The organism is Hominiventricola aquisgranensis (assembly GCF_040096225.1).
GTDB lineage: Bacteria > Bacillota > Clostridia > Lachnospirales > Lachnospiraceae > Hominiventricola > Hominiventricola aquisgranensis.
In genome coordinates this window covers 1-55,482 of record NZ_JBBMFC010000008.1, presented here as the reverse complement: position 1 = coordinate 55,482, position 55,482 = coordinate 1, and the positions used below count along the sequence as shown (strand labels likewise).

The 55,482-nt window shown below is 46.3% G+C and carries 70 protein-coding genes, 1 tRNA gene and 2 pseudogenes (1 of these 73 only partly in view); 62 read left to right on the top strand and 11 right to left on the bottom strand.

The annotated features are described in order from the left end of the window. From WMO62_RS06020 to WMO62_RS05995, 6 genes are all read left to right on the top strand, one after another. On the top strand, window positions 1–766 hold the 3' portion of the coding sequence (locus WMO62_RS06020) for a LysR family transcriptional regulator (RefSeq protein WP_349144123.1). It extends 140 nt beyond the left edge of the window; only the last 766 of its 906 coding nucleotides appear in the window; its start codon lies beyond the left edge, outside the window; the stop codon is at window positions 764–766. Between the two features lie 134 nt (window positions 767–900). After that, entirely contained in the window at window positions 901–1,023 is a 123-nt protein-coding gene (locus tag WMO62_RS06015; protein ID WP_349144122.1) for a hypothetical protein, read from the top strand. Window positions 1,024–1,107: 84 nt separating this feature from the next. After that, entirely contained in the window at window positions 1,108–2,151 is a 1,044-nt protein-coding gene (locus WMO62_RS06010; protein ID WP_349144121.1) for a methionine ABC transporter ATP-binding protein, read from the top strand. Further along, entirely contained in the window at window positions 2,141–2,800 is a 660-nt protein-coding gene (locus WMO62_RS06005; protein WP_117498334.1) for a methionine ABC transporter permease, read from the top strand. The genes WMO62_RS06010 and WMO62_RS06005 overlap by 11 nt, the downstream gene beginning before the upstream one ends. 95 nt (window positions 2,801–2,895) lie before the next feature. Then, window positions 2,896–3,810: a MetQ/NlpA family ABC transporter substrate-binding protein gene (locus WMO62_RS06000; RefSeq protein ID WP_349144120.1), complete on the top strand. Its 915-nt coding sequence runs from the start codon at window positions 2,896–2,898 to the stop codon at window positions 3,808–3,810. 269 nt (window positions 3,811–4,079) lie between these two features. Beyond that, window positions 4,080–5,804, top strand: a complete 1,725-nt coding sequence (locus WMO62_RS05995; protein ID WP_349144119.1) for an AAA family ATPase — start codon at window positions 4,080–4,082, stop codon at window positions 5,802–5,804. A 131-nt stretch (window positions 5,805–5,935) separates the two neighbouring features. Here WMO62_RS05995 and WMO62_RS05990 read toward each other — a convergent pair whose 3' ends face one another. Then, window positions 5,936–10,186, bottom strand: a complete 4,251-nt coding sequence (locus WMO62_RS05990) for an acyl-CoA dehydratase activase-related protein (RefSeq protein ID WP_349144118.1) — start codon at window positions 10,184–10,186, stop codon at window positions 5,936–5,938. A 186-nt stretch (window positions 10,187–10,372) separates the two neighbouring features. Here WMO62_RS05990 and WMO62_RS05985 point away from each other — a divergent pair, with 186 nt between their 5' ends. The 6 genes and pseudogenes from WMO62_RS05985 (at window position 10,373) to WMO62_RS05960 (ending at window position 14,872) form a co-directional block, all read left to right on the top strand. Beyond that, complete coding sequence (locus WMO62_RS05985) at window positions 10,373–11,239, top strand: rhomboid family intramembrane serine protease (RefSeq protein WP_349144117.1); 867 nt, start codon at window positions 10,373–10,375, stop codon at window positions 11,237–11,239. A 107-nt stretch (window positions 11,240–11,346) separates the two neighbouring features. Beyond that, on the top strand, window positions 11,347–11,538 hold the full coding sequence (locus WMO62_RS05980) for a spore coat associated protein CotJA (RefSeq protein WP_117497798.1): 192 nt from the start codon (window positions 11,347–11,349) through the stop codon (window positions 11,536–11,538). After that, window positions 11,535–11,807: a spore coat protein CotJB gene (locus WMO62_RS05975; protein WP_118439957.1), complete on the top strand. Its 273-nt coding sequence runs from the start codon at window positions 11,535–11,537 to the stop codon at window positions 11,805–11,807. Before WMO62_RS05980 ends, WMO62_RS05975 begins: the two co-directional genes overlap by 4 nt. Beyond that, window positions 11,808–11,909, top strand: a pseudogene (locus WMO62_RS05970) (manganese catalase family protein); the annotation flags it as partial. A 109-nt stretch (window positions 11,910–12,018) separates the two neighbouring features. Further along, window positions 12,019–13,404: a Trk system potassium transporter TrkA gene (trkA, locus tag WMO62_RS05965; RefSeq protein WP_349144116.1), complete on the top strand. Its 1,386-nt coding sequence runs from the start codon at window positions 12,019–12,021 to the stop codon at window positions 13,402–13,404. A 19-nt stretch (window positions 13,405–13,423) separates the two neighbouring features. Then, complete coding sequence (locus tag WMO62_RS05960) at window positions 13,424–14,872, top strand: TrkH family potassium uptake protein (protein WP_349144115.1); 1,449 nt, start codon at window positions 13,424–13,426, stop codon at window positions 14,870–14,872. Between the two features lie 109 nt (window positions 14,873–14,981). On the opposite strand, the gene WMO62_RS05955 is transcribed toward WMO62_RS05960, so the two are convergent. Then, window positions 14,982–15,839, bottom strand: coding sequence for a recombinase family protein (locus WMO62_RS05955; protein ID WP_349144114.1), 858 nt, complete (start codon window positions 15,837–15,839; stop codon window positions 14,982–14,984). A gap of 73 nt (window positions 15,840–15,912) precedes the next feature. Between WMO62_RS05955 and WMO62_RS05950 the strand changes: the two are divergent. After that, window positions 15,913–16,035: pseudogene (locus tag WMO62_RS05950) on the top strand (manganese catalase family protein); the annotation flags it as partial. Between the two features lie 53 nt (window positions 16,036–16,088). Here WMO62_RS05950 and WMO62_RS05945 read toward each other — a convergent pair. The 7 genes from WMO62_RS05945 to WMO62_RS05920 all read right to left on the bottom strand — a co-directional run bounded on the left by WMO62_RS05945 (window position 16,089) and on the right by WMO62_RS05920 (window position 21,671). Further along, window positions 16,089–17,681 carry a recombinase family protein gene (locus tag WMO62_RS05945; RefSeq protein WP_349144113.1) on the bottom strand — a complete coding sequence of 531 codons (1,593 nt, stop codon included), beginning with the start codon at window positions 17,679–17,681 and terminating at the stop codon, window positions 16,089–16,091. 337 nt (window positions 17,682–18,018) lie between these two features. Further along, window positions 18,019–18,102 (bottom strand): putative holin-like toxin, encoded by an 84-nt coding sequence (locus WMO62_RS15855; RefSeq protein WP_353963419.1) that lies wholly within the window; start codon window positions 18,100–18,102, stop codon window positions 18,019–18,021. Between the two features lie 228 nt (window positions 18,103–18,330). After that, window positions 18,331–19,005 carry a type II toxin-antitoxin system PemK/MazF family toxin gene (locus WMO62_RS05940; RefSeq protein WP_349144112.1) on the bottom strand — a complete coding sequence of 225 codons (675 nt, stop codon included), beginning with the start codon at window positions 19,003–19,005 and terminating at the stop codon, window positions 18,331–18,333. Window positions 19,006–19,293: 288 nt separating this feature from the next. After that, window positions 19,294–20,043 carry a DUF4352 domain-containing protein gene (locus WMO62_RS05935; RefSeq protein ID WP_349144111.1) on the bottom strand — a complete coding sequence of 250 codons (750 nt, stop codon included), beginning with the start codon at window positions 20,041–20,043 and terminating at the stop codon, window positions 19,294–19,296. Between the two features lie 48 nt (window positions 20,044–20,091). After that, a complete protein-coding gene (locus tag WMO62_RS05930) occupies window positions 20,092–20,763 on the bottom strand; it encodes a hypothetical protein (protein ID WP_349144110.1) in 672 nt (223 codons plus the stop codon). 106 nt (window positions 20,764–20,869) lie between these two features. Next, complete coding sequence (locus tag WMO62_RS05925; protein ID WP_349144109.1) at window positions 20,870–21,331, bottom strand: ImmA/IrrE family metallo-endopeptidase; 462 nt, start codon at window positions 21,329–21,331, stop codon at window positions 20,870–20,872. 4 nt (window positions 21,332–21,335) lie between these two features. Then, window positions 21,336–21,671 (bottom strand): hypothetical protein, encoded by a 336-nt coding sequence (locus tag WMO62_RS05920; protein WP_349144108.1) that lies wholly within the window; start codon window positions 21,669–21,671, stop codon window positions 21,336–21,338. A gap of 194 nt (window positions 21,672–21,865) precedes the next feature. Between WMO62_RS05920 and WMO62_RS05915 the strand changes: the two genes are divergently transcribed. Next, complete coding sequence (locus tag WMO62_RS05915; RefSeq protein WP_349144106.1) at window positions 21,866–22,051, top strand: hypothetical protein; 186 nt, start codon at window positions 21,866–21,868, stop codon at window positions 22,049–22,051. 201 nt (window positions 22,052–22,252) lie between these two features. Here WMO62_RS05915 and WMO62_RS05910 read toward each other — a convergent pair whose 3' ends face one another. Next, window positions 22,253–22,486 carry a YozE family protein gene (locus tag WMO62_RS05910; protein ID WP_349144105.1) on the bottom strand — a complete coding sequence of 78 codons (234 nt, stop codon included), beginning with the start codon at window positions 22,484–22,486 and terminating at the stop codon, window positions 22,253–22,255. Window positions 22,487–22,589: 103 nt separating this feature from the next. On the opposite strand from WMO62_RS05910, the gene WMO62_RS05905 reads away from it, so the two are divergent. The 44 genes from WMO62_RS05905 to WMO62_RS05690 all read left to right on the top strand — a co-directional run bounded on the left by WMO62_RS05905 (window position 22,590) and on the right by WMO62_RS05690 (window position 53,375). After that, window positions 22,590–22,662, top strand: a tRNA-Lys gene (locus WMO62_RS05905). A gap of 178 nt (window positions 22,663–22,840) precedes the next feature. Beyond that, a complete protein-coding gene (locus WMO62_RS05900) occupies window positions 22,841–23,002 on the top strand; it encodes a hypothetical protein (RefSeq protein WP_178757109.1) in 162 nt (53 codons plus the stop codon). After that, window positions 22,989–23,168 carry a hypothetical protein gene (locus WMO62_RS05895; RefSeq protein WP_349144104.1) on the top strand — a complete coding sequence of 60 codons (180 nt, stop codon included), beginning with the start codon at window positions 22,989–22,991 and terminating at the stop codon, window positions 23,166–23,168. Before WMO62_RS05900 ends, WMO62_RS05895 begins: the two co-directional genes overlap by 14 nt. Then, a complete protein-coding gene (locus WMO62_RS05890; RefSeq protein WP_349144103.1) occupies window positions 23,153–23,641 on the top strand; it encodes a lytic transglycosylase domain-containing protein in 489 nt (162 codons plus the stop codon). The genes WMO62_RS05895 and WMO62_RS05890 overlap by 16 nt, the downstream gene beginning before the upstream one ends. Before the next feature lie 10 nt (window positions 23,642–23,651). Continuing rightward, on the top strand, window positions 23,652–23,852 hold the full coding sequence (locus WMO62_RS05885; protein WP_349144102.1) for a hypothetical protein: 201 nt from the start codon (window positions 23,652–23,654) through the stop codon (window positions 23,850–23,852). A 146-nt stretch (window positions 23,853–23,998) separates the two neighbouring features. Continuing rightward, entirely contained in the window at window positions 23,999–24,157 is a 159-nt protein-coding gene (locus tag WMO62_RS05880) for a DUF6906 family protein (protein ID WP_349144101.1), read from the top strand. Window positions 24,158–24,170: 13 nt separating this feature from the next. Then, complete coding sequence (locus WMO62_RS05875; RefSeq protein WP_349144100.1) at window positions 24,171–24,641, top strand: hypothetical protein; 471 nt, start codon at window positions 24,171–24,173, stop codon at window positions 24,639–24,641. Then, window positions 24,641–25,840 (top strand): DUF2800 domain-containing protein, encoded by a 1,200-nt coding sequence (locus WMO62_RS05870; RefSeq protein WP_349144099.1) that lies wholly within the window; start codon window positions 24,641–24,643, stop codon window positions 25,838–25,840. Before WMO62_RS05875 ends, WMO62_RS05870 begins: the two co-directional genes overlap by 1 nt. Beyond that, the gene (locus tag WMO62_RS05865) at window positions 25,833–26,465 is read left to right on the top strand and encodes a DUF2815 family protein (protein ID WP_349144098.1); all 633 of its coding nucleotides are present in this window, start codon (window positions 25,833–25,835) and stop codon (window positions 26,463–26,465) included. The genes WMO62_RS05870 and WMO62_RS05865 overlap by 8 nt, the downstream gene beginning before the upstream one ends. 57 nt (window positions 26,466–26,522) lie before the next feature. Then, the gene (locus tag WMO62_RS05860) at window positions 26,523–28,493 is read left to right on the top strand and encodes a DNA polymerase (RefSeq protein ID WP_349144097.1); all 1,971 of its coding nucleotides are present in this window, start codon (window positions 26,523–26,525) and stop codon (window positions 28,491–28,493) included. A gap of 12 nt (window positions 28,494–28,505) precedes the next feature. Next, window positions 28,506–30,917: a virulence-associated E family protein gene (locus WMO62_RS05855; protein ID WP_349144096.1), complete on the top strand. Its 2,412-nt coding sequence runs from the start codon at window positions 28,506–28,508 to the stop codon at window positions 30,915–30,917. Between the two features lie 247 nt (window positions 30,918–31,164). Continuing rightward, complete coding sequence (locus WMO62_RS05850; RefSeq protein ID WP_349144095.1) at window positions 31,165–31,506, top strand: PDDEXK family nuclease; 342 nt, start codon at window positions 31,165–31,167, stop codon at window positions 31,504–31,506. After that, window positions 31,496–32,884: a DEAD/DEAH box helicase gene (locus WMO62_RS05845; RefSeq protein WP_349144094.1), complete on the top strand. Its 1,389-nt coding sequence runs from the start codon at window positions 31,496–31,498 to the stop codon at window positions 32,882–32,884. Before WMO62_RS05850 ends, WMO62_RS05845 begins: the two co-directional genes overlap by 11 nt. Beyond that, the gene (locus tag WMO62_RS05840; protein WP_349144093.1) at window positions 32,881–33,279 is read left to right on the top strand and encodes a hypothetical protein; all 399 of its coding nucleotides are present in this window, start codon (window positions 32,881–32,883) and stop codon (window positions 33,277–33,279) included. The genes WMO62_RS05845 and WMO62_RS05840 overlap by 4 nt, the downstream gene beginning before the upstream one ends. Next, window positions 33,266–33,664, top strand: coding sequence for a hypothetical protein (locus WMO62_RS05835; RefSeq protein WP_349144092.1), 399 nt, complete (start codon window positions 33,266–33,268; stop codon window positions 33,662–33,664). Before WMO62_RS05840 ends, WMO62_RS05835 begins: the two co-directional genes overlap by 14 nt. Next, window positions 33,664–34,065, top strand: coding sequence for a DUF551 domain-containing protein (locus WMO62_RS05830; RefSeq protein WP_349144091.1), 402 nt, complete (start codon window positions 33,664–33,666; stop codon window positions 34,063–34,065). The genes WMO62_RS05835 and WMO62_RS05830 overlap by 1 nt, the downstream gene beginning before the upstream one ends. Before the next feature lie 25 nt (window positions 34,066–34,090). Beyond that, window positions 34,091–34,516 carry a sigma-70 family RNA polymerase sigma factor gene (locus WMO62_RS05825; RefSeq protein ID WP_349144090.1) on the top strand — a complete coding sequence of 142 codons (426 nt, stop codon included), beginning with the start codon at window positions 34,091–34,093 and terminating at the stop codon, window positions 34,514–34,516. Between the two features lie 336 nt (window positions 34,517–34,852). Beyond that, on the top strand, window positions 34,853–35,026 hold the full coding sequence (locus tag WMO62_RS05820; RefSeq protein WP_349144089.1) for a type II toxin-antitoxin system HicA family toxin: 174 nt from the start codon (window positions 34,853–34,855) through the stop codon (window positions 35,024–35,026). An 83-nt stretch (window positions 35,027–35,109) separates the two neighbouring features. Next, a complete protein-coding gene (locus tag WMO62_RS05815; protein ID WP_349144088.1) occupies window positions 35,110–35,511 on the top strand; it encodes a type II toxin-antitoxin system HicB family antitoxin in 402 nt (133 codons plus the stop codon). 77 nt (window positions 35,512–35,588) lie between these two features. Further along, the gene (locus WMO62_RS05810; RefSeq protein ID WP_349144087.1) at window positions 35,589–36,047 is read left to right on the top strand and encodes a terminase small subunit; all 459 of its coding nucleotides are present in this window, start codon (window positions 35,589–35,591) and stop codon (window positions 36,045–36,047) included. Then, the gene (locus WMO62_RS05805; protein ID WP_349144086.1) at window positions 36,047–37,411 is read left to right on the top strand and encodes a terminase; all 1,365 of its coding nucleotides are present in this window, start codon (window positions 36,047–36,049) and stop codon (window positions 37,409–37,411) included. The genes WMO62_RS05810 and WMO62_RS05805 overlap by 1 nt, the downstream gene beginning before the upstream one ends. Continuing rightward, window positions 37,408–38,994, top strand: coding sequence for a phage portal protein (locus WMO62_RS05800; protein WP_349144085.1), 1,587 nt, complete (start codon window positions 37,408–37,410; stop codon window positions 38,992–38,994). Before WMO62_RS05805 ends, WMO62_RS05800 begins: the two co-directional genes overlap by 4 nt. Next, complete coding sequence (locus tag WMO62_RS05795) at window positions 38,984–39,139, top strand: hypothetical protein (RefSeq protein ID WP_349144084.1); 156 nt, start codon at window positions 38,984–38,986, stop codon at window positions 39,137–39,139. Before WMO62_RS05800 ends, WMO62_RS05795 begins: the two co-directional genes overlap by 11 nt. Before the next feature lie 194 nt (window positions 39,140–39,333). Next, a complete protein-coding gene (locus WMO62_RS05790) occupies window positions 39,334–41,097 on the top strand; it encodes a phage minor capsid protein (RefSeq protein WP_349144083.1) in 1,764 nt (587 codons plus the stop codon). Beyond that, window positions 41,094–41,351 (top strand): hypothetical protein, encoded by a 258-nt coding sequence (locus tag WMO62_RS05785; protein ID WP_349144082.1) that lies wholly within the window; start codon window positions 41,094–41,096, stop codon window positions 41,349–41,351. Before WMO62_RS05790 ends, WMO62_RS05785 begins: the two co-directional genes overlap by 4 nt. A gap of 12 nt (window positions 41,352–41,363) precedes the next feature. Beyond that, window positions 41,364–41,690, top strand: a complete 327-nt coding sequence (locus tag WMO62_RS05780; protein ID WP_349144081.1) for a YjcQ family protein — start codon at window positions 41,364–41,366, stop codon at window positions 41,688–41,690. A 70-nt stretch (window positions 41,691–41,760) separates the two neighbouring features. After that, a complete protein-coding gene (locus WMO62_RS05775) occupies window positions 41,761–42,081 on the top strand; it encodes a DUF4406 domain-containing protein (RefSeq protein WP_349144080.1) in 321 nt (106 codons plus the stop codon). Beyond that, window positions 42,071–42,286, top strand: coding sequence for a hypothetical protein (locus WMO62_RS05770; protein WP_349144079.1), 216 nt, complete (start codon window positions 42,071–42,073; stop codon window positions 42,284–42,286). The genes WMO62_RS05775 and WMO62_RS05770 overlap by 11 nt, the downstream gene beginning before the upstream one ends. 181 nt (window positions 42,287–42,467) lie before the next feature. Beyond that, on the top strand, window positions 42,468–43,082 hold the full coding sequence (locus WMO62_RS05765) for a hypothetical protein (RefSeq protein ID WP_349144078.1): 615 nt from the start codon (window positions 42,468–42,470) through the stop codon (window positions 43,080–43,082). Between the two features lie 15 nt (window positions 43,083–43,097). Next, window positions 43,098–44,000, top strand: coding sequence for a capsid protein (locus WMO62_RS05760; RefSeq protein ID WP_349144077.1), 903 nt, complete (start codon window positions 43,098–43,100; stop codon window positions 43,998–44,000). A gap of 10 nt (window positions 44,001–44,010) precedes the next feature. After that, entirely contained in the window at window positions 44,011–44,277 is a 267-nt protein-coding gene (locus WMO62_RS05755) for a hypothetical protein (RefSeq protein ID WP_349144076.1), read from the top strand. Beyond that, complete coding sequence (locus WMO62_RS05750) at window positions 44,277–44,663, top strand: head-tail connector protein (protein WP_349144075.1); 387 nt, start codon at window positions 44,277–44,279, stop codon at window positions 44,661–44,663. The genes WMO62_RS05755 and WMO62_RS05750 overlap by 1 nt, the downstream gene beginning before the upstream one ends. Window positions 44,664–44,667: 4 nt before the next feature. After that, window positions 44,668–45,006, top strand: coding sequence for a hypothetical protein (locus WMO62_RS05745; RefSeq protein ID WP_349144074.1), 339 nt, complete (start codon window positions 44,668–44,670; stop codon window positions 45,004–45,006). Continuing rightward, a complete protein-coding gene (locus tag WMO62_RS05740) occupies window positions 45,006–45,386 on the top strand; it encodes a hypothetical protein (protein ID WP_349144073.1) in 381 nt (126 codons plus the stop codon). The genes WMO62_RS05745 and WMO62_RS05740 overlap by 1 nt, the downstream gene beginning before the upstream one ends. Further along, complete coding sequence (locus tag WMO62_RS05735) at window positions 45,386–45,790, top strand: phage tail terminator protein (RefSeq protein ID WP_349144072.1); 405 nt, start codon at window positions 45,386–45,388, stop codon at window positions 45,788–45,790. The genes WMO62_RS05740 and WMO62_RS05735 overlap by 1 nt, the downstream gene beginning before the upstream one ends. A gap of 10 nt (window positions 45,791–45,800) precedes the next feature. Beyond that, window positions 45,801–46,250: a phage tail tube protein gene (locus tag WMO62_RS05730; RefSeq protein WP_118596308.1), complete on the top strand. Its 450-nt coding sequence runs from the start codon at window positions 45,801–45,803 to the stop codon at window positions 46,248–46,250. 12 nt (window positions 46,251–46,262) lie between these two features. Continuing rightward, window positions 46,263–46,559, top strand: a complete 297-nt coding sequence (locus tag WMO62_RS05725) for a hypothetical protein (protein ID WP_118596307.1) — start codon at window positions 46,263–46,265, stop codon at window positions 46,557–46,559. Continuing rightward, entirely contained in the window at window positions 46,522–46,890 is a 369-nt protein-coding gene (locus tag WMO62_RS05720; RefSeq protein ID WP_435390463.1) for a Gp15 family bacteriophage protein, read from the top strand. The genes WMO62_RS05725 and WMO62_RS05720 overlap by 38 nt, the downstream gene beginning before the upstream one ends. Window position 46,891: 1 nt before the next feature. Then, window positions 46,892–47,035 carry a hypothetical protein gene (locus WMO62_RS05715; protein WP_349144071.1) on the top strand — a complete coding sequence of 48 codons (144 nt, stop codon included), beginning with the start codon at window positions 46,892–46,894 and terminating at the stop codon, window positions 47,033–47,035. 47 nt (window positions 47,036–47,082) lie between these two features. Further along, a complete protein-coding gene (locus tag WMO62_RS05710; protein WP_349144070.1) occupies window positions 47,083–49,608 on the top strand; it encodes a phage tail protein in 2,526 nt (841 codons plus the stop codon). 10 nt (window positions 49,609–49,618) lie between these two features. After that, window positions 49,619–49,990 (top strand): hypothetical protein, encoded by a 372-nt coding sequence (locus tag WMO62_RS05705; protein ID WP_349144069.1) that lies wholly within the window; start codon window positions 49,619–49,621, stop codon window positions 49,988–49,990. After that, window positions 49,991–52,216 (top strand): hypothetical protein, encoded by a 2,226-nt coding sequence (locus tag WMO62_RS05700; RefSeq protein WP_349144068.1) that lies wholly within the window; start codon window positions 49,991–49,993, stop codon window positions 52,214–52,216. Further along, window positions 52,216–52,614, top strand: coding sequence for a hypothetical protein (locus WMO62_RS05695; protein WP_349144067.1), 399 nt, complete (start codon window positions 52,216–52,218; stop codon window positions 52,612–52,614). Before WMO62_RS05700 ends, WMO62_RS05695 begins: the two co-directional genes overlap by 1 nt. Next, entirely contained in the window at window positions 52,614–53,375 is a 762-nt protein-coding gene (locus WMO62_RS05690) for a hypothetical protein (protein WP_349144066.1), read from the top strand. The genes WMO62_RS05695 and WMO62_RS05690 overlap by 1 nt, the downstream gene beginning before the upstream one ends. Here WMO62_RS05690 and WMO62_RS05685 read toward each other — a convergent pair. After that, window positions 53,372–53,644: a hypothetical protein gene (locus WMO62_RS05685; protein WP_349144065.1), complete on the bottom strand. Its 273-nt coding sequence runs from the start codon at window positions 53,642–53,644 to the stop codon at window positions 53,372–53,374. The two genes, WMO62_RS05690 and WMO62_RS05685, sit on opposite strands and share 4 nt — an antisense overlap. A 130-nt stretch (window positions 53,645–53,774) precedes the next feature. On the opposite strand from WMO62_RS05685, the gene WMO62_RS05680 reads away from it, so the two are divergent. Genes WMO62_RS05680 through WMO62_RS05665 form a run of 4 tightly spaced genes read left to right on the top strand, consistent with a single transcriptional unit; the run spans window position 53,775 to window position 55,256 of the window. Next, window positions 53,775–54,083: a serine/threonine protein kinase gene (locus WMO62_RS05680; RefSeq protein ID WP_349144064.1), complete on the top strand. Its 309-nt coding sequence runs from the start codon at window positions 53,775–53,777 to the stop codon at window positions 54,081–54,083. A 15-nt stretch (window positions 54,084–54,098) separates the two neighbouring features. Beyond that, on the top strand, window positions 54,099–54,599 hold the full coding sequence (locus WMO62_RS05675) for a DUF2829 domain-containing protein (protein WP_349144063.1): 501 nt from the start codon (window positions 54,099–54,101) through the stop codon (window positions 54,597–54,599). 12 nt (window positions 54,600–54,611) lie between these two features. After that, a complete protein-coding gene (locus WMO62_RS05670) occupies window positions 54,612–54,929 on the top strand; it encodes a hypothetical protein (RefSeq protein ID WP_349144062.1) in 318 nt (105 codons plus the stop codon). Between the two features lie 3 nt (window positions 54,930–54,932). Then, a complete protein-coding gene (locus tag WMO62_RS05665) occupies window positions 54,933–55,256 on the top strand; it encodes a ribonuclease (RefSeq protein WP_349144061.1) in 324 nt (107 codons plus the stop codon). Window positions 55,257–55,482: the final 226 nt, after the last annotated feature.

Sequence of the window (55,482 nt, the reverse complement as noted above, 5' to 3'; positions counted from 1 at the left end):
TTTTCTGCGATCCAACCGTGGAATTGTCATTACACCGGAGGGAGAAGAATTTTTAAGCTATGCCGGTCAGGTGACGGAGCAGTTTGGATTGTTGGAATCCAAATACATTGACAAGAAGACCCGTGAGAAATTCAGTGTTTCCACTCAGCATTATACTTTTGCAGTGAAAGCCTTTGTGGAGACAGTGAAGCAGTTTGGCATGGAGCAGTATGAGTTTGCAGTGCACGAGACAACCACAGCCAGCGTGATCGAGAACGTGAAGGATTTTAAAAGTGAGATCGGTGTGCTTTGTGAAAATGATTTTAATGAGCAGGTTCTGAACAAAATGTTCAAGGAGAATGGTCTTGAATTTGTGGAACTGTTTCAGTGTAATACGTTTGTATATTTGTGGGTAGGGCATCCACTGGCAAAGCAGGACGTGATCTCTATGGAGGAGTTGGATGAGTATCCATGTCTGTCCTTTGATCAGGGAAAGAACAGTTCGCTGTATCTGGCAGAGGAGATGAAAAGTACCTACGAATACCGTCGATTGATCAAGGCGAATGACCGGGCCACTCTGCTGAATCTCATGAGGGGACTCAATGCTTACACGTTGTGCTCAGGTATCATCTGTGAGGACCTTAATGGGGATGAGTATGTGGCAATCCCATTGAAAGAGACAGAGAAGATGAAGATTGGTTATCTGAAGAGGAAGGGTGCAAAGATCAGCCATATTGGGGAAATCTATGTGAAAGAACTGAAGAAATACAAGGAAAAGGCCATGTAAATCCTATAGATTAGTTATAGGTTATACCTATAACGGACTCAAGGTTACGTGTATTAACACTTTTTTTCTGATCTTGTTATAATAGCCATTGTGAACAGGAGAGATCCAAATACAACAGAAAGGAGAACCGGACGATGATGACAACAACATTTTTCATGAATACCTCAGGGATGTGCAGCGGCATGATGAAAGGCATGTGTATGTCTATGGGTATGAGAACAGAGATTATGTGTGATGCGTCAGATGCTTCGGTTTGATTTTTGATAAAAGAAAAATCGACAGGAATCATCTTCGCGATGGTGCCTGTTATTTTTTTGCAATAAAAAGGGAAAGGAAACGTTATGTCTGAAATAGAAGTAAAACACCTGACAAAGACATTCGAGCAAAAAGGACTTCATGTAGAAGCACTGAAGGATATCAACCTTACGATTGAAGCGGGAGATATCTACGGAATCATCGGAATGTCAGGAGCAGGAAAAAGTACACTGGTACGATGTCTGAATTATCTGGAGCGACCAACAGAAGGTCAGGTATTGATTGAAGGAAAAGATCTTGGAAATCTGAGTGAGAAGGAACTGAGAAAGCAGCGCAGTGATATTGCCATGATTTTCCAGCATTTCAATCTGCTGATGCAGAAAAATGTGATCGACAATATCTGTTTCCCACTTCAGATCCAGGGAGTTGGCAAGAAGGAAGCGAAGGAAAAGGCCAGAGAGCTTTTGAAAACAGTAGGTCTTGAGGATAAGGAAAAAGCATATCCGGCACAGCTGTCCGGTGGACAGAAACAGAGGGTTGCCATTGCAAGAGCGTTGGCCTCCAACCCGAAGATCCTGCTCTGTGATGAGGCAACCAGTGCATTGGATCCGCAGACTACTGCATCGATCCTGGAACTTCTGAAGCACATCAATGAAGAATTTGGAATCACCATTGTGATCATTACGCATCAGATGTCAGTGATCCGTGAGATTTGTAACCGTGTGGCGATCATCGAGCGAGGTGCATTGGTAGAAAATGGATTGGTAGAGGATATTTTCAGTCATCCGAAGTCAAGAGCGGCTAGAGAGCTGATACTGAAAGATTCACCGGAGACTGGTATTCGCAGAGAAGGAAGAACAGCGGCTCTGATGGATCGGATCCAGGGAGACCGAAAGTTACGTATTGTATTTTCAGGACAGTCTGCATTTGAACCAGTCATTGCAAACATGATCCTGAAATTTGGAACTCCGGTTAATATCTGGAGAGCAGATACGAAAAATGTTGGCGGAGTGGCGAAAGGCGAGATGATCTTAGGCCTGCCGGATGACAGACATCTGCAGGTAGATATGGAACAGTATCTGACAGAACATGGACTGGCAGTTGAGGAGGTGACTGAAGATGTGGAGTAGTGAAGTAACGAATATGATCATTGCCGGCATCGGAGAGACCCTTTATATGACTTTGGTTTCCACCATTGCCGGATATATTATAGGACTTCCTATGGGAATTGTCCTTACAGTAACAGATAAGGATGGAATCAGACCCAATGCATTGGTATACAAGATCCTGGATGTGATCGTCAATATTGTAAGAAGTATTCCATTTATTATTTTGCTTGTACTGCTGATTCCATTTACCAGATTGTTAGTCGGAAAAAGTTATGGTTCTACTGCAACGATCGTTCCGCTGGTTGTGGCAGCAGCACCTTACATTGCGCGAATGGTTGAGTCTTCCCTGAAGGAAGTGGATGCCGGAGTAATCGAGGCGGCAAGATCTATGGGAGCGTCAGATTTTAGAATTATTACCAAAGTGCTCTTGGTAGAAGCCAGAACATCTCTCCTGGTGGGAGCAACTATTTCTCTGGGAACCATTCTTGGATATTCTGCCATGTCTGGTGCCGTTGGAGGCGGCGGACTGGGAGCTATCGCAATCCGGTATGGATACACCAGATGGCAGACGGATATCATGATCGTCACGGTTGTTTTGCTGGTCGTTCTGTTCCAGATATTCCAGACTATCGGAATGATGCTGGCAAACAAATTTGACCACAGAAAGTAAATATGATATCAGAGGCAAAAGGTATCATAAAACTAATCAAACGTATGTAATTGCATTTTGCAATTCATAATAAAAAGGAAGAGAGGAACCTTATTATGAAAAAAAGAGTATTAGCAAGCATTTTAGCAGGTGTACTGACAGTCGGAGTACTGACTGGCTGCGGAAGCAAGACTGAGGAAGCAGCAGACACAACTGCAACAGAAGAGACCACAGAAGACGCAGCAGAGGATACCGCAGCAGATGCTGAAGAGACCGATGCAGCAGCAACTGAGACCAAAGGAACCATTACTGTAGCAGCTTCTGCAACACCGCACGCAGAGATCCTGGCAGCAGCAAAACCGATCCTGGCTGAGCAGGGATGGGATCTTGAAGTTACCGAGTTCGATGATTATGTACTTCCGAATGAGGTTGTAGAGAGTGGCGAGATGGATGCAAACTACTTCCAGCATGTACCGTATCTTGACAGCTTCAACGAGGAGAAAGGAACTCACCTGGTAGAGGTTGGTAAGATCCACTATGAGCCGTTCGGAATCTATCCGGGAACCAAAGCAAGTCTTGATGAAATTGCTGAAGGAGATACCATTGCAGTACCGAACGACACTACCAACGAGGCACGTGCACTGCTTCTTCTGCAGGATAATGGAATCATCACTCTGAAAGATGGTGCTGGTCTGACTGCAACTGTAAATGATATTGCTGAGAATCCGCACAACGTAAAGATTGAAGAGCTGGCAGCAGAGTCTGTAGCAAGAGTAGCTGATGAAGTTGCTTATGTTGTATTAAATGGTAACTATGCACTGCAGGCAGGTTTCTCTGTATCAAAAGATTCCCTTGCATATGAGAAATCTGATTCTGAAGCAGCTAAAACTTATGTAAATGTAGTTGTTGTAAAAGAAGGAAATGAGGATAACGAAGGTGTGAAAGCACTGGTAGATGTACTCAAATCTGATGAGATCAAGAACTTCATCAACGAGAAATATGATGGAGCAGTTATCCCGTTCGAGGAGTAATCTCTTGTACAACATTATCCACGAGGCATCAGCCCCTTGGATAGAAAGTTCGATTACACAGCCAGCAAGTCTCTGGATATAAGGCTCGTATGAAGTGTATCGGAACATTATAACACAAAGAATCCGGTCAGATCGGACACAAAAAGAAGTGTTCTCCCTGACCGGATTTTTGCGTGAGTTTCTCTGGTAAATGGAACATTGTATTTTGAGAGGGCTTCGGCTATAATGGTAATAAGTATGAAAGCGATTATGGAAAAGGAGCAGATGCAATGAGCGGATCAGTCAAATTACCGGTTGGAATTGAGAATTTTGAAGAGATTCGGACAAATGGTTATTATTATGTCGATAAAACAAATCTGATCGAGCAGTTGTTTGAGAGCCGCGGAAAAGTGAATCTGTTTACCAGACCACGTCGATTTGGCAAGACGCTCAATATGAGTATGCTGAAATACTTCTTTGAAATAGGCGCAGATCCGTCGTTGTTTGACGGGTTAAATATTTCCAGAAATGAGCAGCTTTGTAAGGAACATATGGGAAAATATCCTGTTATTTTTCTTACATTGAAAAATGTGGATGGTCTGGATTTTCAAGAGGCAAAACAGCGATTTGTTGATTTGATTGGAACAGAGGCTGCCCGTTTTCGGTTCCTCTTAGACAGCGACAGACTTACTTTGGATGATAAGGAAAGATATAAGGCACTGATTGCTATCAAGAATGGTGCTTATTTCATGAGCAATCAGGTTTTTACAAGATCGTTGAAGACGTTATCGGAGATTTTGAACAAATATTATGATCAGAAGACTGTGATTCTCATAGATGAGTATGATGTTCCATTGGATAAAGCATTTCAGCAGGGATATTATAGAGAGATGGTGTCGCTGATCCGGGGTATTTTCGGAGATGCATTAAAAACTAATGACAGCCTGAGCTTTGCGGTGCTGACTGGGTGCCTTCGCATTTCCAAAGAAAGTATTTTCACAGGATTAAACAATTTTAAAATATTGTCTATTACAGATGTCAGATTTGATGAACAGTTTGGTTTCACAGATAAAGAAGTGAACGATATTCTTTCGTATTATCACATGGAAGACCGAATAAAAGAAACGAAACAGTGGTATGATGGGTATCATTTTGGAAATGTGGATGTGTATTGTCCATGGGATGTGATCAACCATGTGGACAGAATCAAAGATGATCCAGGTGCCAGACCAGAAACCTACTGGATCAATACCAGTGGAAATGATCTGGTCAGAAGATTTGTTAATAAAGCGAACAAAACAACACGAAATGAAATTGAAAGACTGATTGCAGGCGAAGCAATTGAAAAGCAGATCCGTCTGGATCTTACCTATGATGAAATTGATAACAGCATTGATAATCTCTGGAGTGTATTATTTACCACTGGATATCTGACACAGATTGGACTGACGGAGGAAGGAGCTTATAAACTGGTAATTCCCAATAAAGAAGTCAGAGAAGTATATAAGCTTCAGATACAGGAATGGTTTGAAAAATCACTTTTTTCAAATGTTGATCAGTTACAGTCCTTCTGGAAATCATTTGCGGAAGGCAATACAGAGGAAATTGAAAAATATCTTAATAAAGTATTGAGTAATTCGATCAGTGTCTTTGATACAAAAGGCAGAAATGAAGAAAAAGAAAGTTCGTATCATAACCTGTTAACAGGCATACTGACAGGAAATGCGGATTGGCTGGTAAAGTCCAATGTAGAGGCAGGAGAGGGATTCGCAGATATTATTGTGGAAACCGATGATCCCGATGCAGGCATCATTACAGAACTTAAATATACAAGAGATACGAAAGAGATGGAACAGGCGTGCAAGAAAGCAATCGCACAGATAAAGGACAGAAGATATCAAGAGTATCTGTTGAATGACGAAAGAAGAGATATTCTACTGTATGGAATTGCATTCTGTAAGAAGAGATGCAAAGTAATTGCTGAAAAAATGACGGAAGAATCATTTGTCCAATGAAAACTCCCCACAGGGAGAACACCTGTCAAGGTGTACTATCTGTGGGGAGTTTTTGTTGTCTCTGTTCCGATACACTTCATACGAGCCTTATATGCAGTGGCGTTCATGCCTATAGAAGTTTTCTATGTACCTTACGCTTCCTTCCGACGTTCAAGATTCTTGTATGCCGTGCTCAGCATCAGTTTAATACGGTTCAACTGATTAACCTCACTTGCACCCGGGTCATAATCGATCGCCACGATATTGGAGCTTGGATGACGATGACGAAGCTCCTTGATAACACCTTTGCCTACGATATGGTTTGGCAGGCAGGCAAATGGCTGGGTACATACGATGTTTGGTGTATCATTTTCAATCAGCTCCAGCATCTCAGCAGTCAGGAACCAACCCTCACCGGTCTGATTTCCAAGAGATACGATATCAGAAGCCATGGCTGCCATATGGTCGATATTGGAGGCCGGAGAGAAGTGCGTACTCTTCTCCAGTGCTTTGTTGGCCGGACTGCGGAAGAATTCCAGTGCCTTGATACCCAGGCGGCCCATGCGGGCGGTCATTTTCTTCTTGCCAAGATACTGCGCCTTAAATTCTGTGTTCTTAAAGCAGTACAGCAGGAAATCCATCAGGTCAGGCACAACTGCTTCTGCACCTTCGTGCTCCAACAGGTCTACCAGACCATTGTTGGCAGACGGAGAGAATTTTACAAGGATCTCGCCTACAATACCAACTCTTGGTTTCTTCTCATCAGTTACCAGAATATGGTCAAATTCATCTACGATCTGCTGACAGAGCTTTTTATAGCTGCTCCAGGACGGATGCTTCTGCATGAGAAATGCCTTGCAGCGTCCATTCAGCCGCTCATAAACTTTATTTGCCTCGCCCGGAATCAGTTCATACGGACGGGTGTGATACAGCACCTTCATGAACAGATCTCCGAAGACCAGTGCATACAGTCCCTTGAACAGCATTTCCGGTGTATATTTGAATCCCGGGTTTTTCTCCAGTCCGCTCAAGTTGATGGAGATGACTGGAATATCCGGGTAACCGGCTTTTGCCAGTGCACGGCGGATAAATCCAATATAGTTGGAAGCACGACAGCCGCCGCCGGTCTGAGAGATCAGAATTGCAGTCTTGGTAAGGTCGTATTTTCCGGATAAGACGGCTTCCATAATCTGACCGATGACGATCAGGGATGGATAGCAGGCATCATTATTTACATATTTAAGTCCAAGATCGACTGCATTCCGTCCGGCTCTTGGAAGGACGTCAATGTGATATCCGCAGGAGCGGAAGGCAGCTTCCAGCAGATTAAAGTGGATCGGTGACATATCCGGGCAGAGAATGGTGTAATTCTTTCTCATTTCCTCGGTGAAGATCACACGCTCGTAAGCGGAGGAGACGATCTTTCTCGGCTCCTGTTTTTTCTCGCGGACGCGGATGGCAGCCAGCAGAGAACGAATACGGATACGGGCAGCTCCCAGGTTGCTGATCTCATCAATCTTCAGGCAGGTGTAGATCTTGCCGGAGTTAGTCAGGATCTCATTGACCTGATCGGTGGTAACAGCATCGAGGCCACAGCCGAAGGAGTTGAGTTGGATCAGATCCAGATCGTCTCTGGTCTTTACAAAATCAGCGGCCGCATACAGACGGGAGTGATACATCCACTGGTCCATGACACGAAGCGGACGGTCAGGCTGTGTCAGATGGGAGACACTGTCTTCCGTGAGCACTGCCATGCCATAGCTGTTGATCAGCTCTGGAATACCATGATTGATCTCACTGTCCACGTGATACGGACGGCCAGCAAGGACAATGCCATGAGAATGAGTCTCCTCCATCCATTTCAGAGTTTCCTCACCCTTCTTGCATACGTCAAGACGTGCCTGGCGCAGTTCTTCCCAGGCAGCTTTTGCAGCTTCTGTGATCTCAGCGGCAGTCATACCTTTCTCGCCATTGAATTCTTCAATCAGGCGGTTGGTCATGATCTCCAGACTTTCAAAGCTTAAGAATGGATTGCGGAAATCAAAACGGTCAGATTTCAGCTCTTCCATGTTGTTTTTAATATTCTCCGCATAGGAGGTAACGATCGGGCAGTTGTAATGGTTGTTGGCATCTTTGAACTCCGAACGCTCATAAGGAACGCAGGGGAAGAAGATGAACGGAATGTTGTGGGTCAGCAGCCATTTCACATGTCCATGGGCCAGCTTTGCCGGATAGCACTCGGACTCACTGGGGATGGATTCGATACCCTGCTCATAAAGCTCATGGGTAGAGCTTGGGGAGAGTACCACCCGGTAACCCAGTCTGGTGAAAAATGTGAACCAGAACGGGTAGTTTTCATACATATTGAGGACGCGGGGGATACCCACAAGACCTCTCTTGGCGGCAGCTTCTGCCAGCGGTTCATAGGAGAAGAGGCGTTCATTTTTATAAGCGAACAGGTTCGGAGCCGGATTTTTCTTCTTCTCTTTACCAAGTCCGCGTTCGCAGCGGTTGCCGGAGATGTAGCGGCGTCCGCCGGAAAATTTATTGATGGTCAGACGGCAGTTGTTAGTACAGCCGTGGCATTTAGTCATGGAAGTGGAATATTCCAGTGTCTCCATCTGCTCTTTACTCAGCATGGAAGTCTCCTGGCCTTCATAACGCTCTCTGGCGATCAGTGCAGCACCGAATGCGCCCATGATACCGGCGATATCAGGACGGATCACTTCGCAGTCGGCAATCTTCTCAAGGCTTCGGAGAACAGCATTGTTATAGAAAGTACCGCCCTGTACCACGATGTGTTTTCCAAGGGAAGAAGCATCGGATACTTTGATAACCTTGAACAGCGCATTTTTAATGACAGAGTAAGCAAGTCCGGCAGAGATATCATCCACACCGGCGCCTTCCTTCTGGGCCTGCTTTACACGGGAGTTCATAAATACCGTACAGCGGGTTCCCAGGTCAATGGGATGCTTTGCGAAGAGAGCTGCCTGTGCGAAATCCTGGATCGAAAGGTTCAGAGATTTTGCAAAGGTTTCGATAAAGGAACCACAGCCGGAGGAACATGCCTCGTTGAGCTGTACATTGTCAACTGTATGATTTTTAATACGGATACATTTCATATCCTGACCGCCGATGTCAAGGATACAGTCCACATCCGGGTCGAAGAACTGAGCAGCATAATAGTGGGAGATGGTCTCCACCTCGCCCTCATCCAGCATCAGTGCCGCTTTTACTAAAGCCTCGCCGTAACCGGTGGAGCAGGAGCGGACAATATGTGCTTTGGGCGGAAGCTTGTCAAACAGATCCTTCAATGCTTCCAGTGTAATATGTAAAGTACTTCCGTTGTTATTATGATAGAAGGAATACAGAAGGGAGCCGTCCTCGCCGACCAGTGCGATCTTGGTGGTAGTGGAACCGGCATCGATTCCGAGGAAACAGTTTCCTTCGTAAGTGGCAAGGTCTTTTTTCACAACCTTTGTCTGAGAGTGACGCTCACTGAAGGTGTCAAACTCTGCCTGGTCCTTGAACAGCGGATCCAGTCGCTGGATCTCAAATGCAATCTGGATCTTGTTGTGCAGCCGATCAATCATATCCTGTGCGGATACGGCCTTCTCACGCTTGGAGAGAAGTGCGGAACCGGAAGCTGCGAACAGATGAGAAAATGTCGGAATGATCGTGTGTTCTTCATCAAGGTTCAGAGTACGGATAAAGCACTCCCGAAGCTCGGACAGGAAATGAAGCGGGCCTCCTAAGAATGCCACATGTCCACGAATCGGTTTACCACAGGCAAGACCACTGATGGTCTGGTTGACTACTGCCTGGAAAATAGAAGCAGACAGGTCTTCCTTGGTGGCTCCCTCGTTGATCAGGGGTTGGATATCCGTCTTTGCAAATACACCGCAGCGAGCGGCGATGGAGTACATGGATTTGTAATTTTTTGCATATTCGTTAAGACCGGTTGCATCGGTCTGCAAGAGGGATGCCATCTGGTCAATAAAAGAACCTGTACCTCCGGCACAGATACCATTCATACGTTGCTCTACATTTCCACCTTCAAAATAGATGATCTTGGCGTCTTCGCCGCCCAGCTCGATGGCAACGTCCGTCTGCGGAGCATAGGTCTGCAGGGCTTCTGCCACGGCGACGACCTCCTGTGCGAATGGCACATCCAGATACTGTGCCAGCGTCAGTCCGCCGGAACCGGTGATCACCGGATAAATATCGATGGGACCCAGCTTATCAACGGCTTTGGTCAACAGGTCAGCAAGTGTCTCCTGAATGTTGGCAAAATGCCGTTCATAATCGGAGAATAAAAAGTGATTTTCATCATCAAGCACCGCAATCTTTACGGTGGTGGAACCGATATCGATTCCGAGTCTGTAACATTTGTTCATAGTCATATCTCTCCGGCAGCGAGTAGCTGCCTTTTCCTCACAATTATCTTCAGTCTGAAACATGCTACATTATATGGAAAGAATTTCCGAAAGTCCATAAAGATAGTGTTAAGATATGTTAGTTGACAAACCCATAAGCGGCAGTTAAAATATTTTTTATATGATTCCGGAGACAAAATGGAGGACTGATCTATGAATTGGCTTGATAAGCTGGAGCGTAAATTTGGAAAATATGCAATTCACAATTTGATGTATTATATTATTATACTGTATATTCTGGGACTGGTGATCCAGATGGTAAATCCCTCTCTTTATACACAGTGGCTGGGACTTGATGCTGAGGCGATTTTGCATGGACAGATCTGGAGAATCGTGACCTTTATTATTCAGCCGCCAAATGCCAGTTTTTTGTTTATGGCATTTGCACTGTATTTTTATTATATGGTCGGTCAGGCACTGGAATATATGTGGGGAGCATTCCGATTTAATCTTTATTTCTTTTCAGGAGTGCTGCTGCATGTGATCGCCTGCCTGGTGATTTATTTGATTTTTGGAATTAATTTTTCCATGGGTACGTTTTATCTGAACTTATCTCTGTTTTTTGTGTATGCGTATCTGTTCCCAGATGCAACATTTCTGCTGTTTTTTATTTTTCCGATCAAGGCAAAATGGCTGGGAATCATTGAAGGTATTTTCTATGGACTGACGATCATAGGAGGTTTGTCCGCACTGGTGAATCCATCGCTGATGTTTACCATGCTTGCCATGGGCATTCCGGCAATTCCTGCCAACAGCATTGCAGCGTTGATCTCACTTCTGAACTTTGCAATCTTTGTGATGGGCAGCAAGCGGAATCGATTTTCGCCGAAGGATATTAAACGCAGGAGAACTTATGCGAAAAAAGTGAAAGCGGCATCGCAGAGTACGCATCATCGCTGTGCTATCTGTGGACGGACCGAGAAGGATGGAGAGGATCTGGAGTTCCGTTTTTGTTCGAAATGCAAGGGCAATTATGAATACTGCCAGGAGCATCTGTTTACACATGAACACAGAAAATAGGAAACTTAATAATATATGAAGCGGTAAGGTGATAGATTCCACGTCTATCACCTTTTTTTCGTCTGTTACATAAGATAAATGGAAAACAAATAGAGAGGAATTGCTACATGGAGAATTATCAAAGGTATCAAAATGGATGCAGACCGTTTCTACAGGGTGAAGAGTATCCGGTGGCGATGGCTTATGTGCCTTGGCAGTACTGGAATGCTGTGTATGATCTGGAGAAAGGTCTGGCATATGGAACAATTTTTCCGGAATTAAATAAACCGTTTCTGGGAGTGAGAGGAGGCTTAAGATGATGGCACAGGGAACCCCGTCCAGACAGCAGATGCTTAAATGGGTGGATATGTTGAGCTTTGCGGTGCAGGAAGCCAATCTCTATCTGGATACACATCCGTCAGATCAGGCGGCACTGGCATATTTTCAGGAGTATAATCAGCTCAGATGCCAGGCACTGAATGATTATGCGGCGCTTTATGGACCGCTGACGATAGAGACTGCCAGAGGTGGAAGAGGAAAATGGGAGTGGGTCAATCGGCCATGGCCATGGGAAGGAGAGGATTGTTAAATGTGGAATTATGAAAAGAGATTGCAATATCCGGTAAATATTAAAAATCCCAATCCGAAGATGGCACAGCTGATCATCTCACAGTTCGGTGGTCCCGATGGTTGGACGGGCGTTTGCAACTGGTTAGAAAATGCTATAATCGTTGAAGTTTTATTCAGTCAGTGTTATATTAGAGACATCTGAATAACTTACAGGAGGATAGAGGCTTAAGATGAATATAATTATTGCTGGCTGCGGTAAAGTGGGGCGTGCACTGGCAGAGCAGCTTAGCAGGGAAAAACATGATATTACGGTGATCGATCGGAAGCCGGAAGCTATTCAGCAGATCACAAATATTGCAGATGTGCGTGGAGTTGTGGGGAATGGTGCCAGCTTTGAAATTCAGATGGATGCTGGCATTGATACGGCAGATCTGATGATTGCAGTGACAGATGCGGATGAGGTGAACCTTCTGTGTTGTCTGATTGCAAAAAAAGCAGGAGGATGTCAGACGATTGCCCGTGTGCGCAATCCGGTTTATCATCATGAGATTCATCACATTAAGGATGAGTTAGGACTTTCTATGGTCATCAATCCGGAGTGGGCAGCTGCCATGGAGATGGCGCGTCTTCTTAGATTTCCATCTGCCATTGATATTGATACCTTTGCAAATGGACGGATCGAGTTATTGAGATTCCAGCTGGAAGAGCAGAATCCACTTTGCAACAACAAGATCAAGGATCTTCATATGTTGTCCAGATGTGAAGTGCTGATCTGCATTGTAGAGCGTGGAAATGAGGTCCTGATTCCAAGTGGAGAAGTGGAACTGAAGGCAGGAGACATGATTTCAGTGGTAGCTTCGCCGGTCAATGCCAGCCGGTTCTTTAAGACCATCGGAATTGAGACTAATCAGGTGAAAAATACCATGATCATTGGAGGCGGAAAGATTTCATTCTATCTGGCAAAGCGTCTGCTGGAGATGGGAATTCAGGTTAAGATCATAGAAAAGGACAGAGATGCTTGCGAGCGACTGTGTGAGATACTGCCCAAAGCTATGATCATCAATGGAGATGGAACTGACAGGGAGCTTCTGGCAGAAGAAGGACTTGCAAAAGCAGAAGGATTTGCCGCACTGACCAATATGGATGAGGAAAATGTCATGCTGGCGCTGTATGCCAAGAGTATGAGCAAGGCGAAGAAAATCACGAAAGTCAATCGAAATACGTTTGATACGATCATTGGTTCCTTGAATATTGGAAGTCTGATCTATCCAAAGCACATCACATCAGAAACGATCCTTCAGTATGTACGGGCTATGCAGAACTCTATCGGAAGTAATGTGGAGACACTGTACCGTCTGGTAGATGGAAATGCAGAGGCATTGGAGTTCATGATCAAGGGAAAGAGCGAAGTGACTGATATTCCGTTGCAGGAGCTTCAGCTGAAACCGCATATTCTGGTATGTGCGATCAACCGAAAGGGAAAGATCATTATCCCAAAAGGTCAGGACTGCATTCAGGAAGGAGATTCTGTGGTCATCATTACCAAAGACTGTGGAGCTTATAAGGACATTCGAGATATTATGAAGAAAACATCCGGCCCGGTCGGAACACGTTAGATAAGGTGGTACATGTACAATGAATAAGAAAATGATTCGTTATATTGTGGGTAGTATCATCATGCTGGAAGCGGCACTTTTGCTGCTTCCGATTCTGACAGCGATCGTATATGGAGAGTGGAATACGCTGCGTGTATTTGCAGGATCAGCCTTGTTCTGTATTGTGGCTGGTGCGCTTCTGCGAGGTAAAAAACCTGAAAATACGACCATTTTTTCAGTAGAAGGTTATGTGAGTGTTGCTCTTTGCTGGGTGGCACTTAGTATCTGCGGAGCGATCCCGTTGTGCGTCAGCGGGGTACTGCAGAATCCATTTGATGCATTTTTTGAGATTGTATCTGGATTTACTACCACAGGATCATCTGTAATGCAGAGTGTGGAGGGTGCGCCAAGAGCGATTCTTATGTGGAGAAGCTTTTCTCACTGGGTTGGTGGTATGGGAGTACTAGTATTTATGCTGGCACTTCTTCCTATGGCAGGACCCTCCAGTATGCATCTGATGAAGGCAGAGAGCCCTGGTCCATCTGTAGGAAAACTGGTTCCGAAGGTCAGAAGTACGGCTAAAATACTGTATCAGATTTATTTTGTGCTGACAGTTGCAATGCTTGTGTGCATGATTTTAACTGGCTGTCCGCTGTTTGATTCTATCAACTTAACATTTGCAACAGCAGGAACCGGTGGTTTTGGCGTGCTTGACAGCAGTGCCGCAGAGTATGGCGCGGCAACCCAGTGGGTCATGACCATTTTTATGATTCTGTTTGGCGTAAACTTTAATGTCTATTTCCTGTTTTACGTGAAGCGGTTCAAAGAGGGAATGAAAAGTGAGGAAGCTCGCGCATATCTTGGGATTATTGCGTCTGCAGTCCTGTTGATCTCTGTGAATATCTTTTATATGGTAAGAAATCTGGAGCTGACGGTTCGTCAGGCAGCTTTCCAGGTGGCGTCGATCATCACGACTACGGGATTTTCAAGTGTGGACTTTGACCTGTGGCCGGAATTTTCCAAAGGCATTCTGGTTCTGCTTATGTTTTGCGGAGCCTGCGCAGGAAGTACCGGCGGTGGTATGAAAGTGTCGAGACTCTGTATTATGGCAAAAACAGTTATGAAAGAGTTGGCATTTATCATTCATCCGAGAAATGTCCGCAAGACGCGGTTCGAAGGAAAGACAGTGGAGCATGAGGTGCTTCGCTCCATCAATGTATTTCTGGTGGCTTATCTGGGGATCTTCGTTCTGTCTGTAATGCTGATCTCGCTGGATAACTTTGATTTTGCAACCAATTTTACAGCAGTAGCTGCAACGCTTAACAACATTGGACCTGGACTTGCAAAAGTCGGACCAACACAGAATTTTGGTATCTATTCCAATTTTTCAAAGCTGGTTCTGGCCTTTGATATGCTGGCAGGGCGTCTGGAAATCTTCCCGATGCTTGTTCCTGTGATATATTTGTTAAGAAAAAAACAACTAAGCTGAAAATAATTAAAGAAAAAGTCTTCATGCAAACACTGGAGATAACAAGAATCTGCGAAGACCGGACTATTAAAAAGGTCCGGTCTTGTCTTGTCTGAACATTATTTGCAAATTATGATTTTTTCTTCGTACGCATCAACAATGTCTGTGTTTGAAGGAACATTTCGCAGGAAATAATAGGTGGGTGTGTGCCAACAACACAGGTCATATGATCAGCAACATGAAATCGGTCAGATGATAAAGAGGAGGAAGCAGTGTGGTGCTCCAGATGACGGCGCATTTGCCCGGTGTAGACAGGGTTGCCGAGAATGTAGCGGACGCCGCGGCCGTCAAAAGGATTTTCACGGATTGTTCGTACACCGGCTGTCTGTAATTCTTTGGCAATAGAAGGAATGGAAATGCCGTTTAGGTAGGAATCAAAGATCCGGCGAACCCAACATGCCTGTTCCGGCACGATTATGAATTGTCCATCTCTGGCAGTGTAGCCGAAAGGCGGGATGGAGACAATACCTCCCCGGCGGAATTTTTCATTCATGCCACGGCGGACTTCCTGAGCCAGATTGACGGAATAGTATTCATCCATAGCTTCCAGCAGTGCTTCAATCAGAATTGAAGTAGGATCAGGAGAGAGCGGTTCTGTGATGGAGATCACATCAATACCACATTCCCGCCGAAGCATGGATTTATAGAAGATGCTGTCCTGCCGATTTCTTGCAAATCTGGAAAATTTCCACAGGAGAATCAGGTCAAAAGGATGTGGCTTTCTTTTGGCATCAGCGATCATCTGTAAAAAAGCCGGACGTTTGCTTGTATTTCGTCCGCTGATTCCTTCGTCCAGATAGATGTGGGCAGGGAGTAGTTCAATGTGATGATTCAGAGCATATGCCTGAATACTCCGGAGCTGGCTGTCCGGGGAAAATTCCATCTGATCTTCAGTAGAGACGCGGATATAAGCAGCTGCAGTTGGCATAGAGAATCAAACCTCATAATGGTGGGAGTTACAGACATTGTATGAAACACAGGCATGTCATATGATCGTCCTGCCGTTGGGTGGTCCCGATGGCGAATTGAGTGCCAGTATGCGATATCTGTCGCAGAGATATACGATGCCTTATAAAGAGTGTATGGCGACACTTACGGATATCGGAACGGAGGAATGTGCACACAGACGGTAGAGATGATGAAATTCCCTGGAAAATCAATGAATTTTAGAGGTTGGTCACGCAGGGGTGACACGCGGATAGATCTTCAGTGAGAAGTTATCCGGGTGACCCCAGCGGCCGTTCTCAGATTTTGAATATTCAACGTGATCGATGACTTCCTTCAGAAGCCGGTTCTTCAGCTCTGCGCTGGTAAGCTTCGGATAGGTATCGTGGATCGTCTGCAGCGTAGGAAGCAGGTTCTTCACTGCTTCGTTGCGTTCTGTCTCGGTCTGCAGTTCAGTCTGTAGATCCTTCAGTCTGGAAGTCAGATCGGACTTCCTTTTCTTCATAATAGCAGATCTCTCGAAAAAAGTCACCTCATCATAGATCCCTTTTTCCAAAAGATCATATTGTTTCTGGAGCTGCCGGTCTGCCTCTGACAGATCTTCGCTGCAGGAGCTGACTGCCTGACGGAGCAGGTCCAGCCGGTCACTGTTGTCCGGAAGGTGATCAGGATCCGGAAGAGTTCCGGAGACCAGCCATTGATCCAGTGCATCCAGGAGCCGTTGCTCAACCATGGACAGGTCAGATGCCACGGTACTGCAGCCTTTGGTCGGACAGATCAGGGTGGCTGTCCTGCCAGACTGATAAGGACGGCGCTGCATGATCCTGCCGCATTGGGAGCAGCAGACAAGACCAGCCAGTGGATTCTGCTGTGGTTTCACGCGGCTGCTGGAGGATGGAAGCACACGCTTTAACATCCGGTTGTGGACCGCATCCCAGGTCTCCTGGGAGATGATCGATTCATGGCGGCCGGGATACAGTGTGTAGTCGTTATTCAACGGACGGCTGCGGGTGAGCTTTCCGTCTACGATCTTCTTGACTTCTTTCCGATATCCTGATTTTATGTATCCGGCATAGACCGGATTCCGAAGGATCCCCTGGATCCCATTGGGTGTCCAGCGTGTACCGGAAGGGGAGGAGATGGAGAGGCGGTTCAGCTCATCAGAGATGGCTGTGTAGCCAACCGGGATGCCCTGCATGCCATTCCGATACCAGTCAAAGATCATGCGGACAACCTGTGCCTGATCAGGAATGATCTCCAAGGTCCAGCCTTTTTCCTTCTTCAGCTTCTTCCGGGCATATCCGTAGGGTGGGACATTGCCGGTGTACTTCCCTTCCCGGCGGGAGGCATCGGATCCGGCAACCAGACGGCGGCGGATGGTCTTATATTCCCGGCGGGACATGAATAAACCAAACTCAAAGTATTCCTCATCAAATTCGTTATTCGGGTCGTAGGTCTTGGAAGGAGTGATGATCAACGTGTTGGAAAACTTGAAGGTCTTGGCCACACGTCCCTGATCAGAAGTATCACCTCTGGCCAGACGCTCTACTTCAACGACCAGGACACCATCATAGATACCGGTCTCCACATCACGGAGCAGCTCCTGCATCTGAGGCCGGGCGTCAATGGATTCTCCGGAGACCACTTCTGCATAGACCTTGACCACATTCAGCTCCATGCGCTTTGCCAGGGCTTTCAGGATGTCCAGATGGCGGGAGAGGGTCTCGCCTTCGCCCATGGCTTCCGCATCCAGATCCTTCCGGGACTTCCGCAAGTAGATAGCATAAGTGCCGGATCCGTAAGTATAAGATAGATCTTCGTACATAATATCATCCTCCAGTACAGTGTATGATTTGCGACGTCGCAAATCGCAAAAAGGGTATAAAAATAACAGCCAGCGGGGAACAGGAGTTCCGCTTGCGATAGCTGTCCGAGGATGATACAATATTTTTTGTGATTGTCGAGGTCACAAGTGTATATCCTCGGATATGCGGCCGGTCCGGTGTTGGCGCATCGGGCCGGTTTTATGTTTGACATTTTTAAAGTATTTGCTATAATATACTTAACAGGACAGCCGGAAGGTAGGTGCAGGCTACCCGTCCCGGCGAAACAATTTTACAAGTTATAAAAAATAGTCGTCTGTCTCGCCAAAGTCAGGACGGCTATTTTTTATGGATATAAGTCAGTATCGCAACAATTAACATCGCAATGGATACGATGAGTTGTAATTCCTCATATGTACTCATATGGCACCACCTCCGACAGGCTCGGAACGGGGTGCAGCACGTCCTCCGGCTGCCCGGTTAAGCATATTATATTGTCATAAAACAAAATAGACTTCGTATTTCTACGAAGCCTATAATGGTTTGTGCCCGCAAGGGGCTTTGTCTTAATTTTGTGCTCGCAAGGAGCTTTGTTCATTCACCATTATATGAGAGTGTAACAAAAATGTCAACACAATACGTATAAATACTTTAATTTCCAAGATATAAATTTTTTATTCTATTATCTATTATATCAAGTGTTTGAGAACTTACACAGATGTCGCTCAATGCATCCACTGTCCGCTTCGGCTTGATAATTCGTATCTTACTGATGGTAGTTATTTGGGAAATCAACGCAATGCTTCCTTCTTTCATAGAGTCGATTTCTTCTTGAACCTTGTCCGCTTCAGATGAATCTATTCTTACCGAAAGTTTTATTGTTTCCTGATCATCAGAAAGTTCAGCTGACACTTCTTTTATGCATTCACTAAATTTTTGAAGATATTTTTGGTGTAGCTTTTCGTAAATTTCGTTTCCTAAATCAAGAGTATATCGGTTAAACTTTGTAGTTTCTTTTTTTGATGAAAGAGGGAGAATCAACAACGTATCAGAATAAACACTGTTCTGTTTATCAAGAACAATTGCGTAATGTGGTCCGCCTTCTTCACATCCTATTTTATAACCTAAATTGACTTTTACGATTTCTCCTCGCTTATAACGTTTCAAAAATTGTGGTTTGAAGGTTTCTTCCTGCTTTATAAAACGTGTGTATTCGGAAAGCCAGGAAGAAAGTAGATAGCCACGTTTGGTGTCAGAATATTTTTCCAACATTTCTGAAATGTCTTCAATGGCACGTTCTTTAGTACCTAAAAAGTGTTTTTGCAAGATATCCTCCTTTATCTGCAAGTAACTTACATTGTATTAACATTAGTTTGTAAAATTTTCTTGCATTTCAGCAATTCTTCCGAGTATCCAGTCATCCTTGCCAGTTGCCCGATCGTCAGATCCGGATTCTCAACAATCTCCGTATCTGGTACCAGAAGCTCTATGGCAAAGGTATTGGCTTCGATTTCAAGAGGATGATACAATATTTTCTGTGATTGTCGAGGTCACAAGTGTATATCCTCGGATATGCAGCCGGTCCGGTGTTGGTAGCACTGGACCGGTTTTTATTTACTTAACTACGAAATATATTTTATCTTCTGTCCAGAAATTTGTTTCATATTCCAATTCAATGGATGAAGCATCTTTCGGGATTTCAAAATATACAGATCCTTTAGCTTTCTTTCCTGGAGCAACAGAACCGTCTAAACCATTTTCATCACCGATCCATGTCTGATCAACTTTATAATCGTCAGCATAACAGTTCCATCCAAGTATAGAAGATAAAGGCAGGTCTGAATTTCCGGTGTTCTCAAATTCAAATTCCATCTGATAGTATACATATCCATCTTTAGGCTGTAAGAACTCGTTTCCGGTATCATATTCCTGTGCGGATAAGAAAGTGATTCTACAGTCTTCAGCATCTACAATATCGCCAACAGTAAAGACATTATCCGGTTCTTCAGCACTTGGTTCTTCTACCGTAGTTTCATCAGTTGAAGTATTTTCATCTGGAGCTTCAGCGGACTCTTCTGTGGTTACTTCACCAGACTTTGTTGCGGTTTTATTTGAGTTTCCTCCAAATGCGATATTGAGGATAATAATAACAACAATGAGGATACCAATGACTTTCAGCATAGTCATTAGACAGCCACCTTTTTTCTTCTCTGATTTAGAAATTTTTGGTGTATCATAAATTTGAGAAGAAACAGTTGGTTCATTGCTGTCAACTTCAGTAACGATTGGTGCTCCGCAATGGGGGCAAGATGTTGCTTTGTCAGAAATTTCCTTTCCACATTCTGTACACTTAATCAATGCCATAACATAATCCTCCTTGGTTTTCAAGAATTATAAGAAACAAGTTCGTAGTTAATTACTTCCCATATCAGCCGAATCAGCAGAAGAAATTACTTCTCCAGAATCAGCGTTTACATAGTCTACATGAATATTATCTACGGTTGTTCCATCGAAAATGTGGTATAAGCCACCAAACATATAAAAGCTCATAACTGCAAATGACTCTGACATATCAGGTTCAGTATTTTTGGTAGTAACAGTGAATTCGGTGAAATCTGAATTGGCTGTCACAGACGTGATATTGGGATAATCTCCTGATCCTACCATTTCATTAAGAGAGTCATTAATGCTTGTAGCAATATCATCCATCAATTTTCTATGCTGCTTTTTGGTCATAACATATGTTGCGCTACCATCATCATTCAGAGTAGCTTTACAGCCAATTTCAGCTACTTCTGCATCTAATTCTTCCTGCGTTGTAGAAGATACATAATCAGCGGGAATGGTTATGGTTACATCAAATAAGTTGTCATCAACTTCGATATCTCCAAGTGAATCTAATTCTGAAGATGCTTCATTTTCTTCAGAACTGTCTTCATTGAAAGTCTCTTCGGATTCAGCAGTATCCTCGGTGACATCTTCCTGTTCTTTAGTCTGATTGGACGTGGTCTGTGCTTCAGATGAACCGCATCCGGAAAGAACGAGAGCGGTTGCCATAAATATGGCGAGAGCTTTCTTTTTCATAACACGTTTCCTCCTTAGTATTCAGTTTTCAGCATTTACAGGCAAATATATTTATAATAACCCTTGCGGGATATTACCATTTTTATCCACAATACGTGGATTCATATTACACAAATTTCTCCAGCACTGCCAGTGATGGTTCAAATACGATCAGATATCCGTCCAGCTCCACGGATGTTCCGTATTTGTTGCGGTAGCAGGCGAGTGCTTCATCCAGGAATTCCTCTGTGACGTCCAGATATTTCGCCAGATCGTACCGGTTCCGGCAGAGTGCCTTATATCCCTGGATGATACCGGAGAGCCCGATCAGCTTGTTGTAAGCCCACAGCCTGGCTTTCCTTTCCTGCTTCATGGCACCAGGATCGGACTGATCAAGGATGTTGCCGGCAGTCGTGTAATGGTGGCCCAGCTCTTCCGCCAGTACACAGGTCTTCTGGGTCTGTGTCAGTTTCTTTTCAATGGCAATATTGCCGTTATAGTACAGTCCCTTCAATCCGGAGACTTCTGAAAGATCCATTTCCTTCATATTCAGATCAGCATTCTGAATTTGTAATTCTTCGTAGTTCACAGAATCAATCCTTTGGTCTGGCTGCCAGCAGCAGCTTTTTGTATTCTTCAATTTTGGCCAGTTCGTCTGTTGTGAAGTTTTCTCCATCCTTATGAGCTGCGATAGTAGTGGCCTGATTTTTATATGAGGAATCAACGATCTTCCCCAGAGCGAGGCTTTCTGTGTCTATTCCAAGCTCTTTGGTTATTTTCATAACATTAGTAATATTTGAATTTGCAAAGCCTCGTTTCAAAATACTGTCGAGCGTAGTCCAGGGCATTTGTATTGTTTCACAGAATTTCTTTAAACTTCCATATCGTTCTATTATCATTTCTCGAATTTTCATTTCAGTTATTTCCATTGTAGTACCTCCTTGAGGAAAGAATACAATAAAAATATCGAAAAATCAAGATGTATTTGATGAAAAGAAAATAATAATCACGAAAAATCAATATTTAGTATTGACAACCTCGAAAATTCGAGTAAAATAAAACCATAAATCACGAAAATTCAAGAAAGGAAGTGAAAATAATGTACCACAATTTGGATGCAGAAATGGCGAGACGAAAAATTACAAGAGCCATGCTTGCAGAGAAAATTGGAAAAACAGCGACGACGTTGTCATTAAAGTTGAATGGAAAAGCCCCCTTAACATTATCGGAGTGTATAGAAATTAAAAATGCAGTAAATCCGGAATGTACGGTGGATTATCTTTTCGCTACAGAGGAGCAGAAGGAGTAGGAGGAGAGAGAAAAATGGAAGCATTTCAGAATTTGAAGATCATGCCTGATGGAAGGATTCTTTTGGATAACCGGGAGATCCGGAACGTGAAGGGATTTGAGTTAAAAAGCTCTGCAGAAGGTCCCGCAGAGCTCACTATAAAACTGGATGTTGAGGTTCGCTCAGTTGGTGCTGAGCCTGAGTATGTACGGTTGCCATATACTAGACGATATGCGCGCCGTCAGCAGCTTCATACAGATCCACGGCAGCCGAAAGTGTCCGGACAGCACACGGATCAGCATGACGGCGGTGAAGATAGCTTACAAGAGTGTCCTTGTCCGATGAATTCGGAAAATTCGGATCTTTGAGTATATCTTTTGCAAGGTCACCAAGATTCGTGTCTGTTTCAACAAATGCACGGATCCATTCCTTGAAGGTTGGGTCAACAACTGACATGATTGAGCTCCTTTCTTTTGTACTCGGCTCTGGCGGGAGCCTGTAAGGAGAGGATAGCACAACTAAATAACAGAAGCAAATGGCATCTACCAAGGTGCCGCAAGGATCTGTAGTTCAGTAGGTAGAGCACCTGACTCTTAATCAGGGTGTCCCGGGTTCGAATCCCGGCAGGTCCACTAGGGTATAGCTGCAGATGCCCGTATAAGAGAAATCATCATTCGAATATTTAGCTGCAGCAGTCGCGGGATTGGTTTCATAGGGGTATGGAGCGTCCAATCCCGCCACTAAGAAAGATGTACAACCGGTTTTACATATGATGTAACAAGTCAACAGGTCACATGAAAGGAGAGGCTTATGCAGAAAGAATTTATGATCGGCCACACCCACATTATCATGGATGATTCGTGCTGTGTTCCGCCGGAAGAGCGGGCGAAGATCATGCAGCGTGTGTCCAACACCCTGTATCAGGGCTTGCTTCTGGAGGAAGAAAAGAGAAAAAAGGATGAAAGTGCTTAAGAGATTAACAGAATTTATCACATTTATAGCATCGCTGTGCTACCTGTCCGGGATTGATGCGCAGCTGTGGCAGGCGGTACCCGGACTGCTTCTGCTTATCCTCTTTGTAGTGGAACTGGCAACTTTAGAGGATGATGAACAGGAGGACGAATGCGAAGAGTGGTAGGAACTATTGTTTTAATTTTACTGATGTGGTGCTTCGGTCTGGCGTTGATCGTACAGGCCGAGCACAGCCGGCAGGATGACTGGACAGAATATATTGAACTGATCTGCCTGGATTCCAAGATCTGCCCGGAGCTGGTGGAGGCTGTAATTGAGCGGGAATCTGGATGGGATCCGACTGCAGTCAATGGTGACTGTGTAGGTCTCATGCAGGTGGATCAGATCATCCACTGGCGGAGAGCCCAGGAGCTTAACTGTCTGGATCTGATGGATCCATACGACAATATCAGGGTCGGGGTCAGTATCTTGGAAGATCTGGCAGAACGATACGAGGATCCGGCAGCAGCACTTATGTTTTATAACGCCGGGTACTCAGACAAGCTCGGGATCCGGGCATATGAAAATGGTGTGATCAGCAGCTATGCCAACGAGATTCTGGAGCGGGCTGCTGAGCTGGAAAGATTACATGGGAAGTGAGGTATGGGAAATGAACTTGAAGATGATCAACAGAGAGGCAGCGCTGGATGCCATCGAGGATGGTAAAGATGTCTATATTATCCGTCCGGTATCGCTGGACAGTGCAGTGCTGCTGCGGGATCTGCTAAAGCTTGAGCTTGCAATCGAGGAGCCAGAGATCTGCAGGGGCACCGATGCTCCGGAACCGCCGAAAGAGGCGGGGGGGGGGTAAAACCTCTGCCAGGAAGAAACTGGACTGGGGAAAGATAGCAGCCCTGGACAAGGCTGGCTGGAGTGCCGAGCAGATCGCAGATGAGATGGGCGCGACAGTTGGAACGATTTATGTGGGTCTGTCAAAGAGGCGGAAAGGAGCGGAGAATGGGAAAACTGAGACCGGAAAGACCGACACTGGCACAGAAGAAGGCAATCAGTAGAGCTGGGCTATTACCAGATAACTGGATGGTCCTGGATGACGGATCGGTATCGATGGTGATCCTGAGCCGGAAGTCCGGCCAGAGAAGAGTGATTTCAAAATAAGGAGGAAAAATAAATGATTCATGTAGATTTCAAAGATTTTCAGGACATGCTGTCCTTTGCAAGACAGCTTTTAGGACAGGTGGAAGGTGAGAAGGCAATGCAGCCTCAGAGACAGCCAGCTATGCAGCAGGCCCCGGTGGTGCCGACACAGCCTGCAGCACCAGTGGCACCGACCCAGCCAACTACGCCTATGACGTCCGTTCAACCTACGGATCCAGTCATTCCGACACAGCCTGCAGTGCCAACTGCACCTGCTCAGTCTATAACACCGGTTGCTCCGACACAGGCTACAGTACCGACCACATCCGTTACATACACGCCGGATGATCTGGCAAGAGCCGCATTTGCCCTTATGGATTCTGGCAGACAGCAGGAGCTGATCGGACTGCTGCAGCAGTTTGGCGTCAACGCAATCCCGGAATTGAAGCCGGAGCAGTTCGGGGCATTTGCGACTGCCTTAAGAGGAATGGGGGCTCAGATCTGATGGGACATGCCGAGAGAAAGCATTCGATCTTAAGTCCGTCCGGAGCACATCGGTGGCTTTACTGCACGCCGAGTGCCCTGCTTGAGCAGCAGTTCCCAGATACAGGATCGGAAGCGGCAATGGAAGGGACTCTGGCCCATGAGTTAGCAGAGATGAAGCTTAGAAACTATGTCAATACTGTAGACTTTGGAAAGACCAAGTTCACCAGGGCTGTGAACAAGCTGAAGAAAGATCCGTTGTGGAAGGATGAGATGCTGGGGCATACAGAGGACTATCTGGACTATGTGAAGAATCTGGCGTTGAGCGCCCCGTCTCTTCCAACAGTAATCATCGAAAAGAGGGTGGATTTAAGTGCCTGGATACCGAGTCTTCCGGATACAGATCCGGCAAGTGGAACCGCAGACTGCATCCTGATCGGAAACGGACAACTTCATGTCATTGACTTCAAGTATGGCAAAGGTGTTGAGGTTTCCGCAGAAGGAAACCCACAGTTGTCGCTGTATGCGTTAGGGGCATATGAAACCTATAAGTTTTTGTATCGGATTGAGAGAATCCATCTTCATATTGTCCAGCCGAGGATAAATAACTTCTCAAGCTGGGACTGCAGTCTGGAAGAACTTCTGGAGTTTGGCAAGTATGTCCAGAAGAAAGCAGAGTTGGCAATCAAGGGAGAAGGGGATTTCCGGCCGGGAGAGAACACCTGCAGATTCTGCAGGGCAAAGGGACGCTGCAGGGCACGTGCCGACAGGAACGTGGAGCTGGCATTTGCAGTCGGGAAGAAGCCACCTCTGATCACGAATGCCGAGATGGGTGAGTACCTGGAAAAAGGAGCCGATGTAGAGAAGTGGCTCAGTGATCTGAAAGAACTCGCTCTGAAGGAGTGTCTGGCTGGGAAGGATGTCCCAGGTTGGAAAGCTGTGGAAGGCAGGGGCACACGCTCCTGGACGGATCAGGACAAGGCATTCGAGGTGGTCAAAGATGCAGGTATCGATGAGACCATGCTGTATGTGAAGAGCCCGCTCAGCCTGGCAAAGGTTGAGGAACTGATGGGCAAGAAAGCATTTGCAGCAAGTGTAGGTGATTATGTGATCAAGAGTCCCGGAAAGCCCACTCTTGTAAAGACATCCGATAAGCGGGAAGCCATTACCAATAAAGTAACAGCAAAAGAAGTATTCAAGGAGGAAACGAATAATGAATGAAGTAACAAGCGTAACGACTGGGGAAGTGAGAATGAGCTATGTGCATCTGTTTAAGCCGTATGCGTACCAGGCGGGACAGGAAGAAAAGTATCAGGTGACGATCTTGGTTCCGAAGACTGACACTGACACCATGGGACGGATCAATGCTGCGATCGAGGCCGCCAAGCAGAAAGGCATTTCCGGAAAGTGGAACGGTGTGTGTCCGCCGATCGTGCCGACGCCGGTGTATGACGGGGACGGAGTCAGACCTTCCGATGGAATGGCATACGGTCCGGAGTGTAAAGGACACTGGGTGCTTACAGCCAGTACTAAGCAGGATTATCCCCCCGAAGTAGTAGATAAAGCAGGTAATCCAATTATTAACCAGTCAGAAGTATACAGCGGCATGTATGGTCGTGTAAATATGACCTTCTTCCCATATACGTTCGGTGGAAAGAAAGGTGTTGGTTGTGGACTCGGTCCGGTGCAGAAGCTCAGAGACGGGGAAGCACTTGGCGGAAGCATGCCGACTGCGGCTCAGGTCTTCGGAGCACCGCAGCCGGTACAGAGTCAGATGGCGGGATATGGTCAGCAGCCAACGTACAGTCAGCCGCAGATCAATCCGATCACGGGAATACCGTATTAGGAAGAAGAGACGGGAGGAGCCTTCGGGCTCCTTTAACCGCAGAGAGGGGAAAGAACGATGAAGCACATCAGCATTGATATTGAGACTAAGAGCAGTATCGATATTGGGAAGGCAGGGCTGTACAAATATGCACAGTCTGGGGATTTTGAAGTCCTTCTGTTTGCCTATAGTGCGGACGGCGCACCAGTACAGATCGTGGATCTGGCCTGTGGGGAACAGATCCCGGATGCGATCATAACTGCCTTAAATGATAAAGTTGTGGTCAAGCATGCTTACAATGCTGCATTCGAGTGGTACTGCCTGAACCAGGCAGGATATACGACAGGGCTGGATCAGTGGAGATGTACCATGGCGCATGGGCTGTACTGTGGGTATCCTGCAGGACTGGATGCTGTCGGCAAGGCGATCGGGCTTCCGCAGGATAAGCAGAAGATGGCAGTCGGCAAAGCCCTGATCAGATACTTCTGTGTGCCGTGTAAGCCGACCAGGACTAATGGCGGACGGACATGGAACCTTCCGAAGCATGATGAGGACAAGTGGGATCTGTTCAAGGAATACTGCAAGCAGGATGTGGTGACAGAGCAGGAGATCCTGCGGCGTCTGGATCAGTTCCCGATGCCGGAAGCAGAGGAGTATCAGTGGCGGCTCTGTGTTCAGATGAATGCTTATGGTGTGAAGGTGGATTCCGCTTTGATCGATGGCGCTTTGTATATCGATCAGATCAGTACCGGGCGTCTGACGGAAGAAGCCATCGCTTTGACTGGCCTTGAAAACCCCAATAGTGCAGCACAGCTTTTGACGTGGCTCCAGGACAATGGGACATCTGCAGATAATCTGCAGAAAGCCACTGTATCAGATCTGCTGGCAGGGGAGCTGCCAGAGACAGTACGGAGGGTCCTGGAGATACGTCAGCAGCTGGGAAAGACATCGATCAAGAAGTATGTGGCAATGGACACGGCAAAATGCTCGGATGAGCGTGTCAGAGGGCTTACCCAGTATTATGGGGCTAACCGGACCGGCAGATGGGCGGGACGCATGGTGCAGATGCAGAACCTTCTACGTAATTATCTGAAGACCCTGGACAATGCCAGGGAGGTCGTAAAAAAGAAAAACTATGAAGGGCTGAGGCTGCTGTATGGCAATGTACCGGACACCTTGTCGCAGCTCATACGTACTGCGTTCATCCCATCAGAAGGACACAAGTTTGTGGTAGCGGATTTCTCTGCCATCGAGGCGCGTGTGATCGCCTGGCTGGCGGGTGAGCAGTGGGTGAATGAAGTATTTGCCACGCACGGGAAGATCTACGAGGCAACAGCCTCCCAGATGTTCGGAGTACCGGTTGAGAAGATCAAAAAAGGGAATCCGGAGTATGCACTCCGGCAGAAAGGCAAGGTCGCGACCCTTGCCCTTGGATATCAGGGTGGCACTTCCGCTCTGATCGCCATGGGAGCACTAAACATGGGACTGACAGAGGAAGAGCTCCCGGACATCGTGCAGAGATGGCGCAGTGCCAATCCACGGATCAGGGATCTTTGGTACTCCGTGGAGAATGCAGCGGTGACTGCCATGCAGACGGCGCAACCACAGGGCATCCGCGGGCTGATATTCAGTGTTGAAGGAGATCTGCTTTACGGACAGGTGTTCCTGACGGTGACACTGCCGAGTGGTCGGAAGCTTTACTATCCGAAGCCATTTCTGAACGAGAACCAGTTTGGAAAGATGGCGCTGCATTACTATGCAGTCGGCCAGCAGACGAAGAAGTGGGGCGTGGAGTCCACATACGGTGGAAAGATGACGGAGAATATCGTCCAGGCAATCGCCAGAGACTGCCTGGCTGTTACATTATCAAGGATCGACCACAAGGGGCTGCAGGTAGTGTTCCATGTGCATGATGAGGTGATCATCGATGCCCCGATAGAGACGACCGTGGATGAGATCTGTGACCTGATGGCGGAACCGATCTCTTGGGCACCAGGGCTGATCCTGAAAGGTGCAGGATTTGAAGGCAGCTATTATATGAAGGACTAGGAGGAAGGCAGTATGCAGAACAATAGAGAGATCCGTATCAGTACGGGAGGAAGCCGGAAAGCTATGAGTTGGCCGGTGTGTGTGCTGATGTGGTCTGAATTTGTGGAGAAGCTTAAGACCCCGCAGAGGGGTAGCGAGACCCTGGAGCAGTATCTTGCACTTCCGAAGTCACAGCAGGATGAGCTGAAGGATGTCGGCGGATTTGTCGGAGGAACCCTTGCAGGGAACAGGAGAAAGGCAGCTAACGTGGAAGGGCGTGACCTGGTCACGCTGGACCTTGATAATATCCCTGCGGGAAAGACGGATGAGATCCTGAAGCGTGTGGGCGGTCTTGGCTGTGCTTCTGCCGTGTACAGCACCAGGAAGCATGCGGACTACGCACCCAGGCTCCGTGTGATCATACCCCTGGACCGGACGGTAATTGCAGATGAATATGAACCTGCAGCACGGAAGCTGGCATCCCTGATCGGCATGGAGTATTGTGACCCGACGACCTTTGAAGCATCCCGGATGATGTACTGGGCAAGCTGCTGCAGTGACAGCAGATATGTGTTTGAGGTATTTGATCATCCGTTCTGCAATGCAGATGGACTGCTGGCAATGTACGGAGACTGGCAGGATGTGGCGCAGTGGCCGAGAGTTCCTGTAGAGGATGCCATCGAAAGGCGCCGGGTCGCAAGGCAGGAGGATCCGACGGCTAAGAGGGGTGTGATCGGAGCATTCTGCCGCACGTATTCCATTACCCAGGCAATGGATAAGTTTATCCCAGGCATGTACGAGGAGACATCGATCCCGGGAAGATACACCTATACAGGTGGATCCACGACTGGAGGAGCTGTCGTGTATGATGGAGATCTGTTCCTTTATTCCCACCATGCGACAGATCCGTGCTCCTGCCAGCTTGTGAATGCCTTCGACCTGATCCGGCTGCACTTATATGGAGACCGGGACAACGAAGCCAAGGAAGGAACCCCGGTGAACAAGCTGCCGTCCTTTGTGGCCATGAGCCATCTGGCTATGGATGATAAGGCGGTATCGGACCTGGTAGCAAAAGAACGGTTCGAGAAAGCGAAGGATGCGTTCAGGGATCCTGTGCAACAGCCAACAGGAGATAGCACAGAGTATGACCTGTCCTGGCTCAGTCAGCTTACCAAGGACGGGAATGGACGCTTTGAGAAGACCATCAACAATGTGGTGCTGATCCTGGAGAACGACCCGATTCTGAAGGGCAAGATCGCCACGGATGAGTTCTCCAATGCGGGTATGGTCCTTGGACATCTGCCATGGGACAAGCGGGAGGAAAAGCGCCGCTGGACGGAAGTAGACGATGCGGGGTTCTATCGGTACATAGAAGCATTCTACGGGATCACGGGACGGGAGAAGCTGGATAATGCACTCCTGCTGGTGAGTGCACAGAATAAGATCAATGATGTGAAGGAATATCTGCAGGGGCTGAAATGGGACGGTGTGAAGCGCGTGGATACGCTTCTGTCCCGGTACCTTGGTGCGGAGGATACAGCCTATACAAGGGCTGTGATGCGGAAATCCCTGTGTGCTGCAGTCGGAAGGGCTGTCATCGGTGCCGTCAAGTATGATTATATGCCGATCTTCACGGGACCGCAGGGAATTGGAAAGAGTACCTTCCTTGCAATAATCGGAAAAGAGTGGTTCTCGGATTCTCTGACAACTTTCGAGGGCAAGGAGGCAGCGGAGCTGATCCAGGGCACATGGATCAATGAGATCGGTGAGCTGTCGGCATTCACGAAGCAGGAAACACAGGTGATCAAGCAGTTCCTCAGCAAGACCAATGATATTTACAGGGCTGCTTATGGCCGTAGGACGGAGAAATACCCTCGTAGGTGTGTGTTCTTCGGTACCAGTAACGACAGCGAGTTCTTGAAGGACGTGACGGGTAACCGCCGGTTCTGGCCGGTGGATGTGGGCGTACATCCGGCGCAGAGATCCGTATGGAGAGATCTTCCTGAAGAGGTGGATCAGATCTGGGCGGAGGCATATGCTTATTGGGCGATGGGAGAGCCACTGTATCTGTCAAAGGACGTAGAAGCCCTGGCCGTGGAGCAGCAGAACGCTCATAGGGAATCCTCCGGAAAAGAGGGATTGATCATCGAATTCCTGGAAAAAAAGATCCCCCAGAATTGGGATCAGTTGTCCCTGCAGGAGCGCAGGATGTTCTGGAACGGGAATCTGAAGTGTGAAGGGGAGCTTGTACAGCGCGAAAAAGTCTGTGCGATGGAGATCTGGACGGAGTGCCTGAATGGGGATACGAAGTATTTCAAGCGATCGGACAGTACGGAGATCAACAACATTTTGACCGGGCTGGGTGGATGGGAGAGGAATAAATCGAAACGACGGTTTGGTCCATATGGCATTCTGGCAGGATTTGAGCGTTGCCAAAAGGTATAGAAAATATCGGCAACAGAAAGGCAACATGGCAAAATGCCCCGTTGCCGGATGTTTCCAGAAAAATGGCATTGGCAACAGGTTTCAGAAACGTGAAAAACATTGAAAAATCAATCTTTTATTATAAATGTTGCCTATGTTGCCATTATTTCTAATAGAGTGAAAAAATAAATAGATTAGGTAATTAGGTGTATTACCTAGCGCACCTAATACAGGGTGTATATACGCGTACGTGAGGAGAGAAACGGCAGTGAGGGAAAAAGATATCGAGAAAATTTTAATGGATGGTGTGAAGGGCACAGGCGGCCGGGCATATAAATGGGTCAGCCCGGGAAACAATGGGGTGCCGGACCGAATCGTGTTTCTACCAGGAGGCAGGATCATTTTTGCAGAGCTGAAGACAGACACGGGAACACTGAGCAGCCTGCAGAGAGTCCAGATCAAAAGACTCAGGGAACTTGGCCAGACGGTGGAAGTCGTGAAAGGAATAAGCGGTGTGATCCAGTTCTTCGAGGACTATGGATATCTGGGTGCGGCATCCCGGATCCGGACGAAATATGAGCCGATGGGAGGCGAACAGGATGATATTTAAGCCACATGCATATCAGCAGCACTGCATCGATCAGATCATCCGGGTGAAGAAGATCGGGCTGTTCCTGGACATGGGTCTTGGAAAGACGATCACGACACTGACGGCCATCAAGGAGCTGAAGTATTACCGCTTCCTTGTCCGGAAGGTCTTGGTGATCGCGCCGAAGAAGGTAGCTGAGGGAACCTGGACGAGAGAAAAGGACAAGTGGGAGCACACAAAGATGCTGCGGGTGTCCCCAGTACTGGGAAGCCAGACGAAAAGGGTCAGGGCACTGAACACTCCGGCGGACATCTACATCATCAACCGGGAGAATGTGGTGTGGCTGGTAGATTATTACAAGAATGACTGGCCGTTCGACATGGTGGTCGTGGATGAGTCCAGTAGTTTTAAGAGCCATAAGGCAAAACGCTTTAAAGCCCTGGCGAGTATGGGGAGTCACATTGACCGGATGGTGGAGCTGACGGGTACACCGTCACCGAACGGACTGGATGACTTATGGGCGCAGATCTTCCTGCTGGATGGCGGCGAGCGTCTGGGAAAGAGATATACCCAGTTCCGGGAGAGATACTTCCAGCCGGACAAGCGCGGAGCTGACGGCATGGTGTACAGCTACGAAGCCAAGCCAGGGACTGATCAGGCGATCCTGAACCGGATATCTGATATCTGCATCAGCATGAAGGCAGAGGATTATCTGCAACTTCCAGACATCACCTATCACGAGGTTCCGGTGGTACTTGACCCGAAAGCCCTGAAAGCATACCAGGAACTGGAGAGGGAAATGGTGCTTCAGATCCCGGAAGACGAGGAAGAGATCAGCGTGACCAGTGCTGCAGCACTCAGCAACAAACTTCTGCAGCTTGCAAATGGGGCACTGTATGACGATGACAGACAGGTACATGAGATCCATAACTGCAAGATCGAGGCATTCCTGGAACTGATCGAATCCCTACAGGGGAAACCGGCACTGGTCTTTTATAACTACAAGCATGACAGGGAACGGATCCTGAAGGCACTGGAAGGGACAAAGCTTCGGATCAGGGAGTTGAAGACCCCACAGGATGAAGATGACTGGAACAACCGTAAGATCGATATTCTTCTGACACATCCGGCCAGCAGTGCTTATGGCCTGAACCTGCAGCAGGGAGGAAACCATGTGATCTGGTTCGGCCTGACCTGGAACTATGAGTTATACACCCAGGCAAACAAGCGTCTCCACCGGCAGGGACAGATGGAAAAGGTGATCATCCACCATCTGGTCTGCAAGGGTACCCGGGATGAGGACGTTATGTATGCTTTGGAGCAGAAGGATGATGTACAGAACTGGGTGATGGAGAGCCTGAAAGCCAGAATCCGGGCGATCAAGGAGGGGAAAGCATGAAAGTAAAGATTAAAACACCAAACGGTTTCATGACCGTGGATCTGGCGGAGTTCCTGCCGGCATCCAAAGCAAAAGTCAGGAAGCTGTTCCGGCTGATGGAACAGGGAATTGATGCAGCAACAAAGAAGAGCGTGAGGGAATACCTCTCCAGACTTAAGAAGACCGATAGGCTGGATCTGATAACGGCGATGGAGAAGGAATGGGAAAAGAGGCTTATGGACATCGATATGGAACTCGAGCGCCTGAATGATGAAAAGATACAGCTGAAGAGAGATCTGGCAAAGGCAAAGAAGCGTATGAGAGCAGAGCAGCTGATCCAGGCCAGTGCAGATGAATGGATCCGGGAGTTCTGTTACTATGCCGGGTATGTGGAGGATACAGATGTCACGGAATAAAGAAGAGCAGGCACGAATGGAGGGCATGGCGCAGGCCCTCCGGATTGCCAAGGCAAAAGGCATCGATGGACTTGAAGCAGATCTGAAGATGCGGAACATCACTGGTCTTCCATGTGCCGTCAGCAGAGCAGCCATGGACGAGTGTATTATGAATATCAAATACAACGTAATCGATACGTTTACAATCCTGGTAGCATATACACTTCATGAAAAATTCGGATTCGGCAAGACCAGGCTGAACCGGTTTATCCATGATTTTAACTTTCAGGCAGAATGCTTGGATGAAGATTACTGCACTTGGGAAGATCAGATCGAGATCCTGAGACAGGAATGTGGGCTTGATCTGAGTATCAGAAAAAATGACAAGGATGTGAGGGTGAGATAATGACAGAAAGAGAGTATGATGCAATCCAATATGACTTGAGCAAATTGTTGAAGAAAGTAAGGCGCGGATATAGTAGAGCCTATGGCAAACGTGAGGAGGCATATGAGGAAGGGGTACTGGCATGTAAGAGCGCTATTTCAAGATATAACCCTAATCCGAAACATAGAGAGGTATGTACGCAGGCGAAACAGTTCTGGATCCCAATTACAGAACGGCTTCCGGAAACGGGTGATTATATTTTGATCTCATTTGACAATTTTTCCCTACCAGATATCGGGAGATATGAAGTTGGTGAGGATGGCGGCGGGGCATTTTATCCGGGTGATGAGGACGTAAGCTATGCATCGGTAGGGGTAGTTGTGAATGCCTGGATGCCTTTGCCGAAACCATACAGACAGTAACAATAATGACAGGGAGGCGGTAGCAATGGACAAGGATATACTCAAACAATACATAGATGCCTGCGAAGCGGTGAAGGAGACAGAGGAGCAGATCCGGCAGCTTCGCAAGAACCGGAAGACGGTGGTGGTCGATGCTGTGAAGGGGTCCATGCGCGACTTCCCTTTTGCCGCGAAGAGCTTTAAGGTTGCGGGCATCGCCCACTCCGTACTGGAGAATCCGGGACAGCTTGACCGGGAGGAGCTGATCCTGGAAGAGCGGAAAGCAGCTGCAGCACAGATCAAGAGCCAGGTGGAAGCCTGGCTTAACACGATTCCGGTGAGGATGCAGCGGATCATCAGATACCGGGACTTTGAGGGGCTGACGTGGCGTCAGGTAGCTATGAAGATGGGACGGAAGGCAACGGAGGAAGGTGTTCGGAAAGAATACCAGAGATTTTTTGATGAAAATTGAAAGTTTGTCCGATTTGTCCGGTTTGTCCGGTTTTCGTATGCTATAGTATAGACTGAAATCACTGCAGATGCGTTGCATGATTTAATCTTTTCCCATATCATCCGCCGCTGAGGTGTCAGAGCTTCGGCGGTGATTTGGCTGAGACAGTACGCCGGCATGTAGATGCGAAGACTGTTACTTACCTACATCACATTTTTTGAAACATCCTGTAGAAATGCAGGATGTTTTGTTATGAAAATACGCATAAAATACGTATAAAGTTATTGACAAATACGCATATTATACGTATAATATAGACGTAACTCGAAGATAATATTTCGAAAATGAGGTATTAGCATGAAAAGACGGGACTTAGTGAAACGTCTTGAGCAGAACGGGTGGTTTTTGAAGAGAAATGGTGCGAGCCATGATCTCTATACGGATGGTTCAAAAGTTGAACCTATTCCAAGACATTCAGAAATCAATGAGCGTCTTGCACAAGACATTATCAAAAGGCTGGGGTTGAAATAAACCCCAGTGCCCTATTCTTTATTTTTATATATCTCATAGATTAGAATATAGATTTGAGCCAAACAAATAAGGAGGAAACTAAAATGAAAGGAGCATACCCAGTCTTTATTTCAAAAACTGAGGATGGGTGGTATTACGTACGAATCCCGGATTTCGATACAGGAACTCAGGGCGAAACTATCGCGGATTCAATGGAAATGGCAAGAGACGCCATAGGTTTAATGGGGATTGATATGCAAGATGATGGAAAGGAGATTCCGAAACCGTATAGTAAAAAAATTGAACCAGAAAAAGATGATATTGTAACATTGGTAGATATTGATTTCTCAGAGTATCGAAAAAAGAATGATAACAAAGCTGTAAAGAAAAATTGTACAATTCCCTATTGGATGAGCGTGGAGGCTGATAAAATAGGTGTTAATTATTCACGGATTTTACAAGATGCTTTAAGTAACTTATTAGGAATGAGAGGCGCAAAGGGATAATTATTTTGTTGTGTTAAGAGAGTCACCCACTCGGGTGGCTCTTTTTCTGTCCTAAAATGAAAGTGAGGTGAGCCTGGATGACTGAAAAACAGAAGATATTTGCGGATGAGTACCTGATCGATCTAAATGCCACCCGGGCTTACCGTGCAGCGTATCCGAACTGCAAGAAGAACAGCTCCGCAGATGCAGCGGCCAGAAAGTTACTCGGAAATACTCGGATTCAGCAGTACATCAACGAACGACTGGAAGAACTGCAGTCAAAGAGGGTTGCTAATGTGCAAGAGGTCATGGAGCATCTGACGGCGGTGTTGAGAGGTGAAATCAGAGAGGAAACAGTGGTTGTTGAAGGAATCGGGGATGGCTGCAGTGAAGCCAGAATCGTCGAGAAACAGGTAGGTGCCAGAGATCGGCTGAAAGCAGCGGAACTGTTAGGAAAAAGATATTCACTGTTTACGGAGAAGGTTGAGGTCTCCGGCCTGGATGATGAGAAGGCTAAGCTGGACGACATCCTGCAGCAGATGCGAGGTGGTGGCTAGTGAGCGCTGAACGTCTGGTACTGTCAGACAAGTACAAAGCCTTTCTTCAATGTGATGCTCCGGCAGAGTTCCTGGAAGGCACGACGGCGGCCGGAAAGACAACAGTAGGGCTGTTCAAGTTTATGCTCAAGGTGGCTGAGAGTCCAAAGAAGCTGCATATTCTGGCAGCAGATGATACTGGAGCAGCGGAGAAGAACATCATCAACAAGGATCTGGGAATCCTGGATGATTTTGGAATCTTAGTGGAATATAAGGGCAACGGATCCGGAGAATACAAGATGCCACATATCCTGTTCCATACATCCGGCGGCGACAAGATCATTTTCGTAGTTGGCTATGGCAATAAGCGGAAATGGAAAGACGCTCTGGGCGGTCAGTATGGATGCCTGTATATTGATGAGATCAACACTGCAGATATTGATTTTGTCCGTGAGGCGTCCATGCGGTGCGATTACCTGATGGCGACTCTGAATCCGGATGATCCAAGCCTGGATGTGTACAAAGAATATATTAACTGCAGCAGACCGCTTCCAGAGTGGGAGTCGGAGACTCCGCAGGAAATTAAAGATGAGTTGAAAGAGGAACCAAAGCCCAGCTGGGTGCATTGGTTCTTTTCTTTTGACGATAATGCCGGCCTTCCGGAAGAAAAGAAGCAGCGGATCATCCAGAACACACCGAAGGGTACAAAAATCTGGAAGGATAAGATCCTGGGGCTGCGGGGTAAGGCAACTGGTCTGGTGTTTCCAAACTTTGACCGGAAGAAGCAGGTAGTGACATCCGCATGGGTGCAGGCAGAAGTGAGAGCTGGTCGAATCCGCTGGAAGAAGTTTACTTGTGGAGTAGATACGGCCTATTCCAGTAAGTCACCAGATACGATCTCAATGCTCTTTCAGGGAATCACAACAGACCGGCGCCTGATCACATTGGCGGAAAAGGTATATAACAATGCAGATCTGGATGTTCCCATCGCCCCAAGTGATACAGCAGTGAAGCTGGTAGCATTTCTGGAGCAGTGCAGAAAGACATGGGGCTTTGCCAAGGATGTCTACGTGGACAATGCGGATCAGGCTACGATCACAGAGCTGAAAAAGTATAAGCGGTTGAAAGGCTGCATGTATAACTTCTGGGATGCTTATAAAAAGCTGGAGATTATCGATCGTATCAAGCTACAGCTTGGCTGGATCCAGCAAGGCTGTTATCTGGTGGTAGACGAGTGTCCAGAGCATCTGGCTGAGCTTGATAAGTATAGCTGGAAAGAGGACAAGGATGAGCCTGAGGATCGGAACGACCATACGATCAATGCGAACCAGTATGGATGGATTCCGTACCGTAACCTGATCGGATTTGAGGAGGAAGAGAAATGAGGTGGTTAGAAAAGATGAATGACAATATACGAAGAGGAGTAAGAAGCTGGCTACAGATTCAGCCGGCAAGTCCGTATAATATACAGATCACTGAAATGATGGACTTTGAGACTCATGCGATCAGAGATCGGATCTGGTACCGTGGAGACAGCAACGAGCTGGAGCAGTTGTACGGAAATCTTCTTGAATATGCGGATAAATACAAATTCTGGGCCAGCAGGTCTACACCGGGAATGGAGATGCGAAAGATTCATACTGGTCTGCCAGGACTGATGGTGCGGACACTGACAGCAATTACTCTGGTCGATATGAATGATTTTGATTTTGATAATGAAAAGCAGGGTCAGATCTGGTCAGAAATCGAAAAGAAAAATAAATTCCGGAAGAAGATAGAAAAGGCGCTGAAGGAAGTGCTGTATATCGGTGATGGTGCTTTTAAAGTGACGATCGATACCGAGGTGAGTGAGTATCCGATCTTGGAATGGTACCCGGGAGAGCGAGTGGAGATCATCCGGCAACATGATCGAGCTCAGAAAGTCATTTTTAAGACACCATATGATATCAGGGGACAGCGGTATGTGCTGAACGAATGCTATGGCTACGGCTATATTACGAATGAACTGTACAGAGGAGAACAGCAGGTAGATCTGAGTAGCTTGGAAGTAACAAAGAATCTGAAGGATTATACATTTGACAAGAATGCGATCCTGGCTGTGCCAATCATGGTGTATGAATCAGCAAAGTATGAGGGACGCGGCGGTTCTATCTTTGACGGAAAACTGGACAGTTTTGATGCGTTTGATGAGGTTTTTTCACAGTGGATGGATGCTCTCCGAGCCGGAAGAGCAAAAACATACATCCCTGAGTGCTTGGTGCCGAAAGATCCGCAGACAGGGCAGATCCTTAAGCCTAACCCATTTGACTGCAGATACTTTGCCGGGGACAATGATATGTCCGAAAAAGCAGAGAATAAAGTCCAGACAGACCAGCCAGATATCCCCCATGAGAGTTATTTGGCATCTTACATTACAGCTTTGGATCTGTGCCTGCAGGGGATCATCAGTCCCAGTACTCTTGGTATCGACACGAAGAAGCTGGACAATGCTGAAGCCCAGAGGGAAAAAGAGAAGACCACACTTTATACCAGAAATGCAATCGTGGAGGCTCTTCAGGAGACACTTCCGGAAGTGGTCAGTGCGGCACTGAATGCTTATAACATCCTGATGAAGAGGCCGGTGGAAGAGGTCAAGGTGGATATCCCGTTTGGAGAATATGCGAACCCATCCTTTGAAAGCCAGGTGGAGACACTGGCAAAGGCACGGCCGGGTGTGGCTCTGATGAGCGTGGAAGCACAGGTGGAAGAGCTGTACGGAGATTCCAGAGATGATGAGTGGAAACAGGAAGAAATAGCTCGCCTGAAAGCGGAGCAGGGGATAGCGAAAGTAGAAGAACCAGGAGTCAATATGGCTGCTGGTATTTTTGGCGTCAATCTGGGAGGTGAAGGAAATGCAGGTGGCAGTGGGCAAAAACGTTTACAGAATGAGCCGACAGGAGTACCAGGGGCTGCTGAAGGTGGCCAGTGAGCAGGTACCGTTCGGAATCTACGCGATTGAGAAGGAGGATTATGCGGAGCTGCGTTGTGATAAATGTGAGAGCATGTCGCAGCTGAAGAAACTGACCAGAGGATTTAAGGCACGGGGATTCAGGGTGTTGGCTAACAGGGGGTGATTGTGTGGAGATTTCCGGTTTTACATTGTTATTACAGGATTTTTGCGAATATTGTCCTGATTTTGTTCCTGAGGTGGAGCAAAACGAGTATTGCCGTATCGGGGAACTCCCAAAGTGCCAGAACATTATACGTTGCGAAAACAGGAAGCGTTGTGCAAGAATTGCGGAGCATATGCAGAAACGAGTGATCACAAATGGCGAGTAACGAATACAATCTTGCCGAAGCCTTCCAGCGTATCGAGAATGAGTTGATGGCATCCATGATCCGGAATATGGATCGGCACAGGGCAGAAGAGACCGAGGAAGGCTACAACTGGTCCATGTGGCAGGCAGAGCAGCTGAAGGCTCTGGAAAAATATAAACGCAATAATCAGAGGAAGTATCGAAAGCAATTTAAGAATATCAACAATCAGATTGAGGAGCTGATCAGACAGGCGAGACAGACTGGAAATATGCAGCAGGAGATCCGGATACTCCAGGCCATAAAGAAGGGCTGGAAAGTTCATGGAAAAAATAAATCTCCTGCACATCAGACTATGATCGCTGAGTTTTTTAAGCTGAACGACCGAAAATTGGAGGTACTGATCAAAGCGACCCGGCAGGACATGGAGAAAGCAGAGACGGCGGTGCTCAGAAAGGCAGAGGATGATTACCGAAAGGCAATTTTCAATGCTCAGGTGTATGCGAACACTGGATCCGGCACTTACGAGAAAGCTGTTGATATGGCTACCAAAGATATGCTGTCCCGTGGTCTGAACTGTGTAGAGTATGCCAATGGAGCAAGACACACCCTGGCTGACTATGCTGATATGGCGATACGAACAGCCAGTAAAAGGGCATACCTGCAGGGAGAGGGCGAGAAACGTCAGGAGTGGGGCGTTACCACAGTCATCATGGCCAAGCGTGGAAATCCCTGCCCGAAGTGTCTGCCATTTGTAGGCAAGGTTCTGATTGATGATGTGTGGAGCGGTGGCAGGAGTGATGGTGTAGATCCGGAGACCGGGAAGCGATATCCTTTGATGAGTTATGCCATCAGCAAGGGTCTGTATCATCCACGGTGCAAGGACAGCCACACTACATATTTTCCGGGCATTTCCACGGCCGATGATACCTGGACGGAAGCAGAACTAAAGAAAGTTGGTCTACAGGCGAAACAGGAAGCCAGACAGCAGTACGCACAGCGTCAGATGGAGAAGTATGATCGTCTGGCCAAGTATTCGCTGGATCCGGAGAATAAGGAAGACTATGACAGAAAAGCTTCTGAGTGGGGAGATGAGGCTGATAGACTAAGACATGTGAAAAAGGTACTGGATAGGTTATCAGATCATGAACCGGTGAGCATTTTTGAGATAAATTCAAAATACAAAGACTCCATTTTAAGCAGTATAGAAAATGCGCCTGATAATATACGTCAATTTATATACGATAATAAGGACGATATAGTTATCATAAATGAATCTGTTTTTACTAAAAACCGCGAAAGTAAAAAAGGAATACGAGCTGATCTAAAAAGTGATTCTGTGGATGAGAGAGGACAATGGACAGGTGTATTTCATGAACTGGGGCATCGAGTTGATAGGTTGTCAGGAAGAATGTCTCAGCGCCCTGAATTCAAAGAGGCACTCGAAGAGGATTTTGAAAATCTTGTAACTGGGTACCAGAAGTTGTATAATTGTAGCCAGAAAGAGGCTTATGCGGATATTGGGAATAAGGTGCGAGCTCCAGAGTTCCATTCAGTATCAGATTTGTTTGGTGCTATGAGTAAAAATCAGTGTGTTGGAAAATATTACCATCAGAATGTTACTTACTGGAATAAGCCTGATCGATTAGGAAAAGAAGCTTTTGCACATTTCTTTGAAGCTGTGTGTAGACAGGATTCCAAGAAAATGGATATCCTTAAAGAGACTTTTCCTAAAGCCTATAAGATGTTCGAGGATATGATGGAGGAACTTGTATGACTTACGTAGTGCCAGAATTTTTCCGGAGGGAAAATATGAAAGAACCTACGGAACAGGAAAAAGAATTGGACAAAAAAATAGATGAAGCAATCCGAAAATATCAGGAACATTTCCCAGAAGATAATGGATTGATGACAGAAGCTTGGTCATTGCCACCTAAAGAATGGCCAGATATCATAGAAAGATGTATTACTGAAAATAAAACGATGTGGGAATTATTTGGTGAAGAATATGACCCGGAGGCAGACTATTAGGGGAGGTGAAAGATGGAAGACTTTAGCATCATTTACAGGATTCTTCGTATCTTACAGAAATCAATGGATTTAGAAGAATTTGATCAAAACAGTATTTCTGCAGAAGCATTAGGGTTATCTGATCCTAAATGGAGCAGGCTTATGGCAATGCTTTTGAAAGAGGGATATATATCTGGCGGTGAAACGTGGAATGCATTGGAATGTGGGTACCCAAGAGTGGCACTTACAAGACCAGAATTAACCTTAAAAGGGTTGGAATATCTGGAAGAAAACAGTCTGATGAGAAAAGCATCAGATCTGGCCAAGGGAATTGTAGACACGGCATCGAACATAATTTAGTATTTTAGTACCATCAGTCAGTAGGCCGGTGGTATTTTTATACACATTTTTAAGAAAGAGAGGAAAACTTATGAAAGCAATGTTATCACAGCCGATGGCTGGAAAAACGGATGAGGAGATCATTCAGACAAGGGAACGGGCAATCAGAATTCTGAAAGAAAAAGGGTATGAGATCGTAAACACTCTTTTTACAGATGAATGGTATAACCAGGAAAATATGAAAAAACGTGGAGTTGTTCAGATTCCCCTATGTTTCCTTGCAAAGTCACTGGAAAATATGAGTCTGTGTCACGCAGCGTATTTTTGTAAAGGCTGGGAGAAAGCCAGAGGCTGCCGGCTGGAGCATGAAACAGCAGTTGCTTATGGCTTAGACATTATTTATGAAGAATGAGTATTACACGGTAACAAAAGATGCGGATATCCTGGCACCATCATGGCTGGCAGAACGCATCGAGAAGGGCATAGCAACAATCCTGTACCGGACTAGAGATGGTCATGCAGAAGTGAAAGGGGTGAGAGTAAAAGGTGACGATGTGGCACAGATCGGTGACACGATCATGTTCAATGGCAGACGGATATCCGTAGAAAGGCGGTGATCCAGCTATCTCGGAGCTGTCCGTGAAACAGCAGCTGACGCACGCAGGCAAGTCCTGGGTGCTGTTTTTATGCCCGAAGGCACAAAACTACGGTGAGACACACTGAATGAACTGTTTGGGAGACACCCATAAAACTGTTATAGAGAGACACTCTTAAAACTGTGGAAGGAGACTAAAAATCATGAAAAATCTGAAAGCAATGAATCTGCAGATGTATGCAGATCCAGCACCTGCACCGACACCAGCACCAAGTCCGGCACCGAATCCTACACCGACACCAGCACCTGTGGAGATTGATTATGACAAATTGGCTCAGTTGATTTCCGGTAAACAGGCAGCTACAGAGGATAGTCTGCTGAAAGGATATTTCAAACAGCAGGGGCTCAGCCAGGAAGAGATGGAGCAGGCAATCGCTGCTTTTAAGCAGCAGAAAGCCGCCAATACTCCGGATGTTGGAGCGTTGCAGACACAGATGACTCAGGCACAGGCTGCTGCTCAGCAGGCTCAGATCCAGGCAGCTGCAACACTGGAGGCCGTAGCACTTGGAATTGATGCAAAGAGCATCCCGTATATCCTGAAACTGGCAGATTTTAGTCAGGCGATAGGGCAGGATGGAAAGATCAACAATGAAACTGTAAACAATGCGCTGAAGAAAGTGCTGGAGGATGTACCGGCTCTGAAACCTCAGACTGCAGGAGGGGCAGGATTTATCCAGGTTGGTAATCCTGGAGGATCATCCAATCCGCAGCCGAGCCAGGAAGATCAGCTGGCATCTATCTTCGGCAACAAAAAATAAAAGGAGAAATAAAAAATGGCAGTATATAGTTATGCAGAAGTATTTGAGAGAGAACTGGCACAGAAATATGCAAGAGAGCTTATTTCCAATGAGCTGACTCTTTCTAACCAGGGCATCAAGTTTTTGAATGCTCAGACAATCAAGATCCCGAAGATCACAGTATCCGGCTACAAGGATCATAGCCGTAGCGGTATGGGATTCAATGCAGGGACCATTACCAACGACTGGGAGCCGAAAAAGCTCGCTCACGATAGAGATATCGAGTTTGCGATTGATCCGATGGATATCGACGAGACCAACCTTGTCCTGGAAGTGGCGAACATCCAGAACACCTTTGAGACAGAGCAGGCGATCCCGGAGAAGGATAGCTACCGTTTTTCCAAGCTGTATGCAGAAGCAAAGACCTATGCATCTGATGGAGCAGTGGTTGATACCACGGCTCTGACTGCTGCAAATATCCTGGAGTGGTTCGACGAACAGATGTCCAAAATGGATGACCTGTCTGTACCGCAGGAAGGACGTATTTTCTACGTGACCTCTGCAATCAACAAGTTATTGAAGAGTGCAGATGGGATTACCAGAACCATGTCTGTCGGAGCAGCTGGTGTGATCGACAGACGTGTGCATGGTCTGGATGATGTGCAGATCAAGACGGTACCGTCTGCCCGTTTTAAGACCAAGTATGATTTTACAAACGGCTGTACTCCGGCCGCTGCTGCAAAACAGGTGAATGCAATGCTGCTTCATCCGTCCTGTGTAATTTCCCGTGATAAATATGCGTATATGAAGCTGTTCACTCCGGGAACGGACTCCAGAACTGCTGATAAGTATGTATATCAGAACCGTTATTACACAGATACGTTCCTGATCCAGAATAAAGCATGTGGCATTGCAATCAATGCAGAAGCGGAAGGGTAGGTGAATGGTCATGACAGCTGAAAAGGATAATAAAGTATATAGCATTGATGAGGGGCAGATGGCGGCTTATCAGATTGCCGGGTATGATATTTACGGTGATGATGGAAATGTGATCGCATATGGTGCCGGAAAGACCGTGGCATATGAAGATTATATGGCACTCAAGAAAGAAAATGAGGAGCTCAGAGCCAAAATTGCTGAATTGAAGACCCAGGAGAAAGAACCTGCAGTAGAACCTGCAGGCAAAGCTGCAACCAGAAAGAAAGCGGTGGAGTGATGGCATACGAACCGTATGTATCACCAGATTATTACCTGACTGTCTATGGAGGATCCACAGTCCCGGAAGAAGAGCTTCAGAAGGCACTGCGTAAAGCATGCAGGCACATTGATTCCCTGACCTACAATCGGATCGTAGGTCGGGGATTTTCCACACTGACCGGGTTCCAGCAGGAACTTATCCAAGAGGTTGTGTGCCAGCAGGTGGATTTCGAGTATGAAAATGCGGATATGATCGACACAGTATTGCAGAATTACAGTATCAACGGTGTGGCAATGCAGTTCGGCGGATCCTGGAATGTGATCGTCGGGAAAGGTGTTGCCATGAAAGCTGATACATATGCCCTGCTGTGTCAGACAGGCTTGTGCTGCCGGTTAGCGAGGTGAGGATATGAGATATCCATGTTTGATTTCAAAGCGGTTTTGCAGAACTCCTGTGCACGTACATCTGGAATCTGAGAAGTTGAATAAACTGGGAGAACCAGAGTACACATTTGATGCAGATTTGATGTGCAACTTCCAGGACAAGACAAAGACGATCCTGACTGCAGAAAAGAAGCTGGTGCAGGTCACCGGCACAGCTATGTTCCCCGGAGACATTGCTCCGGATCTGCCATCCTTGAGTGGAGGCACACTGACCGTATTTGGGCAGGAACGGCGGATCGAGCAGGGCTGTAAAAACCGGAACCCAGATGGATCGGTGAATTACTGCAGTCTAGAGGTGGTCTGATGCAGGTGAAATCAACGGTAAAGCTGAATATGGCGCGGATCAATGAGCTGTCCAAGGCAGCAGTGAGGGCGTTGGAGCAGACGGCGGAGGCACTGCATACGGAAGTTGTGCAGGCGCAGGTAATGCCGTTTGATACTGGCCATCTGGAAGAAGATGCAACCTTTGTGGATGATAGCAATTCGTCCAGTGGGAAGGTGTCTTTGGTTTCTGCCACACCTTATGCCAGACGGCTTTATTATCATCCAGAATATAGATTCCAGAAGGGTGAAAATCCGAACGCAAAAGGAAAATGGCTGGATGATTGGCTGCCGGGTGGAAGTGAAGCAGACTTTGCCCCGAATGCATTTAAGAGATTTTACAAGAAGGAGAGTGGTGTGTGATGCTGAAGACCACAGACATCCGTGAATGGATTGCATCTCTTGGAATTGCCGAGGATGAGCATGTCTATATGGGTAAGTTGGATAATAAACAGCAGAAGTCCATCGGTGTATACAGCCGCAGCTCTTCTGGTCCGCCGAACATTGCACTTGGCGGGTTGGACTATACCAGTTACGATGTGCGTCCGATCTCACTGCTGGTCCACTGGAATCGCAGCAAGCCGGAGAGCGAAGCGGCAGCATATAAGTTATTTGAAACTATCAGAAATGTATCCAGCCTGGACATAGGAGATACCCCTATCAATTACATCCGCCTGATGGTTCCTGAACCGCAGGACGTGGGAACGGATGATAACGGGGTATATGAATATGTGATCTGGCTGGATTTTATTTATCAGAGAAAGTGAGGAATGAAGAATGGCTGAAACAGCAGGAAAAGTGTACCCGGTACATAACAATGTATTTAAGTTTGGTACAAAAGGAATGGACAGCGTAGACGGCGATATGGCGATGCCGAAGGATTTGGAGAATTTTTCTCCGTCTATTGATGGAACAGTAGAAGAATGGTACGCAATGGATGCCGGTGGCTGGGCAAAATCCGCCATGACCGGTAAAAAATTGAGTTTCTCCTTCAAAGGTAAAAGATCTGTCGGAGATGTAGGAAATGATTACATTGCGGGTCTTGCCTGGAAGTTTGGTCAGGATGTTATGACCAAATTTGAGTGGACTATGGTTTCTGGAGCAAAGCTTTCCAGTGATGTTGTGATCAACGTAACAACTCCGGGTGGCGGTGATTCTACCAATGTAGATACTTTGGAGTTTGAGGCAACCGTTTATGGAAAACCGACCTTTACACCGGCAGAATAGGAGAACAGAGATATGGCAAGAAAAGTAGATATTACGGACAAGCTGACCTTTGATGGTAATCCGTTCATTGTGATCAAAGGAAAGGAGCTGGAGGTCAATGCAGACGCTCCGACTGTACTTCGAATCATGAATCTGGCAGCGGATGATCCGGGTCCGAAAGAAGTTGCAGCGATATATAATCTGATCTTTCCAGATAAAGATAGAAAAGAAATCGAGAAGATGAAGTTATGTTTTGATGACCTGGTAACGATAATCAAAGCGGCTATAAGTCTTGTTACTGGTGAGGAAACTGACCAGGGGGAGCAGTGACCCGTACTATGATCTTTTTGAAGACTGGGATTTGATCGTGTCCAGTTTCCTGTCACAGTACGGGTTGAGAATCCGGACAAAAGAATTTGAGACAGTCTCCTGGGATGAATTTAAGGCTTTACTTGCAGGACTTTCTCCGGAGACTGCTCTGGGGCGGATCGTAGCGATCCGGTCAGAAAATGATGAGAACATCCTGAAGCACTTTAGTCCGGAGCAGAAGCGGATCCGCAATGAGTGGAGAGATTCCTCAGCAAAGAAGATTACTGCAGAGAACTTTGCGGAGCAGATGGCTGATCTGGAACGTATGATGGCCGCAATGGCAGGAGGTTGATATGGACACAGAAAAAGAGAAAGTCCGGTGTCCATATTGTGGCCATCCGGTCAATGCAAATAGATCTGCGGATGCAGTCTGTAAAGGTGTATTTTTTAAGTGTAAAAATAAGGAATGTAGAAAAGTATTTGAGTTAAGAATCTAAGACGCTGTGCCGATGTGCCTGTCTTATAAAAAGGGCAGGTGAAGTATATGGCAGCGGAAAGTGTAGGTCAGATTGGCCTTGACCTGGTAATAAATAAAAACGGATTTGATAAGCAGCTGGTTGGAATACAGAGTCTGGCCAAAAAAACAGGAAAAATTCTGGCTGCAGCTTTTACGGTAAAGAAGCTGGCTGATTTCGGCAAAGAGTGCATTGATCTTGGATCAGATCTGGCAGAAGTTCAGAATGTGGTGGATGTAGTATTCCCACATATGAATAAGCAGATTGACGGATTTGCGAAGAATGCTGCAGCACAGTTTGGTCTGTCTGAGACGATGACCAAGAAGTTTACGGGAACGTTTGGCGCTATGTCAAAGGCCTTCGGGTTTGGCGAGAAGCAGGCATATGATATGTCTACGACTCTGACTGGTCTGGCTGGAGACGTGGCATCTTTTTACAACATCAGTCAGGACGAAGCATATACCAAGCTGAAATCGGTGTTTACCGGTGAGACAGAGAGCCTGAAGGACCTCGGAGTGGTCATGACCCAGACAGCTCTGGACAGCTACGCGATGGCCAACGGCTTTGGAAAGACCACAGCAAAGATGTCTGAGATGGAAAAGGTTGCACTCCGGTACCAGTTTGTGCAGGATCAGCTGACATCTGCAGTTGGGGACTTCTCACGGACGTCTGATGGATGGGCGAACCAGGTACGCATCCTGAAGCTACAGTTTGACAGCTTAAAAGCCACGATCGGTCAGGGCTTGATCAATGTGTTGTCGCCGGTGATTAAAGTGATCAACATGATCATTGGTAAGCTGATGACTCTGGCAAATGCATTTAAGTCATTCACGGAGCTATTAAGTGGGAAGAAAGGTTCCAGTGGTGCTGCATCCGGAATGGCTGATGTGGCAGCGGCAGCCGGTAAGGCGGAGAATGCCACCAGTGGTGTCGGAGATGCGGCAAAGAAGACTGCAAAGGAGCTCAAGGGCATTACGACAGGAATCGATGAGCTGAATATCATTGATCAGTCCACAGATTCCTCTTCCGGCTCCGGATCTGGCGGCGGATACAGCTCAGACAGCTTCGACATGGGTTCCCTGGCGGATACCTCCGTGCTGGATGAGACTGACAGTAAGATGCAGGCTCTGATTGATCGAATGAAAGAACTGGCAGCTTTGGCCACTAAGGGCTTCTGGGACGGTTTTGGTGATACCAGTGTATTTCAGTCGATCAAGAGTGAGCTGGGAGGCATCAAGAAAAGCCTGAAGAATATATTCCTGGATCCAGAGGTTCAGACGGCTGCAAACAAATTTGCTGATTCTGTTGCTTATAACCTTGGCAAGACAGCTGGTTCGGCGGCGAGCATTGGCGCCACGATAGCTGACAATGTTCTTGGTGGAATAGAGTTATATCTTCAGCAAAATAGTAATCGTCTTAAACAACATTTGATTTCTATGTTCGACATTCGGGGCGATATGGCTGAGATTTCTGGAAATTATGCTGAAGCAGTGTCAGAAATATTTTCTGTATTTCGTAGTGATTCGGCGAAACAGATTACGGCAGATTTGATTGCAATATTTGTTAATCCAATATTGACGTTGAAGGAACTTCTTGCAAAATTCGGACGGGATATATTAAATCTATTAACACAGCCAATTATTGATAACAAAGATACAATTAAGCAGGTTCTTCAGGAATTACTTGATTTTATCCAGCCATCTATCAGCATAGTCAAAGATTTGATTACTAATTTTGTAGACGCTATAGAAGTCGCTTATGATTCTGTGATTTCTCCGATAATTCACGCTATTACAGAAATTATTTCTGTAGCTGTATTAGTGATCATGAACATGATTTTGTTGTTGCTGGATACGCTGGAGCGATTGAGAGATGGTTGGGCACGACTTGAAGAGGCTACTTCAAAAATATGGAATGCTATTAAAAGTTCTATATTAACTATTATTCGTGCAATTCAGACCGGAATTGATACCGTGATCGGTAAAATCCAGAACAGCTGGAACAATACCTGGACATCCGTGAAAAATACCACGTCGCAGATCTTTAACGATATGTGGGCGGCTATCAAATCGACGATAAACGCGATTCTTTCCGGGGTGGAATCGATGGCGAACGGAGTAGTCCGTGCGATCAACAAGATGGTTGATGCCCTTAATAATCTGCATTTTGACATCCCTGACTGGGCACCTGGTGGACTGGGCGGTAAGTCCTTTGGACTCCATATTCCGCATAGTTCAGAAGTATCTATTCCGCGTCTGGCGCAGGGTGGTTTTGTACGTGCCAATACACCACAGCTGGCCATGATCGGTGATAATCGGCATCAGGGCGAGATCGTGGCACCGGAGGATAAGATGCAGGCTATGGTGGATCGGGCTGTTGCGATGGCATCAAATCAGAATATGACGGACCAGTATTTACTGATGATGATTGATCTGCTGAAACGGATCATTGAGGTGATCCAGGCATTGGATCTGACGGTGAATATCGATATCCGTGATATTAAGAATAAGCTGAAACAGTTGGAAGACCGGAGCGGTTATCCGCTGCGGGGATAGGAGGCAGCATATGATATTTATCAATGGACATCCCTATAAGAACTATGATATCGGTCCCGGTCTTACAGTGGCTACAAATGTGTCTGACGGCAGGAACGCTCTGGGAGAGTTTGTAGGGCAACGAATCGGGCGTGATCAGGATAAGATCGATGGTCTGGTTTGGACCATGCTGGATGCAGCAGAGTGGAATGCGATCATGCAGGAGTTCAACGAATTTGTGGTGGTTGTGAAGTTCCCGGATATGGTAAATGGCGGATGGAAGACGGAACGGATGTATCCGGGAAACCGTACGGCGAATATTGCAGCGGAGGATCCAGTTACGGGTCTTCCGACGGTATACAAAAACTGCAAGGTTAATCTGATAGATTGCGGGGAGCGGTAGATGAAGAGTGCAAGCCAGAAATATAAGAAAGTCAAAGCACAAAAATATATTGATCAGGTAAGTCATATGCGGATCTCCATCGGAGTAGTCAACCAGGAAGCTCAGTCCACGGCTACGGTGACAGGAGATGGATATGAATATTATTCAGAACTTACAAAGCCACTGAACAACTATACTGTTGATCCTTCAGAGTTATATGTAGCTTGTGATCAGAATTATACGAAGGTTGACAGTCAGATGTTTTTTCTGCCGCGGGAGAAGGAGATGGCAGTGCTCAACCAGGGAATAGTTACACATGAGATTCTTGGGACAATCAGGATAGATTTTCCAGTGGCTTATGATCTGAAAGGATTAACTGTTGATTTTGGAGAGATGTATCCGGTTGATTTTGTGGTTGAATCAGATCATCAGGCTATGCATATTACTGGAAATGCAGAGAGCAGATGGACAACAGATGAAGTGTTTGAGGGAGTGACCTATCTGTTGATCAAACCATCCAAGATGTTGCAGGGACAGAATAAGCTCCGGATCCACCAGATCATCATGGGAGCAGGCATTTATTTTTCCAGCCGGGAGATCAAGACAGCAACCAAGAAGGAATATGTGAGTCCCATCAGCGAGGAGCTTCCAACACTGGATTTCACGGCAACGGTGACGAACAAGGATCGGAAGTGGGATATCGAAAATACAGCCAGTGCGGTCAATTATCTGCAGGCTGGACAGGAGATTGAAGCGTTATACGGTCAGGAGTTGAAAGACGGATCCATTGAGTGGCTGCCCGGCATAGCCTTGCAGTTGACAGAGTGGTCCGTGGACGATGAAGAAATGTCATTTTCGGCCACAGATCGTTTTGACAATATGACTGGTACCTATTACAGAGGTATGTATAGGTCGGATGGAATCACATTGTATGACCTGGCGGTTGATGTATTTGCGGATGCAGGCATCGATCTAAGGACATACTGGTTGGATCCGTATCTGAAAAATGTACGAGTCTATAATCCGATGCCAGTGGTAAAACACAAAGAAGCTCTGCAGCTGATTGCCAATGCCGGCCGATGCATTATTACCCAGGGAAGGAATGGAAACATCTACATGAAGTCCAGCTTTGCACCGGATATGACGGTACAGACGGAGGATGCAGCTTATTATTCACAGCCGGAAAAGATTTTGACCAGCGGGGATAAATCGGAGTATGCAATTTCGGCGCCGGAGTATACACGGGTAGACAGCAATATGTTTTTCCTTCCCCGGGAGCAGGATGGAGTGCAATATTTGGAGACTGGATATGTCTCAGCTGCAATCACAGATGCATCCGGAAATTTTGCCGCGAATCCTCAGATAGAAATATCTGCAGAGGCTGCATATAAATGCTTTGGCATGCAGCTGAGCTTCGGCCGGTTGTATCCGGGAAAAGTAAAACTGACCATGTATCTGGTAGATGTATTGCAGGAAGAGCTGGCAGTGGATGCCGAAAGAGTAACGACCATAAGTCGGGAATTTCCAGAATGGGACAGACTGCAGATAGAATTCCAGGGTGGAAAGTCGTATAGTCCTGTGATCCTGGACAATATTACTTTTGGCGATAGTACAGACTATGAGCTGACCTATGCCAATCTGATGAAGACTCCGAAGGGAAAACAGCTGCAGAAGGTCAAAGAACTGCAGATCATGCGGACACTGTACGGAGAGGGACAGGTGGCTGATGTGGAACTGGCCAGAGAGAAGATATCCATTTCTTCGGCGGACAATCAGTACACCTTTTATTTTTCCAATGCATCCTATGGTCTGTCATGCTCCATTGTGGAGCCAGAAGCCGGTCAGAGCATCCGAATCATTGACAGCAGTAATTATTATGCAACAGTGGAGATTACAGGCATTACGGAGCCTGTGGAGCTTGAGGCGGTGGTCATGGGGCGCGAGTATATTTTGTCTTATACAAAAGTCACCAGACAGCTACATACCACAGGTACGCTGGAAACATGGAGCAACCCGCTCGTGTCGGAGCTGATCCACGCGGCGGATCTGGCGGACTGGATCGGTGATTATCTGCAGGCAGACCGGGAATATGAGTTGTCATACCGGGGTGAAGCCAGGATCGATGCAAATGATCTGATTTTTCTGGAGAACAAGTATGTGGAGAATATGCAGGTCAGGATCTCGGAGCACCAGTTGACTTATAACGGAGCTCTGTCTGGAACGATTAAAGCGAGGAGGGTAGAGTGATGTGGCAGACACCAAAAACAACATGGGCACCGGGAGATTATTTTAATGTTGAAGATTACAACCGGATTAAAGGAAATCTTGATGCACTGCATGAGATAGCAATATCCGCATGGCCAGAATTTCTGTTTGCTGAGATGGGAGCAGATAAAACCTATGCGGATATATCTTTTTATGCAGACGAGATAGATCTGTTTGAGGACAACCTGGATGCGATAAATAACGGGACCTGTGGACTTGCTATCGGCGAAAAGAGGATGTATGAAGCCAATAAAGTATTTATTGGATCAGAAGAATTGAATCGGATTGAATCCGCCTGTCTGAAACTGCACGAATACCTGACAGGTACAGCGAATGGACGAAAAACACTGGAATTTACACTGAATGGAGGAGATTTTTGATGGCATTGAAGGAAGATTATAAGGACGCGGTATTTGCTGGTTTGCGGAAATACAAAATGCTTGACAACGGTGATGGAACAGTATCTCCGGTCGATATGACAGAGTACGAAAATGGCGGCGATAAATTCGGGGCGAAAGATGTGAATGCCATAACGAAGACAGTCAATGCCACCGGAAAAATTATAGCTGATGATAACGATGGATTTAAGCCGGATCAGAAATATGTGATCGGAGACATCGTAATCTATGACAATAAAACATGGCGGTTTAAGGTAGATCATGAGCCTGGTGAGTGGGATGAGAGCCAGGTTGAGAGAACCAATATTTTGGGTGAAATAGCGGAGGCTAAAAAACAGTGCAATGAACTAACTGAGAAGATGGAAGATGCAGCTAAAAAGCTAGTTGTATTGTGGACTAATCCAGAATGGAATAGTACTACAAATTTAACACCATTCGTTGCTCAAGAAATTCAGATTGATAACATATCAGATTTCGACATGATAGGAATATGCCATTCGGTTTATAATAACACACATAATTATTTTAATTTCTTTTTGAATATTTTTAATAAAGAAAACAATCTTACTGAGACGTTTTCAGAGGTAAAATCAACCGAATATTATGTTAGATTGTATTACCGAAAATTTATAATCACACAATCTGGAATTAAATTTGATATAGGATACAGCAATTCGCATACTCAAGTAGCTGCAAATAATAGCTATGCAATTCCAGTAAAAATTATTGGAATAAAATTTTAGATTGTTTTATTTTGAATAAACCATAAATAGTAATTTGCTGTAAAATATGCAACTTCCCATGTATCACCAGATGAAACCGGAATCATCAAAGAATTGGCTAATCTGACACTATATGTAATTTTGTTATTTATTTTTACTGATACTTCAGATGAAGCACCTGATTCGTTGATTGCAAGCCAACCATTTTCTGCGATCGTACCACTCCCTTTTTTATTTGTGATCAAAATTTCGGAATTTGAATAATCAGGAAATCCAATTACAGATGTCATCTTCTCAGTTAGTTCACTGGAATGTTTTAAGAAAGGAGGCTATTATGATCAGAGCACCGACCAATTAAATATGATGTTTCTAGGCTCCCAGACTGGGGGCTTTTATTATGCCCGAAAGGAGTTGATAAAGTTGGATACATCTCAGATTTGGACGATCATTCTTGCAGCTGGTATCCCGTCAGCATTGGTAGCATTGATGATCCGCCGCTTTGAAGCCCGTATGGACGCAAAAGAAAAAGCGAGAGAGAAGCAGGAGCTGTTGTTAGTCAAAGGAATCAATGCAAGCATAGCATTGGGAGAAGCCACAGCGGAAGCAGTAGCCAGAATCCCGGATGCACATTGCAACGGGGATATGCATGCAGCTCTTGACTATGCGAAGAAGATCAAACATGAGCAGAAGGACTTCCTGCAGGAGCAGGCAGTTCATGCACTTGTATAGAGGAGGATAAATATCATGAAATTTTCAGAAGCATTCAAAACGATGAAAGAAGGAAGGGGAGTAAAACTCCCGTCATGGGGAGGATATTGGTGCTGGGATGAAGAAAAGAAAACAGTTATGATGCAGTGCCGGAAAAAAGATGCCGACCAGGAAGATCTGCTGGATATCAGAGAAACACAGCGTGTTGAGTACACCCTGATGAATATGCAGTCTGACGAGTGGCAGATTGCAGATGCAGTGAATTGTCCGCTACTTGGAGGAGAAGCGACATTCTCATTTGGAGAAGCAATCAAATACTTAAAGCGTGGAATGAAGGTTGCACGTAAGGGATGGAATGGAAAGGGCATGTATCTGTTTCTGGCAGACGGCGAGGATCTTACAAAGTGTCTCTCAAACAATGGAGAGTTTAAGTGTATTAATTCAATTTGCATGAAGACAGCACAGAACACAATCTGTATTGGATGGTTAGCATCTCAGGCGGACATGCTTGCAGAAGACTGGATTTTTGCAGAATAGGGAGGAAATATCATGAAAAAATTATTTATTAGTCAGCCAATGAAGGACAAAACAGATGAGGAAATTCTGGCAGAGCGTCAGAAAGCAATCGAGAAAGCAGAAAAGCAGCTGAGAGAAAAGGTGGAGCTGGTTGATTCATTCTTCCAGGGAGCACCGGAGGTAAAGACCAAAGGATTGTATTACCTTGGAAAATCACTGGAACTGCTGGCTACAGCAGATGTGGCTTTCTTTTGCAAAGGATGGCCAGAGTACAGGGGCTGTAGAGTGGAACATACATGCGCTATTGAATATGGTGTAGAAACAGTAATTGAAGATTATGAGGAGGACTAGAATATGAACATGGAACTTTTAATGCAGAATGTAACTTATGCACTGATGGCCGTAGGAGTAGCAGCATTCCTGGTGTCCTGTATCACACAGGTGATTAAGGACCTGCCTTGGGTGACAAAGATCCCGACCAGCGTAGTGGCTCTTTGTGTGTCGCTTATCTTGTGCCCAGTGGCGGTGGTGATCGCCTGCCAGTATTATAATATTGTAATTGAGTGGTACTACATTTTTGCGTCATTTATCGCAGCCTTTATTGTGTATTTGGTAGCGACTGGTGGCTGGGAAAGAGTTACGGAGATTTGGCAGAGGTCAAAATATAGCAAACAGTAATTAAATTGTGGGGCGGCATGAGCTGCCCCCTTTTGCGATGTCGCAAGAAAGGAGAACTATATGGCAACAATTATGATTGGATCCGCGCGAATCAATGAGCGCGGAAAGTTATCCGGCGGATCTGTCGGAGATCAGAAGCAGACATCCAGCACCAACGATACAAAGGGCGAGGTAAGCATGCAGCCATTTTATGTACATAGTAAAGGCTGGTACATCCTGCGACCGA

Coding starts and splice junctions, on each gene's coding strand:
- WMO62_RS06015 (WP_349144122.1), top strand. CDS start 901: ATGATGACAACAACATTTTTCATGAATACCTCAGGGATGTGCAGCGGC.
- WMO62_RS06010 (WP_349144121.1), top strand. CDS start 1,108: ATGTCTGAAATAGAAGTAAAACACCTGACAAAGACATTCGAGCAAAAA.
- WMO62_RS06005 (WP_117498334.1), top strand. CDS start 2,141: ATGTGGAGTAGTGAAGTAACGAATATGATCATTGCCGGCATCGGAGAG.
- WMO62_RS06000 (WP_349144120.1), top strand. CDS start 2,896: ATGAAAAAAAGAGTATTAGCAAGCATTTTAGCAGGTGTACTGACAGTC.
- WMO62_RS05995 (WP_349144119.1), top strand. CDS start 4,080: ATGAGCGGATCAGTCAAATTACCGGTTGGAATTGAGAATTTTGAAGAG.
- WMO62_RS05990 (WP_349144118.1), bottom strand. CDS start 10,186: ATGACTATGAACAAATGTTACAGACTCGGAATCGATATCGGTTCCACC.
- WMO62_RS05985 (WP_349144117.1), top strand. CDS start 10,373: ATGAATTGGCTTGATAAGCTGGAGCGTAAATTTGGAAAATATGCAATT.
- WMO62_RS05980 (WP_117497798.1), top strand. CDS start 11,347: ATGGAGAATTATCAAAGGTATCAAAATGGATGCAGACCGTTTCTACAG.
- WMO62_RS05975 (WP_118439957.1), top strand. CDS start 11,535: ATGATGGCACAGGGAACCCCGTCCAGACAGCAGATGCTTAAATGGGTG.
- trkA (WP_349144116.1), top strand. CDS start 12,019: ATGAATATAATTATTGCTGGCTGCGGTAAAGTGGGGCGTGCACTGGCA.
- WMO62_RS05960 (WP_349144115.1), top strand. CDS start 13,424: ATGAATAAGAAAATGATTCGTTATATTGTGGGTAGTATCATCATGCTG.
- WMO62_RS05955 (WP_349144114.1), bottom strand. CDS start 15,839: ATGCCAACTGCAGCTGCTTATATCCGCGTCTCTACTGAAGATCAGATG.
- WMO62_RS05945 (WP_349144113.1), bottom strand. CDS start 17,681: ATGTACGAAGATCTATCTTATACTTACGGATCCGGCACTTATGCTATC.
- WMO62_RS15855 (WP_353963419.1), bottom strand. CDS start 18,102: ATGAGTACATATGAGGAATTACAACTCATCGTATCCATTGCGATGTTA.
- WMO62_RS05935 (WP_349144111.1), bottom strand. CDS start 20,043: ATGGCATTGATTAAGTGTACAGAATGTGGAAAGGAAATTTCTGACAAA.
- WMO62_RS05930 (WP_349144110.1), bottom strand. CDS start 20,763: ATGAAAAAGAAAGCTCTCGCCATATTTATGGCAACCGCTCTCGTTCTT.
- WMO62_RS05920 (WP_349144108.1), bottom strand. CDS start 21,671: ATGGAAATAACTGAAATGAAAATTCGAGAAATGATAATAGAACGATAT.
- WMO62_RS05915 (WP_349144106.1), top strand. CDS start 21,866: ATGGCGAGACGAAAAATTACAAGAGCCATGCTTGCAGAGAAAATTGGA.
- WMO62_RS05910 (WP_349144105.1), bottom strand. CDS start 22,486: ATGTCAGTTGTTGACCCAACCTTCAAGGAATGGATCCGTGCATTTGTT.
- WMO62_RS05900 (WP_178757109.1), top strand. CDS start 22,841: ATGCAGAAAGAATTTATGATCGGCCACACCCACATTATCATGGATGAT.
- WMO62_RS05895 (WP_349144104.1), top strand. CDS start 22,989: ATGAAAGTGCTTAAGAGATTAACAGAATTTATCACATTTATAGCATCG.
- WMO62_RS05890 (WP_349144103.1), top strand. CDS start 23,153: ATGCGAAGAGTGGTAGGAACTATTGTTTTAATTTTACTGATGTGGTGC.
- WMO62_RS05885 (WP_349144102.1), top strand. CDS start 23,652: ATGAACTTGAAGATGATCAACAGAGAGGCAGCGCTGGATGCCATCGAG.
- WMO62_RS05880 (WP_349144101.1), top strand. CDS start 23,999: ATGGGAAAACTGAGACCGGAAAGACCGACACTGGCACAGAAGAAGGCA.
- WMO62_RS05875 (WP_349144100.1), top strand. CDS start 24,171: ATGATTCATGTAGATTTCAAAGATTTTCAGGACATGCTGTCCTTTGCA.
- WMO62_RS05870 (WP_349144099.1), top strand. CDS start 24,641: ATGGGACATGCCGAGAGAAAGCATTCGATCTTAAGTCCGTCCGGAGCA.
- WMO62_RS05865 (WP_349144098.1), top strand. CDS start 25,833: ATGAATGAAGTAACAAGCGTAACGACTGGGGAAGTGAGAATGAGCTAT.
- WMO62_RS05860 (WP_349144097.1), top strand. CDS start 26,523: ATGAAGCACATCAGCATTGATATTGAGACTAAGAGCAGTATCGATATT.
- WMO62_RS05855 (WP_349144096.1), top strand. CDS start 28,506: ATGCAGAACAATAGAGAGATCCGTATCAGTACGGGAGGAAGCCGGAAA.
- WMO62_RS05845 (WP_349144094.1), top strand. CDS start 31,496: ATGATATTTAAGCCACATGCATATCAGCAGCACTGCATCGATCAGATC.
- WMO62_RS05840 (WP_349144093.1), top strand. CDS start 32,881: ATGAAAGTAAAGATTAAAACACCAAACGGTTTCATGACCGTGGATCTG.
- WMO62_RS05835 (WP_349144092.1), top strand. CDS start 33,266: ATGTCACGGAATAAAGAAGAGCAGGCACGAATGGAGGGCATGGCGCAG.
- WMO62_RS05830 (WP_349144091.1), top strand. CDS start 33,664: ATGACAGAAAGAGAGTATGATGCAATCCAATATGACTTGAGCAAATTG.
- WMO62_RS05825 (WP_349144090.1), top strand. CDS start 34,091: ATGGACAAGGATATACTCAAACAATACATAGATGCCTGCGAAGCGGTG.
- WMO62_RS05820 (WP_349144089.1), top strand. CDS start 34,853: ATGAAAAGACGGGACTTAGTGAAACGTCTTGAGCAGAACGGGTGGTTT.
- WMO62_RS05815 (WP_349144088.1), top strand. CDS start 35,110: ATGAAAGGAGCATACCCAGTCTTTATTTCAAAAACTGAGGATGGGTGG.
- WMO62_RS05810 (WP_349144087.1), top strand. CDS start 35,589: ATGACTGAAAAACAGAAGATATTTGCGGATGAGTACCTGATCGATCTA.
- WMO62_RS05800 (WP_349144085.1), top strand. CDS start 37,408: ATGAGGTGGTTAGAAAAGATGAATGACAATATACGAAGAGGAGTAAGA.
- WMO62_RS05790 (WP_349144083.1), top strand. CDS start 39,334: ATGGCGAGTAACGAATACAATCTTGCCGAAGCCTTCCAGCGTATCGAG.
- WMO62_RS05785 (WP_349144082.1), top strand. CDS start 41,094: ATGACTTACGTAGTGCCAGAATTTTTCCGGAGGGAAAATATGAAAGAA.
- WMO62_RS05780 (WP_349144081.1), top strand. CDS start 41,364: ATGGAAGACTTTAGCATCATTTACAGGATTCTTCGTATCTTACAGAAA.
- WMO62_RS05775 (WP_349144080.1), top strand. CDS start 41,761: ATGAAAGCAATGTTATCACAGCCGATGGCTGGAAAAACGGATGAGGAG.
- WMO62_RS05770 (WP_349144079.1), top strand. CDS start 42,071: ATGAAGAATGAGTATTACACGGTAACAAAAGATGCGGATATCCTGGCA.
- WMO62_RS05765 (WP_349144078.1), top strand. CDS start 42,468: ATGAAAAATCTGAAAGCAATGAATCTGCAGATGTATGCAGATCCAGCA.
- WMO62_RS05760 (WP_349144077.1), top strand. CDS start 43,098: ATGGCAGTATATAGTTATGCAGAAGTATTTGAGAGAGAACTGGCACAG.
- WMO62_RS05755 (WP_349144076.1), top strand. CDS start 44,011: ATGACAGCTGAAAAGGATAATAAAGTATATAGCATTGATGAGGGGCAG.
- WMO62_RS05750 (WP_349144075.1), top strand. CDS start 44,277: ATGGCATACGAACCGTATGTATCACCAGATTATTACCTGACTGTCTAT.
- WMO62_RS05745 (WP_349144074.1), top strand. CDS start 44,668: ATGAGATATCCATGTTTGATTTCAAAGCGGTTTTGCAGAACTCCTGTG.
- WMO62_RS05740 (WP_349144073.1), top strand. CDS start 45,006: ATGCAGGTGAAATCAACGGTAAAGCTGAATATGGCGCGGATCAATGAG.
- WMO62_RS05735 (WP_349144072.1), top strand. CDS start 45,386: ATGCTGAAGACCACAGACATCCGTGAATGGATTGCATCTCTTGGAATT.
- WMO62_RS05730 (WP_118596308.1), top strand. CDS start 45,801: ATGGCTGAAACAGCAGGAAAAGTGTACCCGGTACATAACAATGTATTT.
- WMO62_RS05725 (WP_118596307.1), top strand. CDS start 46,263: ATGGCAAGAAAAGTAGATATTACGGACAAGCTGACCTTTGATGGTAAT.
- WMO62_RS05715 (WP_349144071.1), top strand. CDS start 46,892: ATGGACACAGAAAAAGAGAAAGTCCGGTGTCCATATTGTGGCCATCCG.
- WMO62_RS05710 (WP_349144070.1), top strand. CDS start 47,083: ATGGCAGCGGAAAGTGTAGGTCAGATTGGCCTTGACCTGGTAATAAAT.
- WMO62_RS05705 (WP_349144069.1), top strand. CDS start 49,619: ATGATATTTATCAATGGACATCCCTATAAGAACTATGATATCGGTCCC.
- WMO62_RS05700 (WP_349144068.1), top strand. CDS start 49,991: ATGAAGAGTGCAAGCCAGAAATATAAGAAAGTCAAAGCACAAAAATAT.
- WMO62_RS05695 (WP_349144067.1), top strand. CDS start 52,216: ATGTGGCAGACACCAAAAACAACATGGGCACCGGGAGATTATTTTAAT.
- WMO62_RS05690 (WP_349144066.1), top strand. CDS start 52,614: ATGGCATTGAAGGAAGATTATAAGGACGCGGTATTTGCTGGTTTGCGG.
- WMO62_RS05685 (WP_349144065.1), bottom strand. CDS start 53,644: ATGACATCTGTAATTGGATTTCCTGATTATTCAAATTCCGAAATTTTG.
- WMO62_RS05675 (WP_349144063.1), top strand. CDS start 54,099: ATGAAATTTTCAGAAGCATTCAAAACGATGAAAGAAGGAAGGGGAGTA.
- WMO62_RS05670 (WP_349144062.1), top strand. CDS start 54,612: ATGAAAAAATTATTTATTAGTCAGCCAATGAAGGACAAAACAGATGAG.
- WMO62_RS05665 (WP_349144061.1), top strand. CDS start 54,933: ATGAACATGGAACTTTTAATGCAGAATGTAACTTATGCACTGATGGCC.